Below are 57671 nucleotides of genomic sequence, written 5' to 3' on the forward strand. Positions count from 1 at the left end.
CTGGCATGGTCATCGATAAAAGGCCTTAAAGCTGGTTGTTCATGCCGGCATGCGACCACCCGGCGCACACTGCTTCGATCCCTCCCGCGGGGATTATATCGGCAAAGAAACGGACTGAAATGCGCCCGGTTCAATCAACTTTCGCGGAGCTTGAAAATATTTCGTTTTGAAGCCGGCAAATTAACGAAAGTAACGCGAAATCAAAAGGATGTGACTATGGCCGAGGAGAGCCTCGAAGACGGTATTTTGCAGGAAAATTCAGGCTTTTTCTACCGGCTCCATCGACCCGCCAATTTACCCGGTGACTGGCTGTTCCTCCAGCATGGATCGGGAGTCGATGAGACGACCTTGCTGCCGCTTGGTCGGCAAATCGCGCCGCATGCGGCGCTGGTTGCGGTCCGTGGCCGCATCCCTCAGGAGGGCGGGTTCCGCTGGTTCACGCGAATCACCCCGACGCGTTTCGAACAGGCGAGCATCCGTGCGGAGGCGGACGCATTCGCGGGCTTCGTCGACGGCATCGCGAAGCGCCACCGCTTCGATCTCAGCCGCGCGACCTTTGTCGGTTATTCGAACGGCGCCAATCTGGTCTCAAGCGTCATGCTGCTGCATCCGGGCCTGATCGAGCGCGCCGCATTGCTGCGTCCGATGCCGGTGCTTGACGAGGTGCCGCCGGCCGACCTGTCGAAGGCGCGGGCGTTGATCATCGCCGGCGCCGCCGACCTGACCTATGCGCCATTCGCGGCGGTGTTGGCCGCCCTGCTGAGTTCGCATGGCGCCAAGGTCGAGACCCACACCATTGCCTCCGGCCATGAAATCGGCGATCCGGACGCCGAGATCGTCAGGCAATGGCTGGCGGATCCTGCGGTCGCCGTTGCAACGTCAGATCGATGAGCCTCGAAGCTATCCTCGCCCCATGCGGTTCCAGGCGTCCAGCCCGGCGATCTTGTAGGCTTCGGCCAGCGTCGGATAGTTGAAGGTGTTGTTGACGAAGAAGTCGACGGTGCCGCCGAGATTGATGACCGCCTGGCCAATGTGGATGAGTTCGGTCGCGCCCTCGCCGACGATATGGGCGCCGAGCAGACGGCGTGTTTCGATCGAGAACAGAAGCTTCAGGAAGCCGGTATTGACGCCCATGATGTGGCCGCGCGATGTCTCGCGAAACCGCGCCACGCCGACCTCGTAGGCAGCACCACTCTCGCGCACCTGCTCCTCCGACTGGCCGACGGTGGAGATTTCCGGCACGGCGTAGATGCCGTAGGGAAAGGTTTCGGGCGGCGGCGGCAACGGCACGCCAAACGCGTGGCAAGCGGCCACCCTGCCCTGCTCCATCGAGGTCGAGGCCAGGCTCGGAAAACCGATGACGTCGCCGGCGGCATAGATGTTGGACGCGCTGGTCTGGAAGGTCTGCGGATCGACCTTGATGCGGCCTCTGGAATCGGACTCGATGCCGACCGCTTCCAAGCCCAGGCTGCCGACATTGCCGGTACGCCCGGCAGCATAAAGCACCATCTCGGAACGTATGGTGCGGCCGTCTGCCAGCATCACCTCGGCATAATCGGGTTTGGAGGCGATCTCCTTGACGGCGCTGCCTAAGCGGATGGTCATGCCGCGGTCGCGCATCTGATGGATGAAGTCGTCGACGATCTCGCGGTCGACGAAATCCAATATGGTATTGCGCGGCTCGACCAGCGTCACCGGCACGTCGAGCGCCGAAAAGATCGTCGCATATTCGACGCCGATGACGCCGGCGCCGATCACCGTCAGCGTGCGCGGCAGCCGGTCGAGCTCCAGCATCTCGTCACTGTCGAATATCCGTGTCTTGTCGAACGGCACGTCGCGCGGCCGGTGCGGCCGTGTGCCGACCGCGATCAGCGCATGGGCGAAGCCAACCTCGCTGTAGTCGCCGGTGTCGGTGGTCAGGCTGACCTTGTTGGGGCCAAGGAATTTTACCGCGGCGCGAGCGCTCTTGACCGTGTTGCGCATGAACTGGTGCTGCAGCACCTCGACCTCGTGGTCGAGCGTCTTGTGCAGGCGCTCGACCAGATCGCCGACCGAAATGTCCTGCTTGACCCGGTAGCCGCGTCCATAAAAGCCGCGCTCACGCCAGCCCGAGAGGTTGAGCACCGTCTCGCGCAACGTCTTCGACGGTATGGTGCCAGTGTGTACCGACACGCCGCCAAGACGACGACCTCTGTCGACCACCAGCACCGACTTGCCGAGCTTGGCCGACTGCACCGCGGCGCGGCGCCCGGATGGGCCGCTGCCGATGACCAGCATGTCGTAGTCCATGTCGCCCCGTCCCCTCGGCTCGGCACGTTTTGTTGCGCCGCAGCAAGCTAACGCTATCCGCGCCATGAATTCAACAAGTCAGACGGCGCCGGGCACTCCGTCACCATCTACGGTGGCGAATGGCTCGATCTTGATTCCACCGCGAACCTTCACCATTTCATCAATACGCGGCCCGTGCATTAACCCGGGTTCGATTACGAGGAAATGACATGAACGCTCGCGTTCTCGACGGCGAAATCATCACCAGCAGGCTCGAAGACGTTCGCGCCTATGAGGGCGTGCGCACGCGGCGCATTCTCGCCTTCGTCATCGATTATTTCATCGTCGCGCTGCTCACTGTTCCATTCGCGATCCTGGTGTTCTTGTTCGGGCTGTTGACGCTCGGCCTCGGATGGATGCTGTTTTCCATTCTCGTGCCGGCCGTCGCCATCCTCTACATCTGGAACACGCTCGGCAGTAAAGATCAGGCCACCACCGGCATGAAGATGATGGGCATCCGGCTCGACCGGCTCGACGGCAGCCGCATCGACGGGCTGACCGCCGTCGTTCATTCGGTGTTGTTTTGGGCCGGCAATGTCATCCTCTCGCCGCTGGTCCTGCTGGTGAGCCTGTTTTCCGACCGCAAGCGCACGCTGCACGACCTGCTGCTCGGCACGGTCGTCAGCCGCAGCGGCCGCTGAGCGGCTTTGAAGCGCGGCCGCGGCCTTTGCGCACAAAAGTGAAGACGTCCAATCACCCAGGCTTTCACAATCCTGTTGAATTTTTCGGCGTCCGCGCCAAAGGTAGAACGATTCGCAGGAGTGTTTCCAAGGCTCGATGACGCAGCACCCGACCCAGTCGCCACAGTTCTTTCTGACCGCGCCCTCGCCATGTCCCTATCTTGAGGGCCAGTTCGAGCGCAAGGTGTTCACACACCTGGTCGGCGACAAGGCCCCCGAGATGAACGATCTATTGACGCAGGGCGGTTTCAGGCGGTCGCAGAACATCGCCTACAGGCCGGCTTGCGAGACCTGCCGCGCCTGCGTGTCGGTGCGCATCCTGGCGCAGGAGTTCACCGCCAGCCGCAACATGAAACGCGTCATACAGCATAATTCGGATCTGGTCGGCGCCATGCACGACGCCGAACCCTCCACCGAACAGTATTCGCTGTTCCGCAGCTATCTCGACGCCCGCCATCGCCGTGGCGGCATGTCCGACATGACCGTGCTCGACTACGCCATGATGGTCGAGGATACCCATGTCGACACCAAGGTCATCGAATACCGTCGCCGCGGACCTGACAGCTTCATCACCGGCAAGGGCCAGGGCGAACTGATCGCCGTGGCGCTCACCGACAAGATGGCCGATGGCCTGTCGATGGTCTATTCCTACTTCAACCCGGATTTCGAGGACCGTTCTCTCGGCACCTTCATGATCCTCGACCACATCGCCCGCGCCAGGGCGATGGGCCTGCCCCATGTCTACCTGGGTTACTGGGTCAACGGCTCGCGCAAGATGAATTATAAGATGCGATTCCAGCCGCAGGAGCATCTCGGCCCGAAAGGCTGGGAACGCTACAATCACGAAGCAGTTTTGCGCTGATTTCCGCTTTCGGTATTCACCCTTAAATTGTTTCGAGGAGGATGCCGCTGGGCTTCCGGCCGATCGGCTGGAAGACCGGGCGGGTCAATTTTGCGCCTCCAGGCCTATCGCGAGAATTGCTGCATGTCTTCCCACAACGGCCACCAGAGAGGCCTTCTGATCACCGCCATCGGCGGGTTGACGCTGACCGTCGACATTCCGCTGATCCGGCTCGCCGATGGCGAGGCATGGACGATCCTGCTGTTGCGCACCGGCACAACCTTCGTCGCCACGCTCATCATCTGGGCCGTCTGGCGCTCGCTGAGCGCAAAGGCACCGCAGCTTATCCCGGGCCGGTCAGGGCTCATCGTTGCCGCCCTCTACGGACTCGGCTCGATCGCCTTCATCACCGGCGTCTACAACACCTCGACCGCCAACCTCGTTTTCATCCTGGCCTTCACCACCATGTTCGCGGCCCTTTTGTCGTGGCTGTTCCTGAAGGAGAGGCCACAGCCCCTTACGGTCGCAGCGCTGGCATTGATGATCGCCGGCGTCGTGATGATCGTCGGTGATTCCGTCGGGACCGGGCATCTCTTCGGCGACCTGATGGCGCTATGCTCCGCCTTCATGATCGCCGCGGCCATCACCATCTCGCGCGCCAGCAGCAAGGATATGGGCTTCACCGCGCTGATCGGAGTCGTCCTGCCGCTGGCCGTCGCCGCCCTGATGGTTTCCAAGGTGGGTTTTCACGTCAACGCACCCTGGTGGATCGTCTTCAACGGCGCCGTCATCATGCCGATCTCGTTCTTCTGCCTCGCCAATGGTCCGAAATACATTTCCGGGCCGGAAGTGGCGATGTTCTACCTGTTAGAAACCGTGCTGGCGCCGGTCTGGGTGTGGATGATCTTCGCCGAGACCCCGTCGCGCAACAGCCTGATCGGCGGCACGATCCTCATCGTCACCTTGGTCGGCCATTCGCTCTGGCAGTTGCACGAGGGACGCAAGCGCCGCGCCACGCTCGCCGTCAGTCACCCGGCCTGATTCTTTTTCGCGGCGGCGCGTTCGGCGACAATTTCGATCTGCGGCGGTGCATCTTCCTGCTCCGCCGGTTCGGCGGGAGCGAGTTCGTCGGTCAGCTCCACCTCGCGCAGCCATTCACGCCAGATCGCGACCAGCAGGGCCATCAGCACCGGGCCGATGAACAGGCCGAGAAAACCCATTGTCTTGACGCCGCCGATCAGGCCGAAAAAGGTTGGCAGGAAGGGCAGCTTTATCGGCCCGCCGACCAGCTTCGGGCGCAATGTCTTGTCGACGACGAAGAGTTCGACGGCGCCCCAGATGAACAGCGCCAGGCCGGCCATCGGCGAGCCGCTGGCGGCGAGGTAAATCGAGACCAGCGTGAACGACAGCGGCGCGCCGCCGGGGATCAGCGCCATGATGCCGGTCAGTGCACCGAGCGTCACCGGCGACGGCACGCCGGCCAGCCAGTAAGCGATGCCCAGCACCAGCCCTTCGCCGATGGCGATAACCGTCATGCCGGTGACGGTCGAGGAAATCGTCGCCGGCACCACGCGTGAGATCCGTTCCCATCTGGCCGGCAGGATGCGTTCGCCGAGGCGATCGACCTGCCCGGCGAAATGCTCACCGTCGCGATAGGCGAAGAACAGCGCGATCATCATGAACAGCAGCGTCAGCAAAAGGCCGAAGGCGCTGCCGCCGGCGGCAAGCACGCCGCGATAGATGCTGCCGATATTGGCGCCGCTGATCAGCTGGATCAGTTCGCCGATACCGCCTGGATGGCCAACGTTGACCGTCCATTGTTCATTGAGCCATTCGCCTACCACAGGCAGCGTGGCGATCCAGTGCGGCGTCGGCGCGCCATAGCGGTTGGTCTCGATCGCCCAGCCGACCCATTCGCGCACCTCATTGATGGCGTAGGTGCCGGCAAGCGCGATCGGCACCACCAGGAAGGTCAGGATGAACAGGATCGCAAGGGTCGCGGCGATCGTGCGGTTGCCGCCGACGCCGGCGAGCAGCCGCCGATAGAGCGGCCAGCTGGCGAAAGCGATCACCAGGGCGGCAAGGACCGGGAACAGGAAGCCGTGGAAGAAATAAACGCCGGCGGCGACGATCAGCACCAGGAGCCAGCGCGCCGCCGACAGCGGCGGAATGACAGCGGCCCTGAGCGGCGTCGACAGGCCAAACAGGCGCTGCTGCCGCTCCGGCTTCTGTATCCTGACTTCCTTCAAGCGACTACCTCCCCAACGCCCGTGTCGTCCAGATGCGTTATCCCCGCGATTTCCCATGGCGAAGCTTATGCACTGATATAGTGCAGCAATCGTGACGGCATTCCAATTTGGTCGAAAGGGGCCCGAAACAAAAAACCCGCCTTGGCAGGCGGGTCGTCGGTGCGAATCAGCACCATAGCGAAGTTAGTAGCATAGCTGCCGGCACAAAGCAAGAACAAAATTGCGGCGCCGGGCACGAAAACACGAATTCCCTTTCACCACCTCGCCTGACCGCCCCCGAAAGGTCACGCTCCTTCGCGCGCCTACCCGAACTTGCCCGTGCGCGGGAACCCCTTCGGCACCATGCGACCGGCCGAGGCGCGGGCGCCGATCCATTCGGCAAGCTCGTCGCGCGATTTGGTGAAGGTGCGATCTGCCGAATCTTGCCAGGACAGGCCGCTGGCGAGCGTGAAGGTCTTGAGGTCGAGGACGCCGCCATCCTTGTATTTCTGCAGGCGCACGCCCTTGCCGCGTCCCATCTCCGGGATCTCGGCCAGCGGGAACACCAGCATCTTGCGGTTCTCGCCGACAATGGCGAGATGGTCGCCGGCGACAGTCACGCAACGCTGGGCCTCGTCGGGCGCCTTGACATTCATCACCTGCTTGCCCTTGCGGGTGTTGGCGACGACCTCCTCTTCCTGCACGATGAAACCGTTGCCGTCATGCGAAACCAGCAGCAGCTTGCGCTTGGGATCATGGACGAAGGCGGTGACGATATCCTGGTCGTTGTCCATGTCGACGATGATGCGGATCGGCTCACCATGGCCACGCCCACCCGGCAGCCGGTCGGCGCCGATCGTGTAGAACTTGCCGCCGGTGGTGAAGACCAGCACCTTGTCGGTCGTCTGGGCATGGAAGGCGAGCTTGAGGCTGTCGCCTTCCTTGAAGGTCAGGGCCGAGTGATCGGTCAGATGACCTTTCATGGCCCTCAGCCAGCCCTTTTCCGATACGACGACGGTGACCGGCTCGCGCTCGATCATGGCGTGGGCGATATCGGTCAGGTCATGTTCGGGTGCATCTGCGAACTCGGTCCGGCGCTTGCCGATCTCGGTCTCGGGCCCATATTTCTGGCGAACATTGGCGACTTCCCACTTGATCGTCGCCCACTGCTTGGCGTCGGACGCAAGTAGCGCCTCGATCTGCTTCTTCTCGCCGGTCAGGCCGTTGAATTCCTCACGAATCTCGAATTCCTCGAGCTTGCGCAGCGCCCTCAGCCGCATGTTGAGGATGGCTTCGGCCTGGGTGTCGGTGAGTGACCAGCGGGCCATCATCACCTGCTTGGGCTCGTCCTCCTCGCGGATGATCCTGATCACCTCGTCGATGTTGAGGTAGGCGATCAGATAGCCGGCGAGGATCTCCAGCCGCCTCTCGATCTCGCCGAGACGGTGCTTGGAGCGGCGGATCAAGACGTCGCGGCGGTGCTCAAGCCACTCCTTGAGCACGCCTTTCAGCGACAGCACGTTCGGCACCTTGCCGCGCGACAACACGTTCATGTTGAGCGGAAAGCGGCTTTCGAGCTCGGTCAGCTTGAACAGCGATTCCATCATGATGCCGGGATCGACCGAGCGGCTCTTCGGCACCAGCACGACGCGGATGTCCTCGGCGCTCTCGTCGCGGATATCCTCGAGCAACGGAAGCTTGCGCGCAATCAAGAGCTCGGCGATCTTTTCGATCAGCCTGGCCTTCTGGACGCCGTAAGGGATCTCGGTGACGACTATGTTCCAGGTGCCCCTGCCCTGGTCCTCCTGGCTCCATTTCGCCCTGACGCGAAAGCCGCCGCGACCCGTTTCGTAGGCTTCGAGGATCGAGGCTCGGCTGTCGACGATGATGCCGCCGGTCGGGAAATCCGGACCTTGCACGAAGTCCATCAGCTTGGTGACGGGCGCATCCGGATGATCGATCAGGTGAAGCGCGGCGTCGCAAAGCTCGGCCGCATTGTGCGGCGGGATCGAGGTCGCCATGCCGACGGCGATGCCGGACGAGCCGTTGGCAAGCAGGTTCGGGAAGGCGCCGGGCAGCACGGCCGGCTCCTCGTCTTCCTCGTTGTAGGTCGGGCGGAAATCGACCGCGTCCTCGGTGATGCCTTCCAGCAGCAGCGTCGACACGTCGGTCATGCGCGCTTCGGTGTAGCGCATGGCGGCGGCGTTATCGCCGTCGATATTGCCGAAATTGCCCTGCCCGTCGACCAGCGGGTAGCGCATCGAAAAATCCTGCGCCAACCGCACCAATGCGTCGTAGATCGACTGGTCGCCATGTGGATGGAACTTGCCCATCACCTCGCCGACGATGCGGGCGCATTTGGCAAAGCCCTGGTCGGGGTTGAGCCGCAACAAGCGCATGGCATGCATTATGCGGCGATGCACCGGCTTCAACCCGTCGCGCACGTCCGGCAGCGCCCGGTGCATGATGGTCGACAGCGCGTAGGCGAGATAGCGCTCTTCCAGCGCCTTCTTCAGATCGACCGGCTCGATATTGTCGCCGCCGCCAGTTTCAGGCGGCAAAAGCCTTTTTCCCATGGGCTGGCACTAGCCGAGCGGGTGATTCGCGGCAAGAGGCGCCGGCATACGTCCTCCTAAAGCGCGTCGCGTTCGACCGGCCTTATGCGCGCGCTTTAGGTCCTTGTTTTGATCCATGTCGCGCAAAACCGCTGCACACTTTTGCGCGACCTGCATTGTGCAACAGGAATTGGAAGCGTCGCGACGCCGGCCAACATCAATCCGTTACATCCGGCTTCTATCGCAAGCCTGATGGATCGGGTTTGCCTTTGGCCGCGATTTTCGACCATTGTGCCGAGGCCCGCCTTTTTCCGGTCCAGTTCGTCGCTGAATGGTGACGACGCGACGATTTGAAAAGAATTTCAGGACACTCTCAGGGGAGCTCTCGATGACGATCAGACACTCGACACTTATTAAAAGACTGGCTTTTTCGACCTTTTTGCTGACGCTGCCGCTGAATGCGGCGTTCGCGCAGGATACCGCGGTTGCCGACCGGCTGAAGGCTGCCCTCGCCGCCCAGGGCGTCGACCTCTCCTGGACCGGAGTAACCGGCGACACCTCCAGCATGGTTCTGCAAGGCGTAGCGGTCAAACCGGCGGCCGAAAAGGAGGCGCTCAAGATCGGCGACGTCAAGCTCGAAGGCGTGACCGAAGCCAATGGCGGCTATCAAATCGCGACCGTATCGACTTCGCCGTTCGAACACAGCGAAGATGGCGTCACGCTCAATCTCAGCCCCTTCGTCATCCACGACATGACGGTTCCGGCCGAAGGCGCAAGCGGCCCGCTGGGCTCGCTGATGATCTACAAATCGGCCGAGCTCGACAACATGACCGTCAAGGTCGCCGACAAGACTGCCTTCTCGATGGACGGGCTTGCCATCGCAATCACGCCGCCGGCCGACGGCAAGGCCATGGCGTTCTCCGGCACCACGGAAAAGTTCACTGCCGACCTGACGCTGGTCGAAGATCCGAAGTCCAAGGAAGTCATCAACGCGCTCGGCTACCAAAACATATCGGGCAATCTTGAGATGGAAGGCACCTGGCAGCCTACCGACGGCAAGATGGATTTGTCGAAATACGAAGTTTCGGTCGACAATGCCGGCACGCTCGGCATGACCTTCAATCTCGGCGGCTACACGCTGGATGTCATCAAATCGATGCAGGACATGCAGAAGAAGATGGCAGCGCAGCCCGAAGGCGCCGACAATTCGGCGCAAGGCATGGCCATGCTCGGGCTGCTGCAGCAGCTATCGTTCAACAGCGCCTCGATCCGCTTCGACGACGATTCGCTGACCAAGAAGGTGCTCGATTATGCCGGCAAGCAGCAAGGCATGTCCGGCAAGGACATCGCCAACCAGGCCAAGGCGATCGTGCCCTTCGGCATGGCGCAGCTCAACAATCCGGAACTGACGGCGCAGGTTTCGGCCGCGGTCAACAAGTTCCTCGACGATCCGCAAAGCATCGAGGTCTCGGCCGAGCCGCCGGCAGCGGTGCCGTTCGCGCTGATCATGGCGGGCGCCATGTCCAACCCGCTCGACCTGCCGAAGACGCTCGGCGTGACGGTTACGGCGAACGAAGACTGACCGAGCTTCCAAGCAAAAGCCCGGCAGCGATGCCGGGCTTTTTTATGAATCCACAGGACTTGTTCGGAGCGTTTCCTAAACCTCTTTCTTCGTCGCCACGACGCGCAGCGACAATTCGCGAAGCTGCTGCGGGCTGGCTTCCGACGGTGCGTTCATCAACAGGTCGTAGGCCTGCTGGTTCATCGGGAACATGGTCACTTCGCGCAGGTTCCTGGCACCGACCAGAAGCATGACGACGCGGTCGATGCCGGCCGCCATGCCGCCATGCGGCGGCGCGCCATACTGGAAGGCACGGTAAAGGCCGCCGAAGCGTTCCTCGACGGTTGCGCGGTCCAGCCCGACCGTTTCGAACGCCTTGACCATGGTTTCCGGCAGATGGTTGCGAATGCCGCCTGAGGCGATCTCGAAACCGTTGCAGACCATGTCGTACTGGAACGCCTTGATGCCGAGCAGATTCTCGCCGTTAAGCGCATCGATGCCACCTTGCGGCATCGAGAACGGATTGTGCGCGAAGTCGATCTTCTTCTCCTCCTCGTTCCATTCGAAGAACGGGAAGTCGACGATCCAGCACAATTCGAAGCGATCACGGTCGACAAGGTTGAGCTCCTCGCCGGCGCGGGTGCGCGCCGCACCCGCGAAGGAGACGAATTTCTTCGGGTCGCCGGCGACGAAGAAAGCGGCATCGCCATCGGCAAGGCCGAGTTGTTGGCGGATCGCCTCCGTGCGCTCCTCGCCGATGTTCTTGGCCAGCGGCCCGGCGCCTTCGAGCTTCTCGCCCTCCTTGCGCCAGAAGATGTAGCCCAGCCCGGGCTGGCCCTCGCCTTGCGCCCATGAGTTCATGCGGTCGCAGAAGGCGCGCGAACCGCCGGTCTTGGCCGGAATGGCCCAGACCTCGGCCTTCGGATCGTTGGCAAGGATGTTGGCAAATACCTTGAAGCCGGAATCGCGAAAATGATCGGAGACGGCCTGCATCTCGATCGGGTTGCGCAGGTCCGGCTTGTCGGTGCCGTATTTGCGCATCGCGACATCATAGGCGATGCGCGGAAACTTCTGCGTCACCGGCTTGCCGGCGGCAAAGGTCCCGAACACCCCCCGCATCACCGGCTCCATGGTGGTGAACACGTCCTCCTGCTCGACGAAGCTCATCTCCACGTCGAGCTGGTAGAATTCACCCGGCAGACGGTCGGCGCGCGGGTCCTCGTCGCGGAAGCACGGCGCAATCTGGAAGTAGCGGTCGAATCCGGACACCATGATCAGCTGCTTATACTGCTGCGGTGCCTGCGGCAGCGCGTAGAAAGTGCCGGGGTGGATGCGCGACGGCACCAGAAAGTCGCGCGCCCCTTCCGGCGACGAGGCGGTCAGGATCGGCGTCGAGAATTCGGTGAAGCCGACCTCGCCCATCAGCTTGCGCATCTCGGCGATGATTTTCGTCCGCGCGACGATATTCTTGTGCAGCGTGTCGCGGCGCAGGTCGAGGAAGCGGTATTTGAGGCGGATGTCCTCCGGATAATCCGGCTCGCCGAAGACCGGCAGCGGCAATTCCCTGGCCGCCGACAGCACCTCGATCTCGCGCGCGAAAATCTCGATCTCGCCGGTCGGCAAATTAGGGTTCACGGTGTCGGCGAGGCGCGCCTTGACCTCGCCATCGACGCGGACGACCCATTCACCGCGCAGGGTCTCGGCGATCTTGAAGGCCGGCGAATCCGGATCGGCGACGATCTGGGTCAGGCCGTAATGGTCGCGCAAATCGATGAACAGCAGGCCGCCATGGTCGCGCACGCGATGCACCCAGCCCGACAGGCGAACGGAGGAACCGACGTCGCTCTTCCTCAACTGCGCACAGGTATGGCTGCGGTAACGATGCATTGTCATTCGTAAAGTCCGGATGTTGGGTTGCGGCCAAGGCCTGATGGCCCAGCCTGAAAATTTGCGCGAAAAGCACATGAGAGGCTGCGTTTGTCAAGGCAAGCGGCGCCCGGGACGAGTTCGCGTTCTTCCCGCCCCTGTCCCACCGGCATCAATTTATGCCAGAGGCGTTAATCCGAGTTCGCCGCTCTGTCCGGCAGTTCAACTATGCACCTTATCCCTTGACCCCGCCTGCGGTGAGGCCGGAGATGATCTTACGCTGGAAGATCAGGACGAGGATGACGAGCGGCACGGTGACGATCACCGATGCGGCCATGATGTTGCCCCACGGGATCTCGAACTGCGAGCTGCCGGAGAGCAGCGCGATGGCGACCGGCACGGTTCGCTGCTCGTTGTTGGAGGTAAACGTCAGGGCGAACAGGAATTCGTTCCACGCACCGATGAAGGCGAGAAGCCCGGTGGTCGCCAGCGCCGGCCACATCAGCGGCAGGAAAACGCGGCTGATGATGATCCAGGGCGTGGCGCCGTCCAGGATCGCCGCTTCCTCCAGCTCGATCGGCAGGTCGCGAACGAAGGCGGTGAGCACCCAGACGGTGAACGGCAAGGTGAAGATCATATAGGACAAGATCAGCGCGAACGGCGAATTGTAGAGGCCGAAGGCCCGAATCAGCTCGAACAGACCGGCAAGCACCGCCAATTGCGGGAACATCGAGACGGACAGGATAATGAGGAGCAGAGCCGAGCGGCCGCGGAAGCGGATGCGCGCCAGGACATAGGCGGCGGTGACGCCGAGGAACAGCGAAATGACGACAGCGGCGCTCGAGATGAACAGCGAGTTCACGAGGTTGCGCAGGAAGGTCCCTTCGGTGAAAACGGTCTTGTAATTGCTGAAGGTAATCGTCTTCGGCCAATAGTCGATCTGGAAGAGCGCCGTCCCGGATTTCAGGCTGGTGACGATGGCGTAGTAAAACGGGAATACCGCGACGACGACGATAACGGCGACGAGGAGGTAGAAAGCCGTGCGCTTGACGATCCACATGGTCAGCACCCCACATGATCAATAGTCCTTGTCCAGTCTTATCCGGCCGAGCCACAGAACGAGCATGGTCAGCAAAGCGAGGATGAGGAAGAGCAGCGTCGAGGCGGCGGAGCCGTAGGCAAACTTGTCGAACTCAAACAGGCTCTCGCGGGCAAACACCGACATCGACTTGGTGTGGATATTGTTTGGCGTGAGCACGTAGATCAGGTCGAAGATGCGCAGCGCATCGAGACCGCGGAAGATCATGGCCACCATCAACGCCGGCCGGATGAGCGGCAAGGTGATCTTCCAGAAAACTTTCCATGCGCCGACGCCGTCGAGCTTGGCGACCTCATAGATTTCTTGTGGAAGCATCTGGAGGCCGGCGAGAATGAGAAGCGCCATGAACGGGGTCGCCTTCCAGATGTCGACAATGAGGATGGCGACCATGGCAGTGTCGGCGCTGGCCGTCCAGGCTATCTTGGTGCCGATCAGGCCGAGCTTGAGAAGGACGTCGTTGATGATGCCGAACTGGTCATTGAGCATCCACTGCCACATTTTCGCCGAGACGATCGTCGGGATGGCCCAAGGGATTAGAATCGCGGCGCGTACGATGCCGCGGCCGCGAAACTTGGTGTTGAGCACCAGCGCGACGATCATGCCGAGCACCGTCTCGCAGGTTACCGAAATCACCGCGAAGCGCACCGTATTCCAGACGGCGCGCCACCAGACCGGATCGGCGAGCAGCCCGTCATAGATGACGCGGCCGCTCGGCATTTGCAGGACGGAGAAATAGTTGGCGAAGCCAACCCAGCGGCGGGCTTCGAGGTCGGCGAGCGAGGCATCGGTGAAGCCGAAATAGATCGTGCGCATCAACGGCCAGCCGGCAACGGCGGCGAGCACGATGAGCATCGGGGCAAGCAGCAGCCATGCCGAGCGCACACGCTGACGCGCCAGCAGCGAGCCTGAGCGCGGCGAGGTCACCAGGCGGTGCCCTTGAGCCTGGTCAAGGAGAACTCCAGATCGGCAAGGTTGTCGGCGGCCGTGCCCTCGCCGGACATGGTGTTGTGGACGGCGGTCCAGAACTCGCTCGATGCCTCATTGTACCTGGTCTTGGCCTGGGCCGAGGGACGCGGCACCGCGTTGAGGACAACTTCCTTCCAGCGCGGGATAACCGGCTGGGCGCTGGCGATGTCGGCATCGTCATAGAGCGCCTGAATGGTCGGCAGATATGCCCCCTTCAAGGCGCGGTACTTCTGCATCTCAGGCGAAGCGATCCATTTGACCAGTTCGACGGCTGCGGCGGGGTTCTTCGAATATTTGGAAACGGCAAGATTCCAGCCGCCAAGCGTTGCTGCCGGGCGGGCGCCCTCACCCGACCCGGACGGCAGCGTCGTCACCTCGAACTTGCCCTTGATGGGGGAGCTTTCGCTGTTGCCAAGCGCATAGGCGTAGGGCCAGTTGCGCATGAAGACGGCGTTGCCGATCTGCCAGACACCGCGCGACTCTTCTTCCTGATAGGCCAGAATGCCGGGAGGCGAGATGGTTCCCACCCAGCTCCTCGCCATTTCCAGCGCCGCGGCTGCTTGCGGGTTATTGATGGAGATCGTGCCGTCCGGCTCGATGATCTGACCACCGCCGTTCGACTTCACCCATTCGAGTGCATCGCAGGTCAGTCCCTCATAGGCGTTGCCCTGGAAAACGAAGCCCCACATGTCCTTGTTGCCGGCCTCGCGTTCCTTGTCCATGACAAGCTTGGCAGTATCGGCAAGCTCGGCCCAGCTGGTCGGAACCTTGGCGCCGTATTTGTCGAGGAGATCCTTGCGGTAGTAGAGCGCCGGAGCGTCGGTGAATATCGGCAAGGCGACGAGCTTGCCGTCGACGGTCTGCGATTTGATGATCGATGGGAAATGAGCGCCGACGACATCCTTGGTCGCCGCGGTCAGGTCGACGAGCTGCTTTGCAAGCTGGGGGGCCCAAATGACGTCCGTCTGATAGACGTCAACGTCGCTGTTTCCAGCGGCAAGCCACAGCCTGTATTGACTAAACTGGTCGGTCCCCGAGGGCGGCACCGGAACCACGCTAACCTTGTTGCCGGTCTTCTTCTCGTATTGATCGAGGATCTCGCGAAGGATTCTCTGGCCGTTGCCGGTATCGCCCGACACCATGGCGAGGTCGACAGCCCGCGCCGGCCCGGCCGCCAGAACTGCGGCCACGGCAAATCCAGCGAATGCGGAACGAAACTTCATGATGTCGGATCTCCCTTTGGAGCTTCAGGCAGCAGCAGAAACGGACGTCGATGCCCGACACCGTCCTCAGCACACCCGCAGCTCACAAGACGCGCATTCGCCCACCAGCACTGAACTACAACGATACGCCTTGAGTTCCCAACACGGAACGTCCGGCGCGAAGCGGCAGCCCCCGGCTGGCCCCAACGCCTCCGGGAATTGCCGCTGGCATTGGCGAAGGCGATGGTTCAAGAAGGATCAACGACAGGCTTTCCTTCATGTCCTCCATCCGCCCGCTGATCCCGCTCCTGATCGCCGCCGGCATCCTGCTCGGCGGCAACGGCCTGCAGAGCACTTTGATTGCGCTGCGTGGTGCGCAGGAGGGTTTTCCCGCTTCCTCTATCGGCCTGATGGGCACGTTCTATTTCGCCGGCTTTTTGCTCGGCTGCCTTGCCGTCACCCGCATCATGAAGTCCGTCGGCCATGTGCGCGCCTTTTCCGCGCTGGCGGCGATCGCCTCGGCGGGAACGCTGCTGCTGGTGCTGGTCATCGATCCGGTGATGTGGTGCGCCGTGCGCTTTGCCGGCGGGTTCTGCTTTGCCGGCCTGTTCACCATCATGGAAGCCTGGCTGAATTCCGGCGTCACCAACACCGACCGGGCGCGGGTGCTTGCCATTTACCGCATGGTCGACATCGGTTCGGTGACGGGCGCCCAATTCCTGATCCCGATCTTCGGCGCTGGCGGCTTTGCCATCTTCGCCATCATGTCGATGATGATCACCGTGTCGCTGGTGCCGGTTTCGCTCGGCGACCGCTCCAACCCGACGCCGCCGGAAGACGTCAAACTCGATTTGGCACGCGTCTGGCGCATCTCGCCGCTTGGCTGCTTCGGCTGCATCGCCGTCGGCGTGACCAACAGCGCCTTCCGCACCCTGTCGCCGGTCTATGCCGAGCAGATCGGCATGTCGGTCGCCGACGTCGTCACCTTCGTCAGCGTCGGCATTTTCGGCGGCGCCATCATCCAATATCCGCTTGGCTATCTCTCCGACCGCTGGGACCGGCGCTCGGTGCTGCTGATGACGACGTGCTGTGCGATGGTGGCGGCACTGGCGCTGGCGTTCGTGGCAGGCGGCAGCCCTTTCCTCAACTTCCTGCTCGTCTTTATCTTCGGCTGCTTTGCCATGCCGCTCTATTCGTTGTCGGCGGCGCATTCCAACGACCGCGCCGACAAGGGCGAGTTTGTGCTGATCAACGCAGCCTTGATGCTGTTTTATTCCTTCGGCGCCATTGGCGGCCCCTTCGCAGCCTCGACGGTGATGCAATATTTCGGGCCGAGCGCGCTGTTCGTGTTCAGCGCCACCGTCTATGCGATCTTCGTGGCGGTCATCCTTTTCCGGATGCGGGCGCGCTCTGCTGTGCCGGCGAGCCATCGCAGCCGTTTTACGGCGCTGTTGCGCACATCGACGGTTTTTGCCCGGTTGGCGAAGCGGAATGCCGATCCCGATGAACCCGCAAAGCCCGATAAAGGTGCTTGCGCTTGACGAAAGCGCGCGCGGCTGAAATTGAAAGAGACCCTATCCCTTGCCAAAAGCGATTTGATGCACGTCATCACCACCCAGAACGAACTCGAGACCGTTATTGCCGCTTTCGAAAAGGCGGAATTCGTCACCGTCGATACTGAATTCATTCGCGAAACGACCTTCTGGCCGATCCTGTGCCTGATCCAGATGGCAGCGCCCGGGGTGACGGCGCTGATCGATCCGCTGTCGCCCGACATCGACCTGAAACCGTTCTTCAGGCTGATGGCCAACGAGGCGATCGTCAAAGTCTTCCATGCGGCGCGGCAGGACATTGAAATCATTGTGCATCTCGGCGATCTGGTGCCGCATCCGGTGTTCGACACCCAGGTCGCGGCGATGGTCTGCGGCTTCGGCGACAGCGTCTCCTACGACCAGTTGGTGCAGCGCATCACCGGCGCGCGGCTCGACAAGTCGTCGCGTTTCACCGACTGGCGCCATCGTCCACTGTCCGAAAAGCAGCTCGACTACGCGCTCGCCGACGTCACCCATCTGATCGAGGTCTACAAGCACCTCAGCGCCGAGCTGGTGCGGGAAAACCGCGCCCACTGGCTGAACGAGGAGATGGACGTGCTGACCTCGCGCGAGACCTACGATCCGCATCCCGAGGATGCCTGGAAGCGGCTCAAGATGCGGCTGCGCAAGCCACAGGAACTGGCGATCGTGCAGGCGGTGGCCGCCTGGCGCGAACGCGAAGCGCGCGAGCGCGACGTGCCCCGCGGCCGGGTGCTCAAGGACGATGCGATCTACGAAGTAGCGCAGCAGGCGCCGCGCGATACGGCGGCGCTGAGCAAGCTGCGTACCACGCCGAAGGGCTGGGAGCGCTCGTCGACGGCGACGGCACTGCTTGGCGCAGTCAACGCTGCCCTGGCGCTGCCCAGGGAAGAGATGCCGAAGCTGCCGAAGAGCTTCCAGCCGCCGGAGGGGTCGAGCGCCGCGGCGGAGTTGCTGAAGGTGCTGCTGCGGATCGTTGCCGAAAAGGAAGGTGTCGCATCGAAGGTACTCGCCTCCAGTGACGACATCGATCGCATCGCTGCAGAGGGCGAGGACGCCGATGTGCCGGCATTGCAAGGCTGGCGGCGCGCCGTCTTTGGCGAGGCCGCGCTCAGGCTGGTGCGCGGTGAACTCGCGATCAGGTTCGACAAGCGCAAGATCGCGGTGTTCGATTTGTAGGCTTGAGCTTGCTCAGACCAAGCCGAGCAGATGCAGTGCCACCCATATCCAGCCAAGTGCGAGAACTACCGCACCCACGTAGAATGCCCTGCTGCGCAGGATTAGCCGATTGCTGGTCAAGTGGACCGATGCGTGAAAATAGCGGGAGACGACAAAGATCCACATCAGCGCCAAGGTCAGATAATTGACGCCATTGGTCACGTGCAGCGTCAAGCATAAGACATAGAAAAGCACCGGCAGTTCGAACTGATTGCTCAGATTGTTGGCGACGGTGATGCTGGAACCAGGCTCCGTCGAGCGCGTCTTGAACTGGCCGGTCTTGGCTTCGCCCGATCTGACCGCACCATGGCGGCGCCGGCCCATTACGACATAGACGATATAGACCAGCAGCACCTGCGCCAGCATCGGCCAGAAGATCGCGGTCTGGTTCAAGACGCCCCCTGTCGTTGTCACCCAGCCTTCAAGGCCGTTTCTGAGCCATCAGAGTGAAAGCCGCAATGACGGTCACCGGCACCGCCAGAAGCGCGAATTTGGTGACGATCAGCGCCGAGGCAAAGGATAGCGAATCCGGATTGGCAGACAGGAAATCGGACAAAAGACGAGCCACGGCGATGTTCTGGGCATAGTCGGCGAGCGTGTAGGGCAGCACCAGCACAGCTGCGAATATCGACTGGCTTTGCGCAGGCAGCGAATGGAAATTCTTCAGCCGCCGGCCCGTTGCCAGGATCAGGCTGACCATCGTCAGCGACAGCAGCGCCGGAAACAGCAGGTCGAAGGTCAGGTAATGCCAGACGAGAATGATCTCGCTGCCACGCCGGCCGAGCGCCGTCAGCCAGGCCATGCCCTCATCCGGAGTGAAACCGGCATAGCGCATGTCGAGCGAGGGCAGACCGCCGCTCAATTGGCGAAAATAGAGGAACTCCATCGCCGTCATGATGATGAAAATCGCCACGGTGGCGAAACAGAGTGCGGCGGCGTGGCGCGACAGCCGCAGGATCATCGCCGCCAGATTGCGCCAAGGCGCATGGCGATCATGCTCCGCCAGGATAATTCGGGCTTTCGCGGGTAATCGTGACGTCATGGGCGTGGCTTTCACGAAGTCCGGCATTGGATATCCGCACAAAAGTGGCGCGCTCGCGGAAATCGGCAAGGTCGCGGCCACCGACATAACCCATAGCGGCTTTCAGGCCGCCCGCAAGCTGGTGCAGCACGCCAGACACAGGTCCTTTGTACGGCACCTGCCCTTCGATGCCTTCCGGGACCAGTTTCAGCGTGTCGCGCACCTCGGCCTGGAAGTAGCGATCGGCGGAGCCGCGCGCCATCGCGCCGACCGAGCCCATGCCGCGATAGGCTTTGAAGGAGCGGCCCTGGTGCAGATAGACCTCGCCCGGGCTCTCGTCGGTGCCGGCCAGCAACGAACCGATCATCGCCGCGCTGGCGCCGGCGGCCAGCGCCTTGGCCAGATCGCCCGAATATTTGATGCCGCCATCTGCAATGACCGAGACACCCGATTTTTGCGCCGTCTCGACCGCCGACATGATTGCCGAGAGCTGCGGCACGCCGACGCCGGCGACGATGCGGGTGGTGCAGATGGAGCCCGGCCCGATGCCGACCTTGACCGCGTCGGCGCCGGCATCGATCAGCGCCAGCGTGCCTTCCGCTGTGGCGACGTTGCCGGCCAGGATGCGAACCGAGTTGGAAAGCTTCTTGGCCCGCGTCACCGCATCCAGGACGCGCTGCGAATGACCGTGCGCGGTGTCGATCACTAGAAGGTCGACGCCGGCGTCGATGAGGCGCTCGGCCCGCTCGAAACCGTCATCGCCGACGCTGGTGGCGGCGGCGGCGCGCAAGCGTCCCTGCGCATCCTTGGTGGCGTGCGGGTTGAGCTGCGACTTCTCGATGTCCTTGACCGTGATCAGCCCGACGCAATTGCCGTCCCGATCGACCACAACCAGCTTCTCGATGCGGTGCTGATGGAGCAGCCGCTTGGCCTCGTCCTGATCGACGTTCTCCTTGACGGTGATCAGGTTCTCGCGGGTCATCAGCTCATAGACCTTCTGCGCCGGGTCGGAGGCGAAGCGGACGTCGCGGTTGGTCAGGATGCCGACGAGCCGGCCGACGGTGTGGCCGCCGGTGCCGCCGTTCTCGACCACCGGAATGCCCGAAATGCTGTAGGTGCGCATCAGACCCAGCGCATCGGCCAGCGTCGCCTCGGGACCGATGGTGACGGGGTTGACCACCATGCCGGATTCGAATTTCTTTACCTGCCGCACCTGCTCGGCCTGTTCGGCCGGCGAGAAATTGCGGTGGATGACGCCGATGCCGCCGGCCTGGGCCATGGCGATGGCAAGCCGCGCCTCGGTGACCGTGTCCATGGCGGCCGACAGGATCGGCACGTTGAGGTCGATGTCGCCGGCGATGCGGGTGCGGATGTCGGTCTCGCCAGGCATGACCTCGGAATGACCGGGCTGCAGCAGCACGTCGTCAAAGGTCAGCGCCAATGCGCCGGTGGACGTCTCGATGATTTTTGCCATGGCCAGCCCTCGGAATGCAGGAAAGGCGCTCGCCCTGGATGGACAGCGCCGACTCGTCTTCTTCCCTTTCAGGATTGGCGCTGGCTCGTAACACGTCCCGTCGCCGTTGAAAAGCCGATGGTTGTATAGTGGCGACGATGCATTTTGCCCCAGGTGCTGCGCACGACTTGCGGTCGCACAAACGTGACAGCAAATTAATGCGACATCCGGGCCAAGGCGTGATAACCGCCCTACGTGTCGGTTTGGCCCCAAGGCCGGCAAGCAATAGCGACGCACATTTCAAGGCCGGATCCATCGTGAACCGCACCATTCCGCTTATTCTGGCGGTCGCTCTATTCATGGAAAACATGGATTCGACCGTCATTGCGACATCGTTGCCGGCGATCGCCATCGACATCCACACCAGCCCGATCGCGCTCAAGCTGGCGCTGACCGCCTATCTGGTATCCCTGGCGATCTTCATTCCGATCAGCGGCTGGATGGCCGACCGCTTCGGCGCCAAGAATGTCTTCCGCGCCGCGATCGCCGTGTTCATCGTCGGTTCGGTCGCTTGCGCCATGTCCAATTCGTTGCCGGCTTTCGTGGTCTCACGCTTCCTGCAAGGCATTGGCGGCGCCATGATGACGCCGGTGGGACGCCTGGTGCTGGTACGCGCGACGCCGAAAAGCGAACTCGTCGCCGCCATGTCGTGGCTGACCGTCCCGGCTCTGGTCGGCCCCCTGGTCGGTCCGCCGGTCGGCGGCTTCATCACGACCTATTTCACCTGGCACTGGATTTTTCTGATCAATGTGCCGATCGGCCTGGTCGGGATCTGGCTGGCCACGCGTTTCCTGCCGAAGACGGACGCCGCGCAGACGCCGCCGCTCGATTTCTTCGGTTTCGTGCTGAGCGGGCTGGCGGCATCGGGAATTGTGTTCGGCCTGTCGGTGGTCAGCCTGCCGGCTCTGCCGCCCGTTGCCGGCTTTATCACCGTTGCCGTCGGGCTGGCATCGGCGGTGCTTTATCTGCTGCACGCGCGCCACGCCAAGAATCCGCTGCTGGCGCTCGAGCTGTTTCGCAATCGGGTGTTCCGCTCGTCGGTGCTCGGCGGCGGACTGTTCCGCATCGGCATTGGTGCCGTACCTTTTCTTTTGCCGCTGATGTTCCAGATCGGTTTCGGGCTGACGCCGTTCCAGTCCGGCATGATCACCTTCGTCTCGGCAATCGGCGCCATAGGCATGAAATTCGTCACTGCCCTGATCTTCAGGGTCGCGGGCTTCCGCCGTGTGCTGATTTCAGGCTCGCTCGTCGCGGCCGCGTCCATCGCCGTCAACGGCCTGTTCACACCCGACACACCCTATGGGCTGATCCTCGCCATGCTGCTCGCCGGGGGCTTCATCCGTTCGATGTTCTTCACCGGCATCAACGCGCTTGCCTATGCCGAGATTTCAGCCGCCGACACCAGCAAGGCGACGCCGATCACCGCGGTGTTCCAGCAGTTGGCAATCGCGCTCGGTGTGGCGCTGGCCGGCGGCATCCTGGAAGTGTCGACCAAGATCCATGGCGGCCCACTGACGCTGAGCGACTTCCACACCGCCTTCTTCATCGTAGCGGCGGTGTCGGCGGCAGCCTCGCTGTCGTTCATGCGGCTGGCGCCGGACGCCGGCAATGCCGTGTCGGGACATGGCCGACTGACACCGCCGAAGACGCTGGAGCCGGTGAGCCCGCCGGGGAGTTGACCTTTGCTCGTGCTTACGGACGCCGGAGGGACAGCGCCCCCCTCTGTCCTGCCGGACATCTCCCCCACGTGGGGGGAGATCGGACGTGACATCGGCTTTCGCCAATATTCAACGTTGCAGGATTAGACAGCGCGCCGAAGCTGCCAATCTCCCCCCTCGTGGGGGAGATGTCCGGCAGGACAGAGGGGGGCGCGAAGGATCGCTACAGAGCGATTTTCACGCCGCGCCGTTTCCGCCTTTAAAATCCTTCGCCAACAAATACAGCTCCACCGACTCATCGCGCGAGGCCGGCGGCTTGACGTGATGGACCGAGCGGAAATTCCGCTTCAGCCTCGCCAGCAATTCGTTTTCGGCGCCGCCCTGAAAGGTCTTGGCGAGGAAGTGGCCGCCCGGCTTCAATACCGACAGCGCGAAATCGGCCGCCACCTCGCAAAGATGCATGGTGCGGATGTGGTCGGTCCGCTTGTGGCCGGTGGTGGGTGCGGCCATGTCGGAAAGCACGATGTCCGGTTGGCCGCCCAGCGCCTCAGCCAGCTTCTCGGGCGCCTGCGGATCGAGGAAATCCATCAGCAGCACCGGCGCGCCCGGCACCGCGTCCATCTCGAGATAATCGATGCCGACGACGTTCGGGTGTTCCGCGGTAGATTTCGTACGTGCGGCAGCGACCTGGCACCAGCCGCCGGGTGCCGCACCAAGGTCGATCACCTTCATGCCTGGCTTGAGCAAATGGTGCTTGTCGTCGATCTCGATCAGCTTGTAGGCCGCGCGCGAGCGATAGCCGTCGGCCTTCGAGCGCTGGACATAGGGATCGTTGATGTGGCGCTGCAGCCAGCGGCGAGACGATTCCTTCAAGCCGCTTTTCTTCTTGATCTTCGTCTTCAGCACGCGAATGCCGGCCGAACTCGGTCTTTCCGGTTTCTTCGTCATTGCTTGATTGCCTGTTTGAGCATGATCTTGTCCGAAAACCGGCAGCCACTTTTCGGGATCATGCTCTGCCCCGCCCGCTGTTTCGCCAGACGCCGTCATCGGCCATCAATTCGCTCAATATGCCCTCGCGCAGGCCGCGGTCGGCGACACGCAGCCGCTCCGACGGCCAGACGGCACGTATCGCCTCCAATATGGCGCAGCCGGCCAGAACCAGGTCGGCGCGGTCGGCGCCGATGCAAGGATTGGCGACGCGTTGCTGGAAATCCCAGCCGACCAGCTTTTCGACCATGCGATCAACGCTGTCGCGGTCCATCCACAGCCCGTCGACGCGGCGGCGGTCGTAGCGTTCAAGATCGAGATGGACGCCGGCCAGCGTCGTCACCGTGCCCGAGGTGCCTAGCAAATGGAATTTCGGGCTGGAGAGGAGGTGGCTCAGCCGGTCGCGCCCGTCGAAGGCGCGCAGCCGCATTGCAACATCCTCGACCATGGCGCCAAAGATCTCGCGCGTTACCGTGCGGCCGCCAAAACGCTCGGCCAGCGAGACGACACCGACCGGCAGCGAGGTCCACGAGACGATATGGTTGGCAAGCCTTGGCGAGCGATGGCCGGTGAGGTCGATCAGCGCGATTTCGGATGAGCCGCCGCCGATATCGAACAGCACGACGCCTTGCGTGTCGCGCTCGACCAGCGAGCCGCAGCCCGACACCGCCAGCCGCGCCTCGGTCTGGCGGTCGATGATCTCGAGCTTCAGGCCGGCCTCGCGCTCGACGCGCTCGAGGAACTCGACGCCGTTGGCGGCGGTGCGGCAGGCCTCGGTGGCGATCAGCCTGGCCTTCCTGACCTTGCGGTTGCGCAATTTGTCACCGCAGATCTTCAGCGCCTCGACCGCGCGGTCCATTGCAGCGTCGCCGAGCCGGCCGTTGGCGGTAAGGCCTTCGCCCAGCCTGACGATGCGCGAGAAGGCATCGATGACGCGGAACTGGCCATGACGCGTCGGCACCGCGACCAGCAGACGGCAATTGTTGGTGCCGAGATCGAGCGCGGCAAACACCGGCAACTCCTGCAGCGGTGGTGGCGTGCGGGCACCTTGCCCCGGCCTTGGCGACGTTGCCGGGGCTGAGGGCGGAGGCGCGTAAGCCGCTGGCTGGGGCGGGCGCGCGGCCGGGGTCTCGTTGGCGGCAGGCACCGAAGCGCCGGTAGCCAGCGGACGAGCCTCGTCGCGTGCGAAAACCTTGCGCCCGCGCCGGCGCTTGCGCCGTTTCTTGGGTTTGCCGTTCTGATGCGGGCCCTTTTGGTGCTGGCCCTTCTGGTCGTGGGACGTGTCGCCACCCTGTCCATTGCCGGACCGGGGCTGCACCTGACGGCCGTAGCGTCCGGTGGATGGGCTTGCCTGGCCGGACGGCGTCGGCGAACCCCTGGACACGCCCACTTCCGGCGCACCAGCGCCGGCTTCGTGGTCTTCCACTGTGGTTCCTTCCGGCGCCGCGCGAACCGGAGACCGGACGCAGCAGGCGCATTTACATGTTCAAGTTGCCGCCAGACTATCAGCGCCGGGCCGGATCACCAAGAGTGCTCGCGGCGAATTTTGCCGGCGGCGTTGTCTCGCCCCTGCCCTCGGCGAAGGATGGCGCGCCTTCCCGGTTGAATAGCCGGCTTCAATGAGGCATTTCTGAAATGGAGGGGGAAACCATTCGGGACCGCGGTTTTCCTGCCGCGAACCGGAAAACGGGTACGGGCTGCAACGCATGATCGTCACGCCATGAACTGGAGGCGCTATTTCTGGCCCGTCATCGGCATCGCCGCGGTGGTGTTTTCGCTGTGGCTGCTGCTGCACGAATTGCGGGGCATATCGCTCGACGATGTCTGGGACGGCATCGTCGCCATCCCGGCGCGCGGCTGGGTGCTGGCGGCGCTGGGCTCGGTCATCGCCTATGCCTCGCTCGCCGGCTACGACCACATCGCGCTGCTGCACATCGGCAAAAAAGTATCGTGGCTGTTCGTCACCTTCTGCTCGTTCACCACCTATGCGCTGTCGCACAATATCGGCGGCTCGGTGTTTTCCGGCGCCGTGATCCGCTACCGCGCCTACGGCACCAGGGGGTTGACCGGCCAGGATGTCGGCATTCTGGTGGCGATCTGCTGGATCACCTTCGTGCTGTCGACGCTGTTCGTCTCAAGCATCGTGCTGCTGCTCGAGCCCGAGGTGATCGACCGGTTTTCCGGCACACCACATCACCGGCTGGCGCAAGCGGCAGGGCTCGCCATGCTGCTCGTGGTGGCGGCCTATGTCTTCGGCAGCTGGCTGCATCTGAGGCCGCTGAGGATCGGCAGCTTCCAGCTGCACTACCCGGCGCTGCCGATCGTGGCGCGGCAATTGCTGGTCGGCCCGATCGAGCTGCTGGCGGCGGCGGCAATCATCTTCTTTGCCCTGCCCGCCACCGGCAATCCCGGCTATTTCGTCGTGCTCGGCGTGTTCCTGGTGTCGTTCTCGATCGCGCAGATCTCGCATGCGCCGGGCGGGCTCGGGGTGTTCGAGGTGGTGTTCCTCGCCGGCTTGTCACATATGGACCAGGTCGGCGTACTGGCGGCGCTCCTGGTGTTCCGGCTGTTCTACCTGATCATCCCGCTGCTGATCGCGCTCGGCGTGGTGCTGTTCTTCGAGCACTCGCAATACAGCCGCAGCGAGAATTGAAGCCAGACACAGGGTTGACTATTTTCCGGCGGCGGCTACAAGGCACGCGCGGCGACATCGCCGCCCTGCCGCGCGGTTTTCAACGGCCGCGCCTGCTGGGGAATAGGTTAACGGTAGACCCACGGACTCTGACTCCGTTAGTCCTGGTTCGAATCCAGGTTCCCCAGCCAAGATATTTCAAGCACTTAGCTACCAAAACCGCCCGAAGCCATGTTACTAGCCCCGAAATGTTTAGCGACATAAGCCGTTGATTGTAAGGCGTGATAATAAGCGGAGGCTGCGAATAGCAACATGGATAGCAACATCGCGCGACGCGAAAAGGCTCGACAAACGTGGTAGGCAGTTCCGTCTTGTAGTGGGTGGGCTTCGGTTCAGCTGTACGTCTGCGAGCCCCTCAGGTTCCGCCGACTAGTTGATGATGCCAAGACTAGAGAAAAGGCCGTAGGCAGCAAGGATGCTGAGGGACACAGTCATGAACGCCACGACAAGGCCGAGGACGGTTGTGTAGGCAGCGGACACAAGCTTGACGGCCGTTCCCGATCCCGCCTCGCTCCGGATGCGCCACTCGCGTATCGGGAAGGTGACGGGCCCACCGAGGAACTCGAGGTAGCCTCGCAGGAAGACGCGTAGGCGATAGGCGACAATACCCGGGACCTCGCTCCAGTGCCCGGAAAGCCAGCGCAGGGCCTTCCTCGCGCCGTAGATGCCGTAGCCAGCCATCAGGAGCAGGAGCAGCCCCATCCAGGCCCACCCGAGCCAGCTGGACGAAGCGGTCGAAATCGGGTTCTCCGCGCCGGTGACCCACAGCCACACGACGTAGCCGCACAAAGGCACGAGGATGCACCCGGCCACAGTGGCAAAGACGACGCCCAAGTGTCCTTCGGTGTTCCCCGCAGCGCGCCACTCGGTCCCGATCCACGACAGGATTGCGCCGACTCCTCTGAGGACGAGATAAATGGCGAAGATGGCGACAGCGACGACGGCGAAGCCCTGTAGGCCGCTTGTCATTGCGTCCCGACCGAACAACAAGACGCCCGCTATGACTGCGAGCAGTATATCGGTGATGCCCCTTCCCTCCATGGAAGCCTTCCCCTCTATCCTTCGCCATATGCCACGGACTGGACGAATCGGAAAGGCCACCTATACGGACAGCGCAGGATGGCGAAGTGCGCCGCTTCTACACGCGCGCTAGCCGTGCTCGTCGCGCCAAACAGGGATGCGTCGCGTCTTGATGTCGACAAGCCGCCGTACCGTTAGGCGCGCACGCTCAGCTGCTACCGGAATGAAAACTTCGGCCGTCATCTGGTCTCCGCGGTTACAGCGCTCGCACCGGATTCGGTAGGGAATCCGCCGCACCTCGACGTCACCGAGCACGCGTTGCAGGTCGGCCGGCATATAGTACCGCCAGCCGGGGCAATACCCGCACCTAACTCGAACTAGCTGCCCAACGTCCTGGGCTTTGCTCAAACGCCATATGATTCCGCTTGGTCGGCTATTGCTCTCCGGCATGAGAACGAAATAGGAACAAACGCCTGTGGCGGTCAAGTGGACAGCGAGTCGGTGCCGTGAGAGATTGGCGTTGGCTTGGGGAGAATCAGAGTATGAGTGAAAGATGGCTTGGCGTGACGGTCTCTGGCGAGAAATTGATCATCGTCGACGCAGAAGTACCGGCGACTGGTCCGCTGACTATTGTGTCCGACCAGACGATCGCACTACCGAATGGGGACCGTTCGAAAGCATATGGTACGATATACCAGAGGCTCGTGGACTACGCGACCGACAACAGCATCAAGAAGGTTTTCATTAAGGAAAGCGCACTGAGCTTGGGCGGAACCAAAAAGGGCCATCTTCTATCCGCTGAACTTCGCGGCGTCGCTATGTGTGCCTTTGGATCCGTCTGCGCGACAAAGACAATGGCAAAGGCGCACGTAAGCAAGACATTTGGCGATCGAAAGACTGACGAATATCTTGCCGACGACGGGTTCTGGCGGGGTGAGATAAATGGGCACCCACTTCGCATGGGGAGCAGGGAAGCTGTAATCTACATGCTCGCGGCGAGGTAGTCTTGTGGCTGAGTTCATCGCAAACCTCGACGTTGGCGTCAAAGTGGGAAATGGCCATTTCGGTGATGTCCATATTGGAACGGACGCCGTTCATGGCGAAGTAGCGGTGAAAATTCTTCGTCAAAAGCTCGGTGAAACCACTCCCGCTTGGGATGCCCGACGAGCAGGGCTGCTGGAAGAAGCGGCGAGCTTGAAAAAGGCTAGCCACAAACACGTGGTCCAAGTTCATCATATTTTGGAAACTCAAGCAAAGGATGCCATCCATCTGGTCATGGAGTACTGCCACGGCGGATCACTTCAAAAGCCCTACGAGGCTGGCCCAATGTCATCTTCTGAGGTCCATAAGATAGCGACGGATGTCGCCCATGGGCTTTGCGCACTTCACGACCGGGGCATGATCCATCGGGACATTAAGCCGGGCAATATCCTGATCCACAGGAAAGGGCACGCCAAGCTCGGCGACTTTGGGTTAGTTACCGATGATATCATTTTGGGCTATGCCGCAGGGGCAGGCTATTCCGACCATCTGGCCCCAGAAGTATGGCATAACGGGCAGACGAGTAAGAAGACTGATATTTGGGCTACGGGAATTACGCTCTACCGCCTACTTCATGGTGACGCGTGGTACAAATTGAGCCCTGCCCCAAGGCATACCGTCCGGGATGGTGGCTTTGCCGATGCACTTTCTTGGCTGCCCCATGTATCATCGAAGTGGCGCAGGCTTATACGTTCCATGCTGAACGACAATAGCTCTCTCAGACCAGCGGATTCTCATAAGCTTCTGAATGTACTGGCTGACCTTTCCACCGATGTTGACTGGGATTGCGCTTTCGGGCCAAAAAATCTTGTTTGGACTCGAACCACCGCAAAACGGACCATTCGTGTCGAGATGAAGCCCGATATTCCAAACAAATACGTGTGGGAGGCGGTCAGTCTTCCAGTTGGCGCAGGTCGCAAACTGACGTTAGGCAGGTCGACAAAGCCGGTCGGACAGGCAGCGGCCCTGAAAGAACTACGTGCCTTTTTTGACAAGGCTCGCTGATCGGTTGGCTTAGGCTGACGCCCCAATAGCTATTAGGTACTCGCCTTCAAAGTCGGCGGATGTGATCATCCGAGAACCAAATGCAGTCGCTGCGATTGCCTTGCGCTGGTCGCTGCACACACTGCAATAGAGTGGCGGGCTAAACTCTTGTCCTTCGAACTCATGAGGGCGCTGGCAGTGGGCGCACGTCCTGAACCTTAGTCGCAATGTCATGATTCTTGCCCCCTGATCAGAACATACGTGGAACACATTAATAGTCAATTGAGGTCGCAACGGGGCATCATCCAAACGCCGCCACAGCCGGCTGCCAGTTCGGGAATTACGGTGACAGTGCACTTTTTACCATGTCGCCCCCGCCTCATGGTGCACCTTGCCCGCGTTCCCGGTCTGCCGCATCCCCCGGCACCGTACGGGCGAGCCGAAGTGTTTTCACGTCCGAAGACTGTTTGTTCCACAAGAACTGCTCATCGAGTATTGCCGCGTCGCCGATGTCGCGGTTCTCGACACCCGTGGGCCGAGAGCATCGCCGGGCAAATCGGCAAAAGCCGAGAAACCCGGAAAACCAGGCAAGCGGCGAAAATGAAAATAGTGCACTGTCACCGTAATTCCTAAAACCTCTCCGGCAACCCTTCTACTCCCCGACAATGGACGTCGGCGGGCGTGCCGAGGTTATCGGATCGGCATGACGAAGGACGATCCTCCAGGCGCCTTCCTCGCGCCGGAATATGGTGGTGACTCGAAGCGCAATCGGCACCAGTTTGTTGCCACCGCCGACCTTGGATTGGAACCGCTCGACCTCGATTATGTATCCCAAATCGGCTGTCGCATACTCTGAGATGCGCTCAAAGCCGACGGCCTTGCCGTGCCGGTAATTGGTGGCGGCCCGTTCCATAGTCTCAGCGGCCTTTCTCCATCCCTTCGCCGGCGGGCCAAATGGATTGGCAATAATGACGTCGTCCTGTCGCGAGTAGAGGTTTTTCAAGGGCTCAGGATCGCCCTTTACGAAGGCATCCAGAGCCAGATGATCCTGCTCGATAAATTTCGTCAGGTCGGAGGCTAACATCTTAATATCGCCCCATGACTAAAAAGAGAACTCTATCAAGCGCTTCGTCCGCCCTTCGCCTTGCCACAGGCGTTCGGGCTGGTGTCCGGAGTATAGATCAGAATTACGGTGAGTGCACTTTTTACCATGTCGCCCTCGCCGCATGGTGCACCTTGCCGGCGTTGCCGGTCCGTCGCATCGCGGGGCAAATCGCAAAGCCGTGACCCCGGAAAACGAGGGCAGGCGGCGAAAAGAAAATAGTGCACTGTCACAGTAATCCGAAAGTCGCTCTGCCCGCGAGTGGGGCCTCTGCCTCGGCTGCCGCTATCCGATCGGCGAGGTCGGCTTTGTGCGCTGCGACCTGCGCGACCGAGAGCCCCGAACCGTTGATTCGGCAAGACGTAATTGAGGCAAATGCCGAATAATGAAAAGCTCCACTTAAACTTATTTCGTCAGTCGTCGCCTGAGATAGTCTCGTATGGATAGAGGAGGTTCAGATTGCCCGAGCGTAGACCGCGCCGTTTAGGATGAAAGCCTCCAGGCTTCCTTAGATTTATCTTGTACACTGAGTCGGTCGGGCGCACCAATCTATCCTGGACGACTATCGCTTCACATGCTTCGTACAACAGGGGCACAATGATCTTATCTCCAGGTCGTATCAATTTTCCTCGCAGCCCATTTATATCCTCAATTCTCAAGTATATATGGGGGTCAAGTCGGTATCCCTCCGCGATCCTCCAGATACTTTCACCGGACTTGACCTCATGCACCCGAGGCTTCGGTATCGCCAAGTCTTTGATGTAAGCGATTTCACCGAGTCGAATGGCGTAAGCTGTGGGGCCAAAAAAGGAAGGTATGGTCGTTTGTTGCACTAGCAGAAAGCTAGGTGTTGCCGCGTTCCCGGGTGAGAATCCGGACACCGTAGGGTCGGTATTCAACGTCCATGATGGAGAACCCAGCAGGTCCAGTGACTTACTGTACGCTGCTATGGAACTGTTGCTTGCGTTGAACGCTTTGAACGCCGCTTGATCCCCAACGTCATACAGATGGGCGGCGGCTGCTCCTAGATTGTCTACCACGGCGGCGCGAACCATGTCACGCAACAGCGCGCCAATAGGTATGCCCAAAGGTGTTATTGCGTCAATGAAGTTAAAGAATGGGTTAGTGTCGTAATGTTCGTTAGATATTACAGGCGCCCCGTCGGGTTTCATCTGTAGATTTCCGTCAAGAACGAACGATAGTCTAATATCCGCGCCTCCCGACCCACTATAATTCTTGTAGTGAACCCCCAGGAACCAACCGCAGTCGTTGGCGCTGACATCCACGTGGAAGGAAACCGTGATATGATGGCTGTCCGGAATATCAACCACGATCGCCGATGTCTTGAGCTCGCTTTCACAGCTGGAATGGTCAAATGAGTGGATTTTTGCACTTATCGGCGATGAACCAACTTCTGGCATCGAAAACGAGATGTTGCGGGTGATCGTCACTTCTGGTGACGTATCCTGTCCATCACCGCCTTTTTGAGGCACAAAATCGTAGAAGAACTTCTCTATCCGCGAGAGCTCCTCAGCGTTTTGTATGTTCGGATCACATAACTTTACGTTGTCAATTGAAGTGCTTGTGCTAAATGGGCGGTCCACGCTAAGATCCGCATCACTCTGTGCACAGGCTACGTCGGCGGCTATGCAAAGTAGGGCGGCTGCTGCGAGCGTTCTCATGGGAATCACTTCTTAAAGGCGCCAGTGATGCAACCGCGGGCCGTGGCTACGACAAGCTGGTTGTCCGAGACTGCTGAGATTCCGTAGACATCTCCGGCGAAATGCCTATTTATGTTGTCTGCTCCGGCACCTACGAAATCCAGTTTTGGCGCAACGCCTGCGTCCGGAAATAATGTGATCGGCTTGCCGGACACCATAGCATCAAACGCCTTGTTCCATGCGGTCGGATAACCTTGGATCGCTGGGGTCATCGATAGCCGTGTCTTAAAGTCAACCGTTGGATATACGCTCTTTGTTAGCATCGCGCATCCAAGCCCGCGGTTAGTCAAGCTGTCGCCTTCACGCTGGACATTGCTTCTGACGCAAACGTCCTCTGTCTTCTTGGGATCCCCGCCGTATTTCATGATCACATCGTCCTTCGAAATCAGCATGCCTTCCGGAGCCCCGGACGAGCTGTCTACGGTCTCCACAAACTCACCTAATGGACCGAGCGCAGCTATCCCGCCTGGTCCTAGGTCTAGACACCTCGCGGCGTCGTGGTTAGCGCAGGCCGTAACACAAGAGTTCACGTCCTGAATGGCCAGAGCACTCGCGACCGAGATTCCTGCCACCGCCTTCGGCATAGCGGGTTTATCGACGGAAACGGCTCTGGTTGAGGCGATGCGATAGCTGTAGTCAACGGGGCACAGCTTGCCCTGATCGTCCTTCCTCCGATTGCACCCAAGTGACTTCCGCTCCTTGGGTTGGAGCACTAGGTAGATCGAACTGACCTCGCTTTTGGCAATTGCACTGTTGCTTGTGATCTCCTGGATCCCAGTTAGCTGCCGGTCCTCACTGTCGTTGATCAACAGTGTCTCGCCCGACTCATCGCAACCGCAGGACTCGGACGCTACTGTTTCCAAGCGGGCTCCGGAAGAAAGGTCCCGATTCGATAAGGTTACGATGGTGTCCGCCTTGCTGGTATCGACACCGGACTGGTCAACAGACGTGGACGAACCAAGCCCGGAAATCTGATCTCGGCATCCACGAGCTACAAATTCATACGTATGTAAGGCTGCTTTCGATAGCGCCGGACCATACATGGTGCTTTCATCATCGGTATACTTAAATGAGTTCAGGCTGACAACAGTTAGGCTGTCCGACACCCAGGCGCCGCCGCTTGCTCCGTGTGACAGGAGATTGGGCATACGGGTCGGATTGCCTCCGTCCTTGTTGCCGGAAACGTGGTAGAGTCTTCGGTTAGATCCGTAGTTCGAGGGATAGCCCATTGCGTCGACATGCGTCGCTCCGACGTTAATCTCCATGCCGATCCCTTGCTCAGGGACACCTCGCACTTTTATGAACGCGAAATCGTACGCGTAGGCACCGTTGGGCCAGCCAGATACAATCGCGGCACACTGCCAATCGAACGTAGTCGCGACCCCCTGATTGTATCTAAGCAGAAACTGAAAGTTTGTTCCCCAAGCCCTTGTCGCTTGATCCCAGACACAATGGGCGGCGGTCAGTATCACGCCAGAAGACCCAATAAATTGCGCCGTACACAGATGACCCCATCCAGGCAGGTCGCTTGGGAAATTAAAATCCAGCCGGCCCGCAGCCTTGTAGGGACTCTTGGTAAGGTCTGCGAGCTCGACCTGTCCATCAGCCGCTTTTGGCTTGATCGGAGGTTCAAGATGGAAGGGAGGGACAACAATTTCGGGCGCCAAACCCTTTGGCATCGGTCGCTGATTTCCGGCAGGGCTCCCAGGAGGAATATGCGGCAAATCGAGCGGTGTCACCTGCGTGTACCGCGCCGCTGTAAATGGCGGCGCAGTGTTGACAATGAATAGTGTATCCTCGTTACTACCGCCATACTTATATGACTCAAAGCCCGCGCAACTCGGAAGCACAACGGCAATGGAAACCGCCATAAGCCGGGCGCTGGGAAGCCATAATGATCCCAAAACACTGGACTCCCTCTGTCGCACTGCCATCCCCTCCCTTGTCACGCCTTGTCACGACGTCGTACCTTGCAATCAGCGAGGATCAGAGCGCCTACTTTTATTGGCAACAGTACCGCAAGCGCGAAATCGTTAACTCAACGTCGCCGCCAGACATAAAAAGGCTGCCTTGCCTCCTCCCAGAGGACATCAGTTTGGTTCGCCCAATTCCTTGATATTGTTATCAAAGTTCGGATCAGTGACATTGGCTATCTGCACCAACTTTATCACGCGCTCGCCATTCGAGCAGCCCTCTTCAACTGGGTCTTCGTAGAAGCCCTTGTCGTAGCCGATTCCAAATCCATTGCCCAGGCAAGCGTTATTACGATTCATCCCCCACCGTCCGTACCACGTATTTCCGTCGTCACGAAAGTAGCGCTTGTTCGAGTAAAGTGTGGGCATAAACGCATCTCCAAATAGTAATGTATTCGTACCATCAACGTGGATTCGACCCGATCACGAAGTAACCTCTACGATTTCGCTGCTCTGCTCGATAAAAGGCAGTTGCGCCCCCCGCCTCACCAGCAACGACTGCTCAATCCCCAGAATCTTCCGCACACTCGCCAACGCCGCCTCGTTCACCTCGATATACGCGACGATGTACCATTCGCCGTTTTCTTCCCTGGCCATGCCCATCGGCTCGGCGCGCCACTTCAGCGCGCCGTGGTGGGGCATGAAGTAGGTTTCCTGGATGCCGCCGACGGCGCTGAGGCCTTCGTCGAGAGCGTATTCCATCACCGCGCAGCACAGCTGCGTCAGCGTGCCCCTCAGTCCGGCAGTTCGCTTGTCGGGAACGACGAATGTGCGGGTCCATTCGGCCCAATCGGGACGTCTTGGGACGCCCGATTTTTCACACATGTGAGAAAAAACCTCCGAGACCATGTGCGGCTCGCTCGTTGGGATCAATCGAGCCGAAGTCACCACGCGACCGTCTTCAATGCCCAGCAGGTATGTCGCCGCGTCGGTATCGAATTGGTCTAGCTCGCGACCGTCCGGGCTCGGAGGGCGCCAATGTTTCTGGTGCACGAAGAAGTCGTGCCGCCGGCGCAGAAACTCGTCGAATTCGTTTTCGTAGAGATGCTTGTTATGCGCATTGACTACGTGGGCCGTTATCATGGCGCGATCCCCCGATCGTTCTCAAAGGGATACTCGCAGTCGCGCTAATATACGTCACCTGTCCGATGGGACAGTTGACGCGTTTAGGGGTGGATCAGGCGCCGGCGCACCGCTTCGACGACCGCTTGCGTGGTCGTGGCGACGCCGAAAGCTTCCCTGGCTCGTGTCGAGTGCCATTTGACCGTGCGCTCGGTCAGGCCAAGGATTTGCGAGGTTTCCGATGAGGTCTTGCCGGCCGCGGCCCACAAGAGCACCTCTTTTTCTCGGTCGGTCAGCAAGCCTTCATCGTCGTAGTCGTCATTCGACAACGCCTGGATCGACATGCCCGCGTATACCGCCATTGTCACCAATTGCACCTGATGGCGCGGCGACAGGGTGCAGGCCTTCGCGGAAGAGGCAAACGACAGCACGGATTGCCAATGGTGAACACTGAGCATCGGCACGGCGAAGCCGCTACAGATGCCGAACTCCGTCGCCTCGCCGGCGACGCGTCGCGAGCCCTCCGTATCCGACCACTTTGCCGGGACTTCGGACCACAGGAACGGCTTTAAAGTCTTTGCCGAATAGATGCAGACACCATCAGCCGCGGCATGCTCGGCCTCGACATAGCGCTCGAACCAGCCGGCCGGCCAGCCATTCAGTTCGACCATCGGTGCAAGCTTCTGGCCACCGAGCGGCACGCCGCTCAGGATCAGGTGCTCGAAGCCGAGATTTCGCACGGTTTCGAGCAAGTCGCCCAGCAGCGGCCCGGTGGCTGTGTGTTTCCTGCAGCGTTCGACAAAGTCGAACACGTCTGAATCGATCATGACAGAGACCCCCGTCTCCACGCCGAAAACAAAGCTTACATTAAATTAGCAACTTCGAATACTCCCAATAAGTGTGTCCGCCATGCAGGACGCGTGGACCAAAATCAGCTAAATCAGCCGGATTGTGATCGCCAACACAGGACCAGAAAGCATGACGCCATCATTGCCGAAACGAAACGAGCCGTTCCGGGCTGGCGAAACCGCGCTGCTGCTGGTCGACATGCAGCGGGTCTGGCTGGAGCCGGGTGCTGATCCGGCGCATCCGGAGCGCGGTCCCGACCACTATTTCTACCGGCAGACCGCGTCGCAAACGATCCCCAACCAGGAGCGCCTGCTGGCGGCGGCGCGGGCCAACGGCGTCGAGGTGATCCACACCATCATCCAAAGCCTGACCGAGGACGGCCGCGACTGCTCGCTCGACCACAAGCTGACGCCGATACACATTGCGCCGAGCCGGCCCGAGGGCCTGCCGGTGCCGCCGCTGGCGCCGGTCGGCGACGAGATCATGCTGCCGAAGACATCGTCGGGCGTCTTCAACTCGACCAACATCGATTATGTCCTGAAAAACCTCGGCGTGCGTTACCTGGTCGTCGCCGGTATCATGACCGACCAGTGCGTCGACATGGCGGTGCGCGATGCCGCCGATCGCGGCTACCTCGTCACCTGCGTATCGGACGCTTGCGCCGCCGCCTCGCAGGAGCGCCATGACGGCGCGCTCGAGGCTTTCGGCGGCTATTGCTGGATCGCCGACACCTCCACCGTCGCCGCCCGCTTCGAAGTTTTGGGAAAAGCTGCATGACATCGACCGTCGAACCGCTCGTTGCCGTCGTCACCACCGACCTTTCGGCGATCACGCGCGGCCGCTCGGTCGTCGAAAGCAAGCTGCAGAAGATCGCTGCGACCGGCGTCGGCTGGCTGCAGGCCAATCTGTCGCTGACACCGTTCAACTCCATCGTCGACCCCAATCCGTGGGGTTCGTCCGGCGATGTGCGTCTCATTCCCGATCTCAACGCGCGGTTTCGCACGGCGCTGACCGGATCGGCGACGCCCTTCGATATGGTCGCCGCCAACATCGTCGAACTCGACGGCAGCCCGTGGGTTGGCTGCACGCGGACCATGCTGAGCGATGCGCTGGCCGAACTGAAGGCGGCGGCCGGGTTTTCCGTCATCGCCGCCTTCGAGCATGAATTCCATATCGAGGGCGACTTTGGCCCGGCTCATTCGATGTCGCTCGCCGCCCTGCGCCGCGCCGATCCGTTTGCCGCCAATCTGATGGCGGCGCTGGAGGAAGCCGGCGTCGCGCCCGAAGTGGTGATCGCCGAATTCGGCACCGACCAATTCGAGGTGACATGCGAGCCAACCGATGCGCTTGCCGCGGCCGATCGCGCCGTCGCCATCCGCGAGATCACGCGCGAAGTCGCGCGGTGTGCCGGGTGGCGGGCGAGCTTCGCGCCCAAGATCGCGCCGGATGCCGTCGGCAACGGCGTCCACATCCATTTCAGTTTCGTCGACGAGGCCGGCAAGCCGGCGACCTACGATCCGGCCCAGCCGGGCGGTCTTTCCAGCCGGACCGCTTCGTTCTGCGCCGGCGTGCTGCGCCACCTGCCCGCGATCACCGCCATGACGGCGGCGAGTGTGTCGTCCTACTACCGGCTGAAGCCGCATAGCTGGAGTTCGTCCTACACTTGGCTTGCCGATCGCGACCGCGAGGCGTCCTTACGCATCTGCCCGACGGTGACCATCGGCGGGCGCGATCCGGCGCGGCAGTACAACATCGAATACCGGGCAGCCGACGCCACCGGCAATCCCTATTTGTCGCTGGCGGCGATCGTGCGCGCCGGGCTGGAAGGGCTGAAGGCCAAGCTGCCGGCGCCGCCGCTGGTCACCGGCGACCCGACGCAGATGAGCGCCGCCGAACGCAAGAAGCTTGGCCTCGTACGGCTGCCGGAAACGCTGCCGGCGGCACTCGACGCGCTCGTTGCCGACAAGACCGTGACAGGATGGTTCGCGCCGGTGTTCGTCGAGACCTTTGTCGGCCTCAAGCGGCATGAGACCGAGCGCCTTGCCGGGCTTGATCCAGTGGCAGTCTGCGACCTTTACCGGACGCTGTATTGATGGCTGAGCCGCTTGCCAACGCCATCCTACCGGAAGGTTGGCCACCCGCGGTCGACGCAATCAACGAAACGGGGCGTTCCGATATCGTTCTGATATGCGAGCACGCGTCAAATCACATCCCGGCCGAGTATGCGCGGCTTGGTCTCGACAGCAGCCATTTGCAGCGCCATATCGCCTGGGATATCGGCGCCGCCGAAGTGACCCGCCTTCTGTCGAAGCTGCTCGATGCTCCGGCCTTCCTCAGCTCCTATTCGCGGCTTTTGATCGATCTCAACCGGCCGCTTGGTTCCAGCGGCAGCATTCCGGTGCTATCGGAGGACACTGAGATCCCCGGCAATGTCGGCCTCGATCCGGAGGAGCGAAGCCGGCGCGCCGAGATCATGTTCGCGCCGTTTCATGACCGCGTCGCTGCCCATCTCGACGAGCGGGCGAAGCAGGGCAGAGCGACACGGATCGCGACGATCCACTCCTTCACGCCGGTCTACCTCGGTGTTGGCAGGCCCTGGCATGCCGGCGTGCTTTACGACAGGGCAATCGAGTTCGGCCAAACCGTGCTTGCCGGCCTGCGCGCCGACAGTGCGCTCAACGCCGCGGCAAACGAGCCCTACGTGATCAGCCGCGACGGCGACTATGCCATACCCGTCCATGGCGACGATCGCGGCGTTCCCGCAGTCCTCATCGAGATCAGGCAGGACCTGCTGGCGGGCCGCTCCGGCATCGAGGAATGGGCGCACCGTCTGGCCGCAGCGTTGCCGGCGCAGCAGACAAAGGCGTTGTGACCAAGGTCGGCTGCTCGAGCGCAACGCGAGAGCCGAGCCGTCCGTGAAAAGCCTCCACCCGTCCTCAGGAGAAGATTTGCGACAGTTCTTCGACGCTGGTGCCTTCCTTGACCTGACGCAGCTCGACATAGCTGACCGCCGTGGCCACCGACAGCACCATCGACAGTACGGTCGACACCAAGGCTGCCGCCACATCGGCAATGATCCCACCCAACATGACGATGACTGCCAGCATCACCCACTGGATGACCATCGCGATGATCATCAGGATCAGGAAGAGGCCAAATAGCGGCCAGCGGTTGCCCTTGGTCAGGACGCGGCTGCGAGACATCGAACCGAACACGCCAAGCCGCTCCTGGATCAGAACCGGCACCGCCACGCACCATCCGAGCCACAAGATGATGCCGGGAACCAGCAAGGCTATCGACGCCAGGCCCGCACCCAGGGCGACGAGCAGGCCAATACCAAGGGTCGGCAGCAAATTGCGGATGGCTATCTGAATACAGTCGCCAAAGGTCGGCCGCTTGCCGTTCAAGTCCTCGATCGTTGCCCGCACCAGCGCCGACTGGAGCAGCAGCGCGAAAACGAAGGATAGCAATCCCGCAATAACCGTAATCCATGAATTCTGAAACATCATCGAGGGATCGGCCGCGGCGCCGGGGTCGCCCTGCAGAACCGCATCTAGTTGCGGTTGGCTCCACAGCCGAAGAATAATCGCCGGCAAGCCTGAAAACAGCAGCGCGAGCCCAAGGCATAAGCCGATGTTGCGGCCGATCACGGCGAAGCTGTTGTTGAACACTCTGCCGATCTCGAATTTCTCAGGCCGTTCCAGTGTCGTTGAAGCCATGATTCCCCCCGTGTTTCGCCGTAACAGTATCACGGCGCCCTAATAGCAATTCTGCCAAGATTAACCGTGGGCGTCCAGCCCACTTGCAATTCTTGTGCTGCATTGTCAGTGTCGGCTGGGAACTGCAGGTTGCAGGGGAGCGGGTGACGGTGGCACAGCCAGGCACAGCGGAAGCCGAATGGCTGACCAATCTGCACAAGCAGCTGATCGCCGATGAGTCGATCCAGTTCGACCTGCCGGCCTATGTGCCGCCCCAGCCGCCCGACTGGCTGAAGCCGCTGCTGGATCTTTTGTCATCGCTCGGTCCCTACATGATCTATCTGTTCTGGGGGGCGGTGATATCAGGCGCCGCAATCATCCTGCTTGTGGTCTTCCTCGAGGTGAAAGGCATCGCCTGGCGCCTGCCGTGGCAGCGCGCGCGGCCCGAGGCCGAGGCCGAAGAGACCTGGCGCCCCGACGCCGGCGCCGCGCAGGTCCTGCTGTCGGAAGCCGACACGCTGGCCGCGCGCGGCGACTATGACGAGGCGGTTCACTTGCTGCTTCGGCGCAGCGTCGCCGATATTGCCGGCCGGCTGCCGGACTTCCTCCGCCCGTCGCTCACCGCGCGCGACATCGCCAATGCCCCTTCCCTGCCGGGAAGGGCACGCCATGCGTTTACCGAGATCGCCCGCATTGTCGAGGCGGCGCTGTTCGCGCGCCGGCCGGTCGGCGCGGAAGGCTGGCGGCAAGCACGCGGCGCCTATGAACGTTTCGCCTTCCGGGATGCCTGGACGTGAGCGCACCGGCGGTCGAGGCGCAGGAGCCGTTCAATCGAAAGACACTGTTTTGGGGGATTTTCGCCAGCCTGCTTGCGGCAGCCGGTTTCTTCCTGCTGTCCACCTATGCTCCCGATTTCCGGCAACCCGGCAATGGCGGCGCCACGCCGCTGTCGAAAAGCGGCGTCGGCTACGCCGGCCTGGCCGAATGGCTGCGTCTCACCGGCGAGACGCCGGCCATGGCGCGGACAGAGGACGATCTCGGCACCGACATGCTGCTGATCGTCACCATTTCGCCCGACAGCGATCCGGAGGCTCTCGACCACATCCTCAACCTTCGCCAGGACCAGAACACACTCTTCGTGCTGCCCAAATGGCAGATCCTGCCGCTACAGGAGCACGAAGGCTGGAATATGAAATTCGGGCGATTGCCCGGTTCGGTGGTGAACGAATGGCTTGGCCGGATCGCCGATGCAAAGATCGGTGCTGGCCAGAGTACGCCAAAGCAACTCGACATCGAGGGCCAGCTCGTCAACACCCCGGACGAATTGCAGTGGGTAGCGGACGAACACCCGGTCATTGCAGCCGGCAAAGGCCAGGCCGTCCTGACGCAAGTGGAGAACAAGCCGTTCTATATCCTGACCGACCCCGACCTGATCAACAACGCCGCCCTCAAGGATCCCGACAAGGCGGCAGCGGCGCTCGGGCTGATCGCCTTGCTCCAGCCGGACGACGGGCCGGTGATGTTCGATCTGACGCTGCACGGCGCGGGGCGGAAGTATGATCTGGCCAAGCTTCTGGTCGAGCCGCCCTTCCTGGCGCTGACACTGACGATCCTGGTCGCTGCGGCGCTGGCGTTCCTGCATGGCCTCGGCCGATTCGGCCCGCCGCGTGCCGACCAGCGTGCAATTGCTTTCGGCAAGCGTGCGCTGGTCGATACGACGGCGATGCTCATGCGGCGTGCCGGCCGGCTGGACGAGCTGGGAAGCCGCTATGCGGCCTTGATGCGGGTGCGCGCCGGCGCGCTGCTCGGGGCACCGCAAGGGTTGCAAGGCACAGCGCTCGACCACTGGCTCGACTCTCGCGATAAGGAGCAAGCTGGCGGCTTCACGATGCGCTCGCAAGCCGCCGGCGAGGCCAAGAACTTGGCGCAGATGCAACAGGCAGCTGAGCGGCTGCACGACTGGACAGCAAGGAGGCTCGGTGAACGTCGATGATGTGAAGGCCCTGGCGACACGGATTAGGGAAGAAGTGGCCAAGGCGATTACCGGGCAGCACGATACGGTCGACCTGATGCTGACCGCCTTGTTTGCAGGCGGGCATATCCTGCTCGAAGGCCCTCCCGGCACGGCCAAGACAATGACCGCGCGCTGCTTCGCCCAAGCGCTTGGGGTCGCCTACGGGCGGATCCAGTTCACACCGGACCTGATGCCCGGCGACATCGTCGGGTCGAACATCTACAACTTCCAGACCGGGCAGTTCACGCTGACGCGCGGCCCGATCTTCTGCGATCTCCTGCTTGCCGACGAAATCAACCGCACGCCACCCAAGACGCAAGCCGCACTGCTCGAGGCGATGCAGGAACATGCGGTCACGTTCGACGGCACCACGCATTCGCTCGGCCGCAACTTCATGGTCGTCGCGACCCAGAATCCGATCGAGCACCAGGGTGTCTATCCGCTGCCCGAGGCACAGCTCGACCGCTTCCTGTTCAAGCACCGCGTCAGCTATCCCGGCCCCGAGGAAGAACGGGCCATCATCGTCCATCACGGCGGCGGCTCCGCCTCGCACGACATCGCGCAATATGGCATCGAGGCGCAGACGGACCGCGAGACGCTGCAGGAGGCACTTGCAACCGTCGGCTCCGTCACCCTCGTCGACGATGTCGTCGGCTATATAGCGGCGCTGGTTCGGGCTACGCGCGAAAATGCCGATCTGGAAGTGGGGGCCAGTCCACGCGCGGGCGCCATGCTGGCGCGGGCGGCGCGTGCCCGGGCGGCGCTGGACGGACGCGCCTATGTGATCCCCGACGACGTCAAGGCGCTGGCAGTGCCGGCGCTGCGCCATCGCGTCATCCTTTCGCCTGCCGCCCAGATCGACGGCCGCATGGTCGAGCAGATCGTCTCCGACCTGGTCGACCAGACGGAAGCACCACGTTGATCTATCCCAGCGGCCGAGCGGTGTGGGCAGCAGCGGCCGGCGCGGTGCCGGCCTTCCTGGTCGCGCTGGCGCTGCCGTCATTCTGGTATCTGGGATTGCTGTGGAGTTGCCTGCTGCTTGCCTTCCTGGCGGTGGATGCCGCGGCCGGACGCGGACGGGCATCGCTGAATGCCAGCATCGATGCGCCGCAGCAGGTCGGTGTCGGCGGCGAGTTCAGCGTGCAAATCGCCGCCCGTCACTCGGGGCCGCGCGCCGCGGAGGCTCGCGTCGGCCACGATGCGCGTCTGGCGCCGGTGAGCGACAGCGGTGGGACATTGCTGCCAACCCCCGGAGGCGGGTCGCTCGACCTTCGCTTCCAGGCGCTGCGGCGTGGGATCGCCAGCTTCGACCGTCTTTGGGTGCGCTGGCGCGGGCCGTTCGGGCTGGTCTGGAACCAGGTCGTGCTGCCGGTGGAAAGCAAGGTTGCGGTGCTGCCCGACGTCAGCAGCGCCCGCGGCGAGGCGCTCACGCTGCTGCAGCGTGCGACCCTCGCTGAAGGCCATGCGCAGCGCCGCGCCGGCCAAGGCCGCGAGTTCGACGCGCTCAAGGATTACCAGCCGGGCATGGGCCGGCGCATGATCGACTGGAAGCGCAGCGCCCGCCACGGCAAGCTTTTGGCGCGCGAGTTCCGCATCGAGGAGAACAACAATATCGTGCTGGCCATCGATAGCGGACGCCTGATGTGCGAGCCGGTCGACGGTGTGCCGAAGGTGGATCGGGCGGTGACGGCCGCCCTGCTCTCGGCATTCATCGCGCTGAAGGGCGGCGACATGGTCAGCCTGTTCGGCTTCGATGCAAGGCCGCGCGTTTCGAGCGGCGCGGTACGCGGCCCCGCCAGCTTTGCGATGATCCAGAAACGGGCCGCCGAGATCGACTATTCCAGCGAGGAGACAAACTTCACCTTGGCGCTGACGACGCTGGCGGCGCGGCTCGACCGCCGTTCGCTGGTCATCATCTTCACCGATTTCGTCGATCCGATCAGTGCCGAATTGATGCTGCGCACCGTGGGCCGGCTCACCGAACGGCATCTGGTGCTGTTCATGCTGATGAAGGATACCGAACTGGAGGGCCTGGCCGACATGCCGCCACGCTCCGGCGAGGACGTTGCCCGCGCGGTCGTTGCCGGAGGGCTCTTGCGCGAAAGGCAGGTCGTCATCGGCCGGCTGCGGCTGCTCGGGGCGCATGTCATCGAAGCCAACCACAATCGGCTGGGTCCCGCGCTGGTCGAGCGTTATCTGCAGTTCAAGCAGGAGGATCTGTTGTGACGGCGCCAGTACCCGGCAGTGCGGTACGTGGCGACGCGGTACGCCAGTCGCTGGCCAGCTTCCGCCGCGAGCGCGAGGCCGACTGGAAAGCATTCGAGGCGCTTCTCGCGCGTGTCGAGAAGCGTGCGCCGCGCACGCTTTCCGAAGAGGAGCTGCTGTCGCTGCCCCTACTCTATCGATCGGCGCTGTCTTCCCTTTCGGTGGCGCGGGCGACCTCGCTCGACAACGCGCTGGTCGCCTATCTCGAAGCGCTGTCGCTGCGCGGTTATTTCTATCTCTATGGCGCACGCCGCGGGCTGCGGCAGCGCCTCGCCGATTTCTTCCTGCACGACTGGCCCGAAGCCATTCGCGACCTGTGGCGCGAGACATTGGTTTCGGTCGCGCTGATGGTGATCGGCATTGGTGCAGGCGCCTGGCTGGTGGCATCCGACAAAAGCTGGTTCGACGCGATCATCCCGTCCAGCCTGGCAGGGGGCCGCGGTCCAGATGCTTCGGCCGAACTGCTGCGCAGCATGCTTTATGATGGCGACAATGGCTTTCTCTCAGGCTTTGCCGCCTATCTGTTCACGCACAACGTCCAGGTCGCGATCCTGGCCTTCGCCCTCGGCTTTGCCTTCGCCGTGCCGACGGTACTGCTGATGCTGTTCAACGGCTGCATGATCGGCGCGTTGTTCCAAGTCTATTGGTCCAAGGGGCTCGGCATGGAGCTCGGCGGCTGGCTGGCCATCCACGGCACCACCGAATTGTTCGCAATCGCTTTGGCCGGCGCGGCCGGCATGCGCATCGGCACCAGCATCGCTTTTCCCTGCGGATTGACACGCATGGCGGCAGCGGCTCGTGCCGGACGCATCGCCGCGAATGCTATGGTCGGGGTCTCGGTCATGCTGCTGTTTGCCGGGCTGCTCGAGGGCATTGGCAGGCAGACCATCACCAGCGACGTCACGCGCTACGCCATTGGCGGTGGCATGCTGGCGCTGTGGATCGGTTACTTCTACCTGTTCCGGATGGTGCGGCATGGCGATCGGTAGACGCGCCGCCTTTGCGGCTATACGGCCGCTGATCACGCCCGAGGGCGTCGATCTTCGGATAAAGCTGGCCGACGCCGGCACGCGGGCCTCCGCCTTCCTCCTCGACATCGTGTTCATCGCGGTGGCTGCAATCGTGATCACGATCGTCGCACTGTTCGGGGCGGGAGGCCTTGGCAGCGAGGGGTTTCAGCCGCTCTTCGTCGTCTGGATCATCCTGATCTTCTTTCTGCGCAACGCCTATTTCATCGTCTTCGAAGCGGGCCGGCGCGCGGCTACGCCCGGCAAGCGGATCGTCGGCATCCGGGTCGCATCGCGCAGCGGAGACGGCCTGTCGATCGACCAGGTCATCGCCCGCAACCTGATGCGCGAGATCGAAGTGTTCCTGCCGCTGTCGATCATCGTCGGACGCAGCGGCACCGACCTTGCCGACACGCTGACGACGGAGTTCGGACTGGTGTGGACGCTGCTGTTTGCGTTGTTCCCGCTCTTCAATCGAGACCGCATGCGGATCGGCGACCTGTTGGCGGGGACCTGGGTGGTCGAGGCACCGAAGCGCGCCTTGCTGGAAGATCTGTCGGCCCGGCAGGATGCAGGCACTGGTGCGTTCCGATTCAGCCACGCCCAGCTCGACGCGTACGGAATTGCCGAACTCCACAAGCTGGAGGAAGTGCTGCGCCGCGACGACTATTTCGCGTTGCGGACGGTGGCCGAAACGATCGGACGCAAGATCGGCGCAGCACCACAAGCCCATGACGCACGCGCGTTCCTGACGGCGTATTACGGAGAGCTGCGGGCGCATCTCGAACGCAAGCTGCTGCTGGGCAACCGCAGGGCCGACAAGCATCAGCGTTAGACTCAGGAGTGGAAATGCACGAAAAGCGTGCGCAGCAGCCCATTGCCACCGAAGATTGATGCTTGACCGGTGCCATCTTCTCCCGCAAATTCAGTCTCGCGGGGTTGAAATGCCTATCCGTCCGAGGGTGCTCGTGTTCCCTCGCAGTCGCAAGCGGATGTTGCAAGAAAACTCCTCGAGAGTTCCAGGTTCTACGGAAATCAAGCTGCAAGGAGACTTCCTTGGCCACTTTCGTCACTCAATCCACTTTCCAACGAGCTGGCAGCCAAATGGTGTGGTTTTGGAAGCTCGGAACAGGCGATGCCTACTGGGGATACTCGGTACGTGCGGCGGTCGTCCTTCGCACGGCCACTTTGCGCTGGGAAAGCCTGTATACCTACATCGACGAGTCAGGCCAGACCGAGGTAATACAGACGAACGTATCAGACGATATGCAAATAAGATTCGCGGCGATAAGTTCTCCCTGAGGAGCCAAGCCATGCCAATAGCGCTTCACGCGGTATACGATTCCCGAGGCGTCATCATTGCCGCCTCACGAGTCGATCCTGACGATGACAAGTCGGCCCCGGCGCCAATCCCACAGCCCGGCGAGGGCAATTACTACGCGCTAATCCCGCTTGACGAGGCCCACGTCAAAATGCCGCTGGATCAGCTGTGCACAACGACTCGGGTCGACTTGCGACAGAAGCGGCTGATTGCCGAGGACCTTCACTCTCGAGCGTAAGTGTTCCTCGCCACCCTGCCCTATCCCACCCACTTCTCGTAGTCGGACACCAACAGGTGCAGCGGTGCTGTGTCCTCGTCGATGTCTGCGAAGCGGCCGATTGGTTCGCGAAAGACATTGTCGGTGAGATCGTCGTTGACCGTCGAAACCTCGCCGATCAGCACGTCCTTGCCTTCCGCCCAGAAGGCGTGCCAGACGCCCGGCAGCAGCGTCACGCTCTGGCCTGGGTCGAGCTTCAGCAGCCCACCCGCAGGCAGCCTGTGGATGGTTCCGTCGACAGGCACCGATACTTCGGCCTTCGGATCGATGCCGCCATCGCGATCATGCATGAACAGCTCTAGCACCAGCTTGCCGCCACCACGGTTGATGATGTCCTCGGCCTTGATGTTGTGGCGGTGCATCGGCGACAGCTGGTCCTTGCGCGAGATCATGATCTTCTCGGCATAGAGCATGCCCATGCCCTTCTTCATGTCCTCGTAGCGGCCGTTGCGGACGGTGAACAGGAACAGGCCGAGCTCGTCGAACTTCTCCTGGCCATAATCGGTGATGTCCCAGCCGAGCCGGGAGGAGAAGATCGCCGACGAATCCTGCCGGCGCGCCTTCATCTCTTCGGGGCTCCAGTAGGCGAAGGGCGGCATGATGTAGCCGAACGAGCGGATGAAGGCGTCGGCGTCGCGGATGATGTCGTTGATGGCGGAGCGTTTCATGATCGTGGTTCCTTCCCGTCGCTTTGCGAGCGCTAACGCAATAGCCGAACGTCAATTCGGTGTCGATGCAAACTGCTGTCGCTGGCCCCATGACATGCGGTCCGATCAGGGCCATAAGGTCAACCAATTTTCCGATGGTGAGACCATGCGCAGCATAGACGACCTCGATACGCCGGCGATCCTGATCGATGCCGGCCGCGCCGAAGCCAACATCGCGCGGGCGCAGGCCCATGCCGACCGGCACGGGCTGAAACTCCGGCCGCACATCAAGACCCACAAACTGCCCTACTGGGCAAAGAAGCAGATCGCGGCCGGCGCCGTCGGCATCACTTGCCAGAAGATCGGCGAGGCCGAAATCATGGCCGACGCCGGCCTGACCGACATCTTTCTGCCCTACAATATCCTCGGGCGGGCGAAGCTGGAGCGCCTCAAGGCGCTGCACGGCCGCGTAACACTGTCGGTGACAACGGACAGCATGGACACGCTGATGGGACTTGCCGCCACCTTTACCGATCCCGGCCACCGCCTGCCGGTGCTGGTCGAATGCGACACCGGCATGGGCCGCTGCGGTGTGCAGTCGGCCGGCGAGGCAGTCGCGCTGGCGAGCGAGATCGACAAGGTCCGGGGGCTCGTCTTCGGCGGCTTGATGACCTACCCGGGGGCGGGCCGCGCCGCAGAGACCGAGGCGTGGCTCGCCGATGCGCAGCAAGCACTTGCCGCATCCGGCCTTGCCTGCGAGCGTATCTCCAGCGGCGGCACGCCCGACATGTGGCGCTCGGGCGAGCATTCCGTCGTTACCGAATACCGGCCTGGCACCTACATCTATCTCGACCGCTACCAAGTCGCCAAAGGCGTCGGCAGCCTCGACGATTGCGCGCTGACGGTGCTGTCGACGGTGGTCAGCCGTCCAACGCCGACACGCGCCATCCTCGACGCCGGCAGCAAGGCGCTGTCCAGCGACACGCTGGGGCTCGCCGATTTCGGCGAGCTGCTGGGCATTTCAGGCGCAAGGGTGACCAGCCTCAGCGAAGAGCACGGCAATGTCACGCTTTCGGGCGGCGCCGAGCTTGGCATCGGCGAGCGCGTGCGCGTCGTGCCCGACCATTGCTGCGTCGTCACCAATCTGTTCGACGAGGTGCATCTGATTGAAGGCGAGAAAGTGATCGAGACGCTGCCGGTCAAGGCGCGCGGGCGTATGGGGTGAACCAGCCCGGAGCGCGTGCGGAGGCTTTAATGTATAGAATTTTCCGGACGCCGGAGGGACAGCACCCCCTCTGTCCTGCCGGACATCTCCCCCGCAAGGGGGGAGATTGGCAGCTCCGCCGCCCGCACCCACACGTTGGTAATTGGCGAAAGCAGAAGCAACATCCGATCTCCCCCTTGCGGGGGAGATGTCCGGCAGGACAGAGGGGGGTGGGAAGAAACTCGACGGATAAGATCAGCCGGGTTGCCGTTCAGCTTGCCTTGCCGCGACGCGGCGCATCGAAATGACACGGCGGCGGCGGATCTCGGTGCGCATTGCCATCAGATGCAGCGCGAAGAACAGCACGGTGAAGCCGAGTGCCATCACCAGCAAGGGCCACAACAGGCTTGGATCGATGGTCGGCCCGCCAAGCCGGAACACCGAAGCCGGCTGATGCAGCGTGTTCCACCAGTCGACCGAAAATTTGATGATCGGAATGTTGATGAAGCCGACCAGGGTGATGATGGCGGCGGCCCAGGCGGCGCGCCCGGCATCGTCGAGCGCTCGGGTCAGCGCGATGATGCCGAGATACATCAGGAACAGGATGAAGACCGAGGTCAGCCGCGCGTCCCACACCCACCAGGTGCCCCACATCGGCTTGCCCCAGATCGAACCGGTGATCAGCGCAAGGGCGGTGAAGACGGCACCGATGGGCGCCGCCGATTTCAGCGCCACGTCGGCCAGCGGATGGCGCCAGACCAGCGTGCCCAACGCCGAGATCGCCATCAGCGTGTAGCACATCATGGCAAGCCAGGCGAAAGGCACGTGGATATACATGATGCGCACGGTGATGCCTTGCTGGAAATCCTCAGGCGCCGTGAAGCTCATATAGAGACCGACAGTGAGGATGATGGCGGCCACGCTCGCCAACCACGGCACTACCTTGTCGACCAGCCCGACGAACCGCGTCGGGTTGGCAAGGTCCATCCAGCCGGAGAGGCGTGAAGTCGTGTCGCTCATGCGGCTTTACATAGACCGCCGGCGGAGTTGCGGCAACCACGGCGCCGGCGGTCTCTCCTTCTTCCCTTTGTGGGAGAAGGTGGATCGGCGCGTGGCTCCGAGTCGGATGACGGCTCATGTCGAGCCTGAATCAGTACTCATCGCAATATGAAAGCCGCCAGTCGGTAAACAACCCGATCGGGGTGTTTGATCGCGCCGAAGTTGACGCCAAAAGCGGTCAAGCTGGAAGCGTCGAGGATTGGTCAAACGCTCGGCGGCAGACTTCAAACCTGCTGTGGGCTGTTGGTTGATGGGGCGTTGATCGCAAATTGCGAGGCGAAAGCCCGGATATAGGCGGGCCGTGCTTCCCCGCGCGCAACATAGGCAGCCACGTTTTGATATTCGTCCAAAATGCCTGACGTTCTTAGTCGCAGCAGCACCGATACCATCAATAGATCGCCCGCGCTGAACGCATCATCGAGCCAGTCGGCGACGCCTAAGTGAGCCGAGAGTTTGTCCAGCCGAGCGCGAACACGGTCCTTCACCAACGGCAAGCGCTCCTCGCTCCAAGGCTTGTCACCTTCGAATATTCTTGCCGTCGTTAATTCCAGGATCGGCGGCTCGACGGTGTTAAGTGCGGCAAACATCCACGTGATTGCGCGCGCGCGGGCATCGCGATCCTTCGGCAGCAGGCCCGCATGCTGCTCGGCAAGATGAAAGACGATCGAGCCGGTCTCGAACAGCGAGAGAGAACCTTCCTCATAGGTGGGGATCTGGCCGAAAGGATGGATTGCCAGATGGTCAGGCGCCTTCATCTCTGCGAAGGAAACAAGACGAACCTCATAAGGCTGACCCACTTCTTCGAGCGCCCAGCGAACGCGCGTATCGCGCGCCAGTCCCTTGCCGCCATCGGGCGATCGTTCAAATGCTGTAATAGTGATTGTCATCGCATCCGTTTCTTTGCTTGGGCGAATTTCTTCGGCTTCCTATCGTGAGACGAATGAGCCTCCCCGAAATCGACATCGGTCTTGACCTATTTCATTGCAGGGCGCCGCTTCCGATCAGAGGTCGTGATAGCGCGATGGGCCAATTCGGCGAGGCTGCGCGTAGGGGCTGCCTTGTTCCATCGACCGCTTTTGCGAGCTTGCGCCCTGAACGCAGACCGAGGCCCTTCCGGTCAATCCCGATTTACGGGTTCACATCCTGATCTGCAGTGCGCTTACATCTCCATTTTTGGATGAAGATTTTGCGCCAAGCTGGAGTTGCGGGATCTGAACGCCGTCTGCGACACAATTATCGCCTAGGTCCGCGATGAGAGCTTGCAGCCGTGGCGGTGACGCGGTCTCCCCTTCTCCCCTGTGGGAGAAGGTGGATTGGCGCGCAGCGCCGAGACGGATGAGGGATGCTGGACGGAGTAAGGCGCTACTCGGTGCGCCGCAGTCTGGATTTTGGATGAAGGTGTGCGCCGAGCTGGAGCGCACCTCATCCGTCGCCTACGGTGACACCTTCTCCCACAACAAGGGGAGAAGGTGAACCGTGCCACTCAGGCGGCTTCGTTCACCGGATGGCTGAGGCGGCGAACCTCCTCGTCGTTGAGCAGGCCGCCAGCACGCAGCAGGCTGGCGAAGCGGCCGTTGCGCAGCGACAGTTCGGTGAACCCGCCCATCTCGACCACCCGGCCCTTGTCCATGAACACGACCAGATCGGCATCGCGAACGGTGGTCAGGCGGTGGGCGATGATGAAGGTGGTGCGGCCGCGCCGCAATTCGTCGATGGCGTCCTTGACGCGGTCTTCCGTCTCGACGTCGAGCGCGCTGGTCGCCTCGTCGAGAACCAGGATGGGCGCGTCCTTCAGCACGGCGCGGGCAATCGCGATGCGCTGGCGCTCGCCACCGGACAGCTGTCCGCCGCGTTCGCCGACGACCGTGTCGTAGCCTTCGCTCTTCGACAGGATGAAATCCTGCGCGGCGGCGGCGTTGGCAGCGGCATGGACCTCGTCATAGGTCGCCTCCGCACGGCCGACGCGGATGTTGTCCTCGATCGAGCGGTTGAGCAGGCCGGCATCCTGGAACACGGTGGCGATCGAATGGCGCAGCGACTTGCGGGTCACCGTGCGGGTGTCGATGCCATCGATCAGGATACGGCCGCCGGACGGCGTGAAGACGCGCTGCAGGAGGTTGATGAGCGTCGTCTTGCCGGCGCCCGTCGGGCCGACGATGGCGACGGTCTGGCCGGCCTGGACCTCGAACGACGCGTCGTCGACGCCCTGCCCGGAATTGCCGAACTCGAAGCAGACATTCTCGAAACGCACATGACCCGTGACGTTGACGAGGTCGCGCAGCCCGTCGGGCTCGGCGGCATCGGAAGCGGAGTCCTCGAGATGATAGAATTCCTCGAGCTTGGCGCGTGCCTCGGAAATCTGGTTGGCGAAAGCCGACATCTGGTCGAGCCGGGCAATCAGCAGCGTGGCAAAGCCGGTAAAGGCGATGACGTCGCCGATGCGCAACTGGCCGTGCGTCACCAGATAGGCGCCAATCAAGAGCACCACCATCATCGAAATCGTCGACGACAGCCGGTGCAGCGCGTTGGCCATCGCCCACCAGTCGAGCACCGGATTCTGTGCATCGAGCAGGTTCTTGACGTAGCGCTTGAGCGCCTCGGTCTCGTGGCCGATGCGGTTGTAGCTCTGCAGGACAGCGACGTTGCTGACCGAGTCGGTCACATGCGCAAACACCTTGTGGTAATGCCGCTCGACGGCCGCCTGGCCTTCCTTGGTGCGCCGCATCACCAGCCGTCCGATGCCAACATAGAGCGCGCCAAGCGCCAGCAGCACCATCGACATGCGGATATCCATGCTGAGCGCCGTGGGCACCAGCAGAACCAGCGCGACCGCGGTCGACAGATGCTGCCGCATGAATTCGAGCCAGAGGCTGAACAGGGTCTCGACCGCGCGCAGGAGCGTGTGCAGGGAATTGGAGGTGCCGCGCTGATGATGCCAGGCTAGCGGCATGGTGATAACGCGCTCGAACGACTGGCAAAGAACCTCGCTGCGCCGCTGGTGGGCAAAGCGGTCGGCGCCGCGCGCCACCAGCACGAAGGCGATGATGTTGAACGCGCCGAGGCCGGCCCACATCGCCAGCGTCGAGAATACCGAGCCGCGGTCCGAAATGGCATCGATCACCCGGCCGAACATGATCGGCTCGAGAATGGCGATAATGGCAAGCGCGACATTCGCCCCGCAGATAAACGCAACGCGTTTCCTGTCGGCAGCGAGATAACCAAGGGCTCGCCAGTAGATTTGCAGAAGTGACACTTCAGCTACTCCGCCAATTATTTATGGTGCAGTGCGTCATTTTTTGACTCGTATCGGTTGACGCGTCGCAAAACAATGCTCGTCTACCTCTTCCGTTCCCATTCCGCGAACAAAAGATGACGACGCTTCGAAATTTGCCGTGATCGTCTAACAGTTTGAGATAAAAGGTGAAATGTCAGCGTTGCGGCAAAATCATGGCAGCTGGAAAGCACTGCCACAATTTTAATCAGCAAGACCCCGGGCACGACGTCTAAAGTCGTGTGCAGGCATTCAGCAAGGTCAAACGCAAATATAACCGGTAGAGGCACTTGGAGTGCCCGTGCGTTCCCTGGGGAAGCGCAAGGGACGCTCCAAGCCCTTGAATCTAGGCCGGTATTCTGACGATCACCTCGGCGTTGTCTCCGGCTTTTGGCTCGAAGGACGAAGATTTGGTCTTCGTGCCATTCACTTCAAGTGAGATGGCCCGAGCCTTTTTGTCGCGGACGACGCATACCTTGATCTCGGCGCCCAGCATCTTCAGGGTCGCCGAATAACCGTCCCAATGGCTGGGAAGTCTCGGCGTGAATTGAATGCGCTGTCCGCGACGCTCGATGCCGAGAATGCTCTCGACCGCCGCGCGATAAAGCCAGCCCGCCGAACCGGTATACCAGGTCCAGCCGCCGCGGCCGCCCTTGTCCTGCCCGGAATAAACGTCGGCCGCGACGACGTAGGGTTCCACCCGGTAGCGCTCTGCCGCGGCTTCATCGAGTGCATGGTTGACCGGATTGAGCATCGAAAGGCAACGGTAGGCATCGTCGGTGCGACCCATCTCGGCGAGCGCAATGACGAACCATGTCGCCGCGTGCGTGTATTGGCCGCCGTTTTCACGGACCCCCGGCGGATAGCTCTTGATGTAGCCCGGGTCCTTTTCCGTCCTCGAGAACGGCGGGGTGAACAGCTTGACGATCTTGAGCTCGTCGTCGACGAGCGTTTTCAGCGCCTGCCCCATTGCCGTCGTCGACCGCGCCGGGTCGCCCTCGCCCGAAAGCACGCTCCAGGACTGGGCGATCGAGTCGATCTTGCACTCGTCCGATTTGCGCGAGCCGAGCGGCGTGCCGTCGTCGAAGCTGCCGCGCCGATACCACTCGCCATCCCAGGCGGTGCTTTCCAGCGCCCGCTTCAGCATCTCGGCGTGCTTTGTCCAGGCCTGCGCGCGCTTGGCATCGCTCTGCGCCTTGGCGACAGCGGCAAAGTCGCCCAGCGTCTTCAGCAGGAACCAGCCCAGCCACACGCTCTCGCCCTTGCCGTGCTCGCCGACGCGGTTCATGCCGTCGTTCCAGTCGCCGCCGAGGATCAGCGGCAGCCCGGCTGGGCTGCTGCGCTTGACGGCAAGATCGAGCGCCCGCGCGCAATGGTCATAGAGCGAGGCTGTCTTCTTCGAGATTTCCGGGATGAAGAAAGCATCGTGCTCGCCTTCGCCCAGCGCCTGCCCCTCGATGAAGGGCAATTGCTCCTTCAGGATCGCGGTATCGCCCGTCACCAGCAGGTAGCGCGCCGTGGCGTGGGCCAGCCAGACCACGTCGTCCGAGATCATGGTGCGAACGCCTGCCTCTGTGCGCGGCAGCCACCAATGCTGCACGTCGCCTTCGGGAAATTGCCGCCGCGCCGCATTGAGGATCTGATCACGCGCCAGCTTGGGGTCATGCGCCAGCAAGGCCAAGGTGTCCTGCAGTTGATCGCGGAAGCCGAAGGCACCGCTTGCCTGATAGAACGCAGAGCGGGCACGGATGCGGCAGGCCAGGCTCTGATAGGGCAGCCAGTGATTGACCATGGCGTCGAGTGCCTTGTCCGGCGTCTCGACCTGGATGGTGTCGAGAAAGCCGCGCCACGTGCGCTCATTGTCGGCCAGCCGCTGATCGAAATCCCTGGAGCGATGGGTCTGCACCAGCGCGCTGGCCTCCTCGGGCGAGGCCGCGTCGCCGAGCAGCCAGAGCAGCGTGACGTCGCCACCGGCAGCGATGTCGATGTCGCGTGCGATGGCCGCGCAGGGATCGTCGCCGGCCTCGACACGGCCCGACAGGCCGGCGCCGCTCAGCACGGCATGCGGAAGCTCGCTGGTGCCCAGCCTGCCGATGAATTCGCCGCGGTCGGCGGTGACGGAATGCACCGCACCGTCGGCGGCCAGAAAGGCGATCCGTTCGCCAAAATCGAGCCCATAGGGATTTTGCGCCAGCAGAGCGCCGGTCGCGGCATCCCGGGACGGAACGATGCTTGCCGCGGTGCGCGAACGATGGCCGCCAAGAACCCATTCAGCATAGGCGTAGACGCGTAGCCGCATCGGCGCCGAACCCGAATTCTGGATGCGCAGCCGCGATATCTTCACCGGATCGACGGGATCGACGACATGGGTCAGGTCCATCGACAGCGGCCCGCGTTTTGAACGGAACGTCGAAAAACCCTGCCCGTGCCAGGTTTCGTAAGTCATTGTCGGGTCACGCACCACGGCAGCCAGCGGCGAGAACGCTTTGCCACTGGCATGATCGTAGATATAGATGCCCTCGCCCGGCCGGTTGGTGACCGGATCGTTCGACCACGGCGTCAACTGATAGTCGCGGCTGTTGCGGCTCCAGGTGAAGGCAGCGCCTTCAGCCGATATGTGGAACCCGAACGATGGGTTGGAGATGACGTTGATCCACGGTTGCGGCGTCGTGCGCCGGCCGGCAAGACGCACGACGTAGTGGCGTCCGCCGCCGTCGAAGCCGCCGAAACCGTTCCATTGGTCGAGCCCGCTGCCGTCGACGCGGGCCTCGATCAGTGCCTGGGCGGCAAACGCTTGCGCCGTCGGCACCGGCAAGGACGGCTCGCGAAGCGCTGCAAGCTCCGCCGGCTGGAGGGCGGCGTCTCGCGCCTGCAGTGCCGCGGCCTCGGCGCGCTCGATCTGGTCGAAGATGGTGCCGTTACGCGTATGCAGCACCACCCGGGCGACGGCGAGCAAGGTCCTGTAGGTCGTTTCCTCCATCAGGTCGCGGCGCACCGCGAAGATGTGCTGGCGAGGTCCGAGCTCCTTGCCGCGCAACCGGCTGTTTTCGCACAGCGTCTCGACCGCGCGCTGCAAGTCCTGCACGTATGACGAAGCCTGCTCGTTGACGACGACAAAATCGATCATCATGCCGCGGGCGCGCATGTATTCCTGGAAGCGAAGCGCCTGGGCGACGATCTCCAGATCGGCGACATCGGCGATCCTGACCAGGAAAATCGGAAAATCGCCAGATATGCTGGTCGGCCACAGGCTGGACTGCCTGCCGAGCCCGGAGGCGATGGATTCGCCGGGCAGGCGCAGGAACGGATCGGGATAGATCAGGTAGCGCGCCAGCTTCTGCACATTGGCGGCGTCGGACAGGCTGAGGCCGAGGTGACGGGTCTGCACCTGCGAGCGCGTCCAGGCGAGCATCGCCTGGCGGGAGAAGCTTTCGGGATGGTCGAGCCGTGCGATAGCGGCATCCAATTCGGCGCGATCGGCGCCGACGACGGTCCAGAACGTCAGCGAAATCTTCTTGTTGGCCGGCACGCGCACCTGCCGGCGAAGCGAGGCGATCGGATCCAGGGTGAAGCCGGAATGGCCGCCAAGCTTGGCGCCGGGATCAAAGGCAGCCGCGTCCGTGATGGTGCGGCCGCGGCCGATGAAGGTGCGCCTGTCGGTTTCCGCCTCGGCATCACGCGCCGATCCAGACGGATCGGTGACGAAATGCACCATGGTGACATCGGGTTCGTCCTTTTCGCGCTTGCGCCTGGTGGCGAAAATCGCGCCGTTGTTCGGTGCAATCTCGGTTTCCACGAACATCTTCGAAAAGGCCGGATGCGCATTGTCCGAGGGCTCGGAGCCCAGCACCAGTTCGGCATACGAAGTCACTTCGATGTGCCGGTCGGCGGCGCCGTCATTGTAGAGCGTTACCCGCCGGCCCTCGCCATTGCCTTCCGAGATGACGATGCACTCGACCTCCGAACGCAGCGACCCAATCGATTTGACGAAGCTCGCCTTATCGTCGGAAAACAGCGTCTGCACACGCTCGTCGGTGGCGCGCTTCGGCTCGGCGGTGGCCGACCACCAGTCGCCATTGCTGGCGTCGCGCAGGAAAATGTAGGAACCAAGGCGGTCCTCGGTCGGATCCGGCTGCCAGCGCGTGACGGCAAGTTCGCCCCAGCGGCTGTAGCCCGAGCCGGTGGCGGTGGCCATGACCGAGTAGCGGCCGTTGGACATGACACTGGTCGAGCGCAGCGCCCTGAGCGGATCGAGCACGATACGCGTATCCGGGCTCTCGAGTTCGGTCTCGTCCTTCGAGCGCTCGTCGGCCTCGGTCCTGACGGTCGCCGTCGGGATGTCGCGCGGCGCCCTTTCCTGCAGCAGCAATTCGGCCGATTCGATCACCGGATCGCTGTGGAAGCGGTCGCGCAGGCGCCCTTCGAAGATCGCATCGGCAACGGCGGCGATCGACATGCCCGAGTGGTGGGCCATGTAGTTCAGCACGACGGCGTGGTCGGTGCCCTCGGGGACGCGCTGCGGCGTGAAATCCACCGCGTCGTAAAAGCCATGCCGGCCCAGTGCGCCCAGCCGCCTCAGCCTGGCCAGGTTCTGCACGGATTCATGCGGCGTGAACTGCGCTGCCAGCACGGTCGCGTAGGGCGCGATCACCGTGTTTTGGCCAAGGCCGCGCTTCAGCCCGAGCCCGGGCACGCCGAAATTGGTGTACTGATAGGTCAGTTCGCGGTCGCGGGCGTTGTAGGCCGCTTCCGAAATCCCCCAGGGAACGTTCTTCGACCGGCCATACTGGATCTGGCGCTTGATGATGAGCTTGCTGGTCTGGTTGAGAATGCTGCCTTGCGGCTCCTTCATCACCAGCGGCGGCATCAGATACTCGAACATCGAGCCGGACCAGGACATCAGCGCGCCCTGGAAGCCGATCTCGACGATCGGCCGGCCGAGCCGGAACCAGTGCTCGGTCGGCAAATCGCCCTTGGCGATGGCGAACAGGCTGGTCAGCCGCGCTTCGGAGGCCAAAAGGTCGTAGCAGCTTTCGTCGAGCTGATGCTCTTCGACCCGGTAACCGATCGACAAGAGCTTGCGTTCGGGCCGCATCAGGAACGAGAAATCCATCTCGAAGGCGAAACGGCGCGTGCGCTCGCGCAAGGTCAGAAGCTTAGCCCGCAATGC

Annotated in this window: 47 protein-coding genes and 1 tRNA gene (2 of these 48 running past the window's edge); 22 read left to right on the forward strand and 26 right to left on the reverse strand. The window is 62.1% G+C overall.

Annotated elements, in window-relative coordinates; all coding sequences use genetic code 11:
* A protein-coding gene (locus tag NKH43_RS07120) for an OpgC family protein (RefSeq protein ID WP_352857210.1) crosses the window boundary here: on the reverse strand, positions 1 to 13 show its beginning. It extends 1163 nt beyond the left edge of the window; only the first 13 of its 1176 coding nucleotides appear in the window; it begins with the start codon at positions 11 to 13; the stop codon falls past the left edge of the window.
* Between the two features lie 203 nt (positions 14 to 216).
* On the opposite strand from NKH43_RS07120, the gene NKH43_RS07125 reads away from it, so the two are divergent.
* Positions 217 to 891 (forward strand): alpha/beta hydrolase, encoded by a 675-nt coding sequence (locus tag NKH43_RS07125; protein WP_352857212.1) that lies wholly within the window; start codon positions 217 to 219, stop codon positions 889 to 891.
* Between the two features lie 9 nt (positions 892 to 900).
* Here the strand turns inward: NKH43_RS07125 and sthA are convergent, their stop codons facing one another.
* A complete protein-coding gene (gene sthA / locus NKH43_RS07130; protein ID WP_352845133.1) occupies positions 901 to 2289 on the reverse strand; it encodes a Si-specific NAD(P)(+) transhydrogenase in 1389 nt (462 codons plus the stop codon).
* 209 nt (positions 2290 to 2498) lie between these two features.
* Between sthA and NKH43_RS07135 the strand changes: the two genes are divergently transcribed.
* From NKH43_RS07135 to NKH43_RS07145, 3 genes are all read left to right on the forward strand, one after another.
* Complete coding sequence (locus tag NKH43_RS07135) at positions 2499 to 2969, forward strand: RDD family protein (RefSeq protein WP_352857214.1); 471 nt, start codon at positions 2499 to 2501, stop codon at positions 2967 to 2969.
* Positions 2970 to 3105: 136 nt separating this feature from the next.
* Positions 3106 to 3870: an arginyltransferase gene (locus NKH43_RS07140; RefSeq protein WP_352621047.1), complete on the forward strand. Its 765-nt coding sequence runs from the start codon at positions 3106 to 3108 to the stop codon at positions 3868 to 3870.
* Between the two features lie 123 nt (positions 3871 to 3993).
* Positions 3994 to 4890, forward strand: a complete 897-nt coding sequence (locus NKH43_RS07145; RefSeq protein ID WP_352857217.1) for a DMT family transporter — start codon at positions 3994 to 3996, stop codon at positions 4888 to 4890.
* On the opposite strand, the gene NKH43_RS07150 is transcribed toward NKH43_RS07145, so the two are convergent.
* A complete protein-coding gene (locus NKH43_RS07150) occupies positions 4878 to 6098 on the reverse strand; it encodes an AI-2E family transporter (RefSeq protein ID WP_352857219.1) in 1221 nt (406 codons plus the stop codon). The two genes, NKH43_RS07145 and NKH43_RS07150, sit on opposite strands and share 13 nt — an antisense overlap.
* A 302-nt stretch (positions 6099 to 6400) precedes the next feature.
* Positions 6401 to 8653, reverse strand: a complete 2253-nt coding sequence (gene parC / locus NKH43_RS07155) for a DNA topoisomerase IV subunit A (protein WP_023717249.1) — start codon at positions 8651 to 8653, stop codon at positions 6401 to 6403.
* 367 nt (positions 8654 to 9020) lie between these two features.
* Here parC and NKH43_RS07160 point away from each other — a divergent pair, with 367 nt between their 5' ends.
* A complete protein-coding gene (locus NKH43_RS07160) occupies positions 9021 to 10214 on the forward strand; it encodes an aq_1923 C-terminal domain (RefSeq protein WP_352857221.1) in 1194 nt (397 codons plus the stop codon).
* Positions 10215 to 10289: 75 nt separating this feature from the next.
* Here NKH43_RS07160 and aspS read toward each other — a convergent pair whose 3' ends face one another.
* The 4 genes from aspS to NKH43_RS07180 form a co-directional block, all read right to left on the reverse strand.
* Complete coding sequence (gene aspS, locus NKH43_RS07165; RefSeq protein ID WP_352857306.1) at positions 10290 to 12080, reverse strand: aspartate--tRNA ligase; 1791 nt, start codon at positions 12078 to 12080, stop codon at positions 10290 to 10292.
* A 214-nt stretch (positions 12081 to 12294) separates the two neighbouring features.
* Positions 12295 to 13119 (reverse strand): carbohydrate ABC transporter permease, encoded by an 825-nt coding sequence (locus NKH43_RS07170; RefSeq protein ID WP_352857223.1) that lies wholly within the window; start codon positions 13117 to 13119, stop codon positions 12295 to 12297.
* Positions 13120 to 13137: 18 nt separating this feature from the next.
* Entirely contained in the window at positions 13138 to 14010 is an 873-nt protein-coding gene (locus NKH43_RS07175; RefSeq protein ID WP_352481315.1) for a carbohydrate ABC transporter permease, read from the reverse strand.
* Positions 14011 to 14078: 68 nt separating this feature from the next.
* Positions 14079 to 15347, reverse strand: coding sequence for an ABC transporter substrate-binding protein (locus NKH43_RS07180; protein ID WP_352857225.1), 1269 nt, complete (start codon positions 15345 to 15347; stop codon positions 14079 to 14081).
* 257 nt (positions 15348 to 15604) lie between these two features.
* On the opposite strand from NKH43_RS07180, the gene NKH43_RS07185 reads away from it, so the two are divergent.
* On the forward strand, positions 15605 to 16867 hold the full coding sequence (locus NKH43_RS07185) for an MFS transporter (RefSeq protein WP_023717242.1): 1263 nt from the start codon (positions 15605 to 15607) through the stop codon (positions 16865 to 16867).
* A gap of 57 nt (positions 16868 to 16924) precedes the next feature.
* Complete coding sequence (gene rnd / locus NKH43_RS07190; RefSeq protein WP_023717241.1) at positions 16925 to 18076, forward strand: ribonuclease D; 1152 nt, start codon at positions 16925 to 16927, stop codon at positions 18074 to 18076.
* A 12-nt stretch (positions 18077 to 18088) separates the two neighbouring features.
* Here the strand turns inward: rnd and NKH43_RS07195 are convergent, their stop codons facing one another.
* From NKH43_RS07195 to guaB, 3 genes are read right to left on the reverse strand one after another with little or no spacing between them, the layout of a single operon-like run.
* Positions 18089 to 18508: an MAPEG family protein gene (locus tag NKH43_RS07195; protein WP_352815986.1), complete on the reverse strand. Its 420-nt coding sequence runs from the start codon at positions 18506 to 18508 to the stop codon at positions 18089 to 18091.
* Positions 18509 to 18536: 28 nt separating this feature from the next.
* Positions 18537 to 19076 (reverse strand): hypothetical protein, encoded by a 540-nt coding sequence (locus NKH43_RS07200; RefSeq protein ID WP_352857308.1) that lies wholly within the window; start codon positions 19074 to 19076, stop codon positions 18537 to 18539.
* 31 nt (positions 19077 to 19107) lie between these two features.
* Positions 19108 to 20610 (reverse strand): IMP dehydrogenase, encoded by a 1503-nt coding sequence (gene guaB / locus NKH43_RS07205; protein ID WP_352458563.1) that lies wholly within the window; start codon positions 20608 to 20610, stop codon positions 19108 to 19110.
* Between the two features lie 296 nt (positions 20611 to 20906).
* On the opposite strand from guaB, the gene NKH43_RS07210 reads away from it, so the two are divergent.
* Entirely contained in the window at positions 20907 to 22328 is a 1422-nt protein-coding gene (locus NKH43_RS07210; protein WP_352857228.1) for an MFS transporter, read from the forward strand.
* 216 nt (positions 22329 to 22544) lie between these two features.
* On the opposite strand, the gene NKH43_RS07215 is transcribed toward NKH43_RS07210, so the two are convergent.
* Positions 22545 to 23255: an RlmE family RNA methyltransferase gene (locus tag NKH43_RS07215; RefSeq protein ID WP_352815988.1), complete on the reverse strand. Its 711-nt coding sequence runs from the start codon at positions 23253 to 23255 to the stop codon at positions 22545 to 22547.
* A 58-nt stretch (positions 23256 to 23313) separates the two neighbouring features.
* Positions 23314 to 24720, reverse strand: a complete 1407-nt coding sequence (locus NKH43_RS07220; protein ID WP_352857230.1) for a Ppx/GppA phosphatase family protein — start codon at positions 24718 to 24720, stop codon at positions 23314 to 23316.
* A gap of 294 nt (positions 24721 to 25014) precedes the next feature.
* On the opposite strand from NKH43_RS07220, the gene NKH43_RS07225 reads away from it, so the two are divergent.
* Positions 25015 to 25947, forward strand: a complete 933-nt coding sequence (locus tag NKH43_RS07225; protein ID WP_352857232.1) for a lysylphosphatidylglycerol synthase domain-containing protein — start codon at positions 25015 to 25017, stop codon at positions 25945 to 25947.
* 96 nt (positions 25948 to 26043) lie between these two features.
* A tRNA-Gln gene (locus NKH43_RS07230) sits at positions 26044 to 26117 on the forward strand.
* A gap of 238 nt (positions 26118 to 26355) precedes the next feature.
* On the opposite strand, the gene NKH43_RS07235 is transcribed toward NKH43_RS07230, so the two are convergent.
* Entirely contained in the window at positions 26356 to 27027 is a 672-nt protein-coding gene (locus tag NKH43_RS07235; protein ID WP_352857234.1) for a hypothetical protein, read from the reverse strand.
* Between the two features lie 521 nt (positions 27028 to 27548).
* On the opposite strand from NKH43_RS07235, the gene NKH43_RS07240 reads away from it, so the two are divergent.
* Together NKH43_RS07240 and NKH43_RS07245 are read left to right on the forward strand one after the other, a co-directional pair.
* Entirely contained in the window at positions 27549 to 28010 is a 462-nt protein-coding gene (locus tag NKH43_RS07240; protein WP_352857236.1) for a hypothetical protein, read from the forward strand.
* 4 nt (positions 28011 to 28014) lie between these two features.
* Positions 28015 to 29052: a serine/threonine-protein kinase gene (locus NKH43_RS07245; RefSeq protein ID WP_352857238.1), complete on the forward strand. Its 1038-nt coding sequence runs from the start codon at positions 28015 to 28017 to the stop codon at positions 29050 to 29052.
* A 631-nt stretch (positions 29053 to 29683) separates the two neighbouring features.
* Here NKH43_RS07245 and NKH43_RS07250 read toward each other — a convergent pair.
* The 6 genes from NKH43_RS07250 to NKH43_RS07275 all read right to left on the reverse strand — a co-directional run bounded on the left by NKH43_RS07250 (position 29684) and on the right by NKH43_RS07275 (position 35716).
* Positions 29684 to 30115 (reverse strand): YybH family protein, encoded by a 432-nt coding sequence (locus tag NKH43_RS07250; RefSeq protein WP_352857240.1) that lies wholly within the window; start codon positions 30113 to 30115, stop codon positions 29684 to 29686.
* A 431-nt stretch (positions 30116 to 30546) separates the two neighbouring features.
* The gene (locus NKH43_RS07255) at positions 30547 to 31815 is read right to left on the reverse strand and encodes a LysM peptidoglycan-binding domain-containing protein (protein WP_352857242.1); all 1269 of its coding nucleotides are present in this window, start codon (positions 31813 to 31815) and stop codon (positions 30547 to 30549) included.
* 5 nt (positions 31816 to 31820) lie between these two features.
* Positions 31821 to 33533: a trypsin-like serine peptidase gene (locus NKH43_RS07260; RefSeq protein ID WP_352857244.1), complete on the reverse strand. Its 1713-nt coding sequence runs from the start codon at positions 33531 to 33533 to the stop codon at positions 31821 to 31823.
* 411 nt (positions 33534 to 33944) lie between these two features.
* Complete coding sequence (locus NKH43_RS07265) at positions 33945 to 34196, reverse strand: hypothetical protein (RefSeq protein ID WP_352857246.1); 252 nt, start codon at positions 34194 to 34196, stop codon at positions 33945 to 33947.
* Between the two features lie 54 nt (positions 34197 to 34250).
* A complete protein-coding gene (locus tag NKH43_RS07270) occupies positions 34251 to 34910 on the reverse strand; it encodes an acyl-homoserine-lactone synthase (protein WP_352857247.1) in 660 nt (219 codons plus the stop codon).
* An 83-nt stretch (positions 34911 to 34993) separates the two neighbouring features.
* Positions 34994 to 35716: a helix-turn-helix transcriptional regulator gene (locus tag NKH43_RS07275; RefSeq protein ID WP_352857249.1), complete on the reverse strand. Its 723-nt coding sequence runs from the start codon at positions 35714 to 35716 to the stop codon at positions 34994 to 34996.
* A gap of 151 nt (positions 35717 to 35867) precedes the next feature.
* Between NKH43_RS07275 and NKH43_RS07280 the strand changes: the two genes are divergently transcribed.
* Genes NKH43_RS07280 through NKH43_RS07290 form a run of 3 tightly spaced genes read left to right on the forward strand, consistent with a single transcriptional unit; the run spans position 35868 to position 38610 of the window.
* Complete coding sequence (locus NKH43_RS07280) at positions 35868 to 36515, forward strand: cysteine hydrolase family protein (protein ID WP_352857251.1); 648 nt, start codon at positions 35868 to 35870, stop codon at positions 36513 to 36515.
* On the forward strand, positions 36512 to 37831 hold the full coding sequence (locus NKH43_RS07285; protein ID WP_352857252.1) for a type I glutamate--ammonia ligase: 1320 nt from the start codon (positions 36512 to 36514) through the stop codon (positions 37829 to 37831). Before NKH43_RS07280 ends, NKH43_RS07285 begins: the two co-directional genes overlap by 4 nt.
* Positions 37831 to 38610: an N-formylglutamate amidohydrolase gene (locus NKH43_RS07290; RefSeq protein ID WP_352857254.1), complete on the forward strand. Its 780-nt coding sequence runs from the start codon at positions 37831 to 37833 to the stop codon at positions 38608 to 38610. The genes NKH43_RS07285 and NKH43_RS07290 overlap by 1 nt, the downstream gene beginning before the upstream one ends.
* A gap of 64 nt (positions 38611 to 38674) precedes the next feature.
* On the opposite strand, the gene NKH43_RS07295 is transcribed toward NKH43_RS07290, so the two are convergent.
* Positions 38675 to 39388 carry a hypothetical protein gene (locus NKH43_RS07295; protein WP_352857256.1) on the reverse strand — a complete coding sequence of 238 codons (714 nt, stop codon included), beginning with the start codon at positions 39386 to 39388 and terminating at the stop codon, positions 38675 to 38677.
* Positions 39389 to 39606: 218 nt separating this feature from the next.
* On the opposite strand from NKH43_RS07295, the gene NKH43_RS07300 reads away from it, so the two are divergent.
* From NKH43_RS07300 to NKH43_RS07325, 6 genes are read left to right on the forward strand one after another with little or no spacing between them, the layout of a single operon-like run.
* Positions 39607 to 40233, forward strand: coding sequence for a DUF4129 domain-containing protein (locus NKH43_RS07300; RefSeq protein WP_352789668.1), 627 nt, complete (start codon positions 39607 to 39609; stop codon positions 40231 to 40233).
* Positions 40230 to 41429, forward strand: a complete 1200-nt coding sequence (locus NKH43_RS07305) for a DUF4350 domain-containing protein (protein ID WP_352857258.1) — start codon at positions 40230 to 40232, stop codon at positions 41427 to 41429. Before NKH43_RS07300 ends, NKH43_RS07305 begins: the two co-directional genes overlap by 4 nt.
* Positions 41416 to 42372 (forward strand): AAA family ATPase, encoded by a 957-nt coding sequence (locus tag NKH43_RS07310; protein ID WP_352857259.1) that lies wholly within the window; start codon positions 41416 to 41418, stop codon positions 42370 to 42372. Before NKH43_RS07305 ends, NKH43_RS07310 begins: the two co-directional genes overlap by 14 nt.
* On the forward strand, positions 42369 to 43676 hold the full coding sequence (locus NKH43_RS07315) for a DUF58 domain-containing protein (protein ID WP_023717219.1): 1308 nt from the start codon (positions 42369 to 42371) through the stop codon (positions 43674 to 43676). The genes NKH43_RS07310 and NKH43_RS07315 overlap by 4 nt, the downstream gene beginning before the upstream one ends.
* On the forward strand, positions 43673 to 44704 hold the full coding sequence (locus tag NKH43_RS07320; RefSeq protein ID WP_352857261.1) for a stage II sporulation protein M: 1032 nt from the start codon (positions 43673 to 43675) through the stop codon (positions 44702 to 44704). Before NKH43_RS07315 ends, NKH43_RS07320 begins: the two co-directional genes overlap by 4 nt.
* Positions 44691 to 45557 (forward strand): RDD family protein, encoded by an 867-nt coding sequence (locus NKH43_RS07325; RefSeq protein ID WP_352857262.1) that lies wholly within the window; start codon positions 44691 to 44693, stop codon positions 45555 to 45557. The genes NKH43_RS07320 and NKH43_RS07325 overlap by 14 nt, the downstream gene beginning before the upstream one ends.
* Positions 45558 to 46301: 744 nt before the next feature.
* Here NKH43_RS07325 and NKH43_RS07330 read toward each other — a convergent pair.
* Entirely contained in the window at positions 46302 to 46988 is a 687-nt protein-coding gene (locus NKH43_RS07330; RefSeq protein ID WP_023674428.1) for a D-lyxose/D-mannose family sugar isomerase, read from the reverse strand.
* Positions 46989 to 47133: 145 nt separating this feature from the next.
* On the opposite strand from NKH43_RS07330, the gene NKH43_RS07335 reads away from it, so the two are divergent.
* Positions 47134 to 48192: a D-TA family PLP-dependent enzyme gene (locus NKH43_RS07335; RefSeq protein WP_023717214.1), complete on the forward strand. Its 1059-nt coding sequence runs from the start codon at positions 47134 to 47136 to the stop codon at positions 48190 to 48192.
* A 234-nt stretch (positions 48193 to 48426) separates the two neighbouring features.
* Here the strand turns inward: NKH43_RS07335 and NKH43_RS07340 are convergent, their stop codons facing one another.
* From NKH43_RS07340 to NKH43_RS07355, 4 genes are all read right to left on the reverse strand, one after another.
* A complete protein-coding gene (locus NKH43_RS07340) occupies positions 48427 to 49191 on the reverse strand; it encodes a heme ABC transporter permease (protein WP_023717213.1) in 765 nt (254 codons plus the stop codon).
* A gap of 263 nt (positions 49192 to 49454) precedes the next feature.
* A complete protein-coding gene (locus NKH43_RS07345) occupies positions 49455 to 50117 on the reverse strand; it encodes a glutathione S-transferase family protein (RefSeq protein WP_023717212.1) in 663 nt (220 codons plus the stop codon).
* A 596-nt stretch (positions 50118 to 50713) separates the two neighbouring features.
* Positions 50714 to 52483 (reverse strand): glucan ABC transporter ATP-binding protein/ permease, encoded by a 1770-nt coding sequence (locus tag NKH43_RS07350; protein ID WP_023717211.1) that lies wholly within the window; start codon positions 52481 to 52483, stop codon positions 50714 to 50716.
* A 364-nt stretch (positions 52484 to 52847) separates the two neighbouring features.
* Positions 52848 to 57671, reverse strand: partial view of a glycoside hydrolase family 94 protein gene (locus NKH43_RS07355; RefSeq protein ID WP_352857264.1) — the 3' portion only. The gene runs 3747 nt beyond the window's last position; 4824 of the gene's 8571 nt are visible here — the last part of the coding sequence; the start codon falls outside the window, past its right edge; its stop codon occupies positions 52848 to 52850.

It is taken from the genome of Mesorhizobium sp. M1163 (genome assembly GCF_040318415.1).
GTDB lineage: Bacteria > Pseudomonadota > Alphaproteobacteria > Rhizobiales > Rhizobiaceae > Mesorhizobium.

What these genes read in the sequence shown, in the direction of transcription:
- NKH43_RS07125 (WP_352857212.1), top strand. Translation starts at nt 217, where the DNA reads ATGGCCGAGGAGAGCCTCGAAGACGGTATTTTGCAGGAAAATTCAGGC.
- sthA (WP_352845133.1), bottom strand. Translation starts at nt 2,289, where the DNA reads ATGGACTACGACATGCTGGTCATCGGCAGCGGCCCATCCGGGCGCCGC.
- NKH43_RS07135 (WP_352857214.1), top strand. Translation starts at nt 2,499, where the DNA reads ATGAACGCTCGCGTTCTCGACGGCGAAATCATCACCAGCAGGCTCGAA.
- NKH43_RS07140 (WP_352621047.1), top strand. Translation starts at nt 3,106, where the DNA reads ATGACGCAGCACCCGACCCAGTCGCCACAGTTCTTTCTGACCGCGCCC.
- NKH43_RS07145 (WP_352857217.1), top strand. Translation starts at nt 3,994, where the DNA reads ATGTCTTCCCACAACGGCCACCAGAGAGGCCTTCTGATCACCGCCATC.
- parC (WP_023717249.1), bottom strand. Translation starts at nt 8,653, where the DNA reads ATGGGAAAAAGGCTTTTGCCGCCTGAAACTGGCGGCGGCGACAATATC.
- NKH43_RS07160 (WP_352857221.1), top strand. Translation starts at nt 9,021, where the DNA reads ATGACGATCAGACACTCGACACTTATTAAAAGACTGGCTTTTTCGACC.
- aspS (WP_352857306.1), bottom strand. Translation starts at nt 12,080, where the DNA reads ATGCATCGTTACCGCAGCCATACCTGTGCGCAGTTGAGGAAGAGCGAC.
- NKH43_RS07170 (WP_352857223.1), bottom strand. Translation starts at nt 13,119, where the DNA reads ATGTGGATCGTCAAGCGCACGGCTTTCTACCTCCTCGTCGCCGTTATC.
- NKH43_RS07175 (WP_352481315.1), bottom strand. Translation starts at nt 14,010, where the DNA reads ATGCTCATCGTGCTCGCCGCCGTTGCCGGCTGGCCGTTGATGCGCACG.
- NKH43_RS07180 (WP_352857225.1), bottom strand. Translation starts at nt 15,347, where the DNA reads ATGAAGTTTCGTTCCGCATTCGCTGGATTTGCCGTGGCCGCAGTTCTG.
- NKH43_RS07185 (WP_023717242.1), top strand. Translation starts at nt 15,605, where the DNA reads ATGTCCTCCATCCGCCCGCTGATCCCGCTCCTGATCGCCGCCGGCATC.
- rnd (WP_023717241.1), top strand. Translation starts at nt 16,925, where the DNA reads ATGCACGTCATCACCACCCAGAACGAACTCGAGACCGTTATTGCCGCT.
- NKH43_RS07200 (WP_352857308.1), bottom strand. Translation starts at nt 19,076, where the DNA reads ATGATCCTGCGGCTGTCGCGCCACGCCGCCGCACTCTGTTTCGCCACC.
- guaB (WP_352458563.1), bottom strand. Translation starts at nt 20,610, where the DNA reads ATGGCAAAAATCATCGAGACGTCCACCGGCGCATTGGCGCTGACCTTT.
- NKH43_RS07215 (WP_352815988.1), bottom strand. Translation starts at nt 23,255, where the DNA reads ATGACGAAGAAACCGGAAAGACCGAGTTCGGCCGGCATTCGCGTGCTG.
- NKH43_RS07225 (WP_352857232.1), top strand. Translation starts at nt 25,015, where the DNA reads ATGAACTGGAGGCGCTATTTCTGGCCCGTCATCGGCATCGCCGCGGTG.
- NKH43_RS07235 (WP_352857234.1), bottom strand. Translation starts at nt 27,027, where the DNA reads ATGGAGGGAAGGGGCATCACCGATATACTGCTCGCAGTCATAGCGGGC.
- NKH43_RS07240 (WP_352857236.1), top strand. Translation starts at nt 27,549, where the DNA reads ATGAGTGAAAGATGGCTTGGCGTGACGGTCTCTGGCGAGAAATTGATC.
- NKH43_RS07250 (WP_352857240.1), bottom strand. Translation starts at nt 30,115, where the DNA reads ATGTTAGCCTCCGACCTGACGAAATTTATCGAGCAGGATCATCTGGCT.
- NKH43_RS07255 (WP_352857242.1), bottom strand. Translation starts at nt 31,815, where the DNA reads ATGAGAACGCTCGCAGCAGCCGCCCTACTTTGCATAGCCGCCGACGTA.
- NKH43_RS07260 (WP_352857244.1), bottom strand. Translation starts at nt 33,533, where the DNA reads ATGCCAAAGGGTTTGGCGCCCGAAATTGTTGTCCCTCCCTTCCATCTT.
- NKH43_RS07265 (WP_352857246.1), bottom strand. Translation starts at nt 34,196, where the DNA reads ATGCCCACACTTTACTCGAACAAGCGCTACTTTCGTGACGACGGAAAT.
- NKH43_RS07270 (WP_352857247.1), bottom strand. Translation starts at nt 34,910, where the DNA reads ATGATAACGGCCCACGTAGTCAATGCGCATAACAAGCATCTCTACGAA.
- NKH43_RS07275 (WP_352857249.1), bottom strand. Translation starts at nt 35,716, where the DNA reads ATGATCGATTCAGACGTGTTCGACTTTGTCGAACGCTGCAGGAAACAC.
- NKH43_RS07280 (WP_352857251.1), top strand. Translation starts at nt 35,868, where the DNA reads ATGACGCCATCATTGCCGAAACGAAACGAGCCGTTCCGGGCTGGCGAA.
- NKH43_RS07285 (WP_352857252.1), top strand. Translation starts at nt 36,512, where the DNA reads ATGACATCGACCGTCGAACCGCTCGTTGCCGTCGTCACCACCGACCTT.
- NKH43_RS07290 (WP_352857254.1), top strand. Translation starts at nt 37,831, where the DNA reads ATGGCTGAGCCGCTTGCCAACGCCATCCTACCGGAAGGTTGGCCACCC.
- NKH43_RS07325 (WP_352857262.1), top strand. Translation starts at nt 44,691, where the DNA reads ATGGCGATCGGTAGACGCGCCGCCTTTGCGGCTATACGGCCGCTGATC.
- NKH43_RS07330 (WP_023674428.1), bottom strand. Translation starts at nt 46,988, where the DNA reads ATGAAACGCTCCGCCATCAACGACATCATCCGCGACGCCGACGCCTTC.
- NKH43_RS07335 (WP_023717214.1), top strand. Translation starts at nt 47,134, where the DNA reads ATGCGCAGCATAGACGACCTCGATACGCCGGCGATCCTGATCGATGCC.
- NKH43_RS07340 (WP_023717213.1), bottom strand. Translation starts at nt 49,191, where the DNA reads ATGAGCGACACGACTTCACGCCTCTCCGGCTGGATGGACCTTGCCAAC.
- NKH43_RS07345 (WP_023717212.1), bottom strand. Translation starts at nt 50,117, where the DNA reads ATGACAATCACTATTACAGCATTTGAACGATCGCCCGATGGCGGCAAG.